Annotated in this window: 55 protein-coding genes and 2 pseudogenes (1 of these 57 cut by a window edge); 24 read left to right on the top strand and 33 right to left on the bottom strand. The window is 72.3% G+C overall.

The features are described 5' to 3' along the window. Positions 1–207: the 5' end (the start) of a glycosyltransferase gene (locus AC0666_RS24010; RefSeq protein WP_468964503.1), read on the bottom strand. The gene continues 1,014 nt to the left of window position 1, outside the view; only the first 207 of its 1,221 coding nucleotides appear in the window; its start codon is at positions 205–207; its stop codon lies beyond the left edge, outside the window. A gap of 151 nt (positions 208–358) precedes the next feature. Between AC0666_RS24010 and AC0666_RS24005 the strand changes: the two genes are divergently transcribed. After that, on the top strand, positions 359–1,174 hold the full coding sequence (locus AC0666_RS24005) for a glutamate racemase (protein WP_468964505.1): 816 nt from the start codon (positions 359–361) through the stop codon (positions 1,172–1,174). On the opposite strand, the gene AC0666_RS24000 is transcribed toward AC0666_RS24005, so the two are convergent. Together AC0666_RS24000 and AC0666_RS23995 are read right to left on the bottom strand one after the other, a co-directional pair. Continuing rightward, positions 1,150–2,082 carry an ADP-ribosylglycohydrolase family protein gene (locus AC0666_RS24000; RefSeq protein WP_468964507.1) on the bottom strand — a complete coding sequence of 311 codons (933 nt, stop codon included), beginning with the start codon at positions 2,080–2,082 and terminating at the stop codon, positions 1,150–1,152. The genes AC0666_RS24005 and AC0666_RS24000 overlap by 25 nt on opposite strands. Continuing rightward, positions 2,079–2,678, bottom strand: coding sequence for a TetR/AcrR family transcriptional regulator (locus AC0666_RS23995; protein WP_468964509.1), 600 nt, complete (start codon positions 2,676–2,678; stop codon positions 2,079–2,081). The genes AC0666_RS24000 and AC0666_RS23995 overlap by 4 nt, the downstream gene beginning before the upstream one ends. A gap of 88 nt (positions 2,679–2,766) precedes the next feature. On the opposite strand from AC0666_RS23995, the pseudogene AC0666_RS23990 reads away from it, so the two are divergent. Next, positions 2,767–2,901, top strand: a pseudogene (locus AC0666_RS23990) (FAD-dependent monooxygenase); the annotation flags it as partial. A 68-nt stretch (positions 2,902–2,969) separates the two neighbouring features. Here the strand turns inward: AC0666_RS23990 and AC0666_RS23985 are convergent. Continuing rightward, the gene (locus AC0666_RS23985; protein ID WP_468964511.1) at positions 2,970–3,443 is read right to left on the bottom strand and encodes a VOC family protein; all 474 of its coding nucleotides are present in this window, start codon (positions 3,441–3,443) and stop codon (positions 2,970–2,972) included. Positions 3,444–3,548: 105 nt separating this feature from the next. Here AC0666_RS23985 and AC0666_RS23980 point away from each other — a divergent pair, with 105 nt between their 5' ends. Genes AC0666_RS23980 through AC0666_RS23970 form a run of 3 tightly spaced genes read left to right on the top strand, consistent with a single transcriptional unit; the run spans position 3,549 to position 6,317 of the window. Beyond that, positions 3,549–4,064, top strand: coding sequence for a hypothetical protein (locus tag AC0666_RS23980; RefSeq protein WP_468579736.1), 516 nt, complete (start codon positions 3,549–3,551; stop codon positions 4,062–4,064). Positions 4,065–4,122: 58 nt separating this feature from the next. Continuing rightward, positions 4,123–5,751 (top strand): apolipoprotein N-acyltransferase, encoded by a 1,629-nt coding sequence (lnt, locus tag AC0666_RS23975; protein ID WP_468964513.1) that lies wholly within the window; start codon positions 4,123–4,125, stop codon positions 5,749–5,751. Between the two features lie 35 nt (positions 5,752–5,786). Then, positions 5,787–6,317 (top strand): NUDIX hydrolase, encoded by a 531-nt coding sequence (locus AC0666_RS23970; RefSeq protein ID WP_361713231.1) that lies wholly within the window; start codon positions 5,787–5,789, stop codon positions 6,315–6,317. A 97-nt stretch (positions 6,318–6,414) separates the two neighbouring features. Here the strand turns inward: AC0666_RS23970 and AC0666_RS23965 are convergent, their stop codons facing one another. Further along, on the bottom strand, positions 6,415–7,185 hold the full coding sequence (locus tag AC0666_RS23965) for a trypsin-like serine peptidase (RefSeq protein ID WP_468964515.1): 771 nt from the start codon (positions 7,183–7,185) through the stop codon (positions 6,415–6,417). A gap of 322 nt (positions 7,186–7,507) precedes the next feature. Between AC0666_RS23965 and AC0666_RS23960 the strand changes: the two genes are divergently transcribed. Continuing rightward, entirely contained in the window at positions 7,508–8,797 is a 1,290-nt protein-coding gene (locus AC0666_RS23960) for an ATP-binding protein (RefSeq protein WP_361713227.1), read from the top strand. A gap of 84 nt (positions 8,798–8,881) precedes the next feature. Here the strand turns inward: AC0666_RS23960 and AC0666_RS23955 are convergent, their stop codons facing one another. The 4 genes from AC0666_RS23955 to AC0666_RS23940 all read right to left on the bottom strand — a co-directional run bounded on the left by AC0666_RS23955 (position 8,882) and on the right by AC0666_RS23940 (position 12,989). Next, positions 8,882–9,463, bottom strand: coding sequence for a hypothetical protein (locus AC0666_RS23955; protein ID WP_468964518.1), 582 nt, complete (start codon positions 9,461–9,463; stop codon positions 8,882–8,884). After that, positions 9,460–11,079: a serine/threonine-protein kinase gene (locus AC0666_RS23950; RefSeq protein WP_468964520.1), complete on the bottom strand. Its 1,620-nt coding sequence runs from the start codon at positions 11,077–11,079 to the stop codon at positions 9,460–9,462. The genes AC0666_RS23955 and AC0666_RS23950 overlap by 4 nt, the downstream gene beginning before the upstream one ends. Before the next feature lie 128 nt (positions 11,080–11,207). After that, positions 11,208–12,464 (bottom strand): Tm-1-like ATP-binding domain-containing protein, encoded by a 1,257-nt coding sequence (locus AC0666_RS23945; RefSeq protein WP_468964521.1) that lies wholly within the window; start codon positions 12,462–12,464, stop codon positions 11,208–11,210. Positions 12,465–12,512: 48 nt separating this feature from the next. Beyond that, positions 12,513–12,989: an NUDIX hydrolase gene (locus AC0666_RS23940; protein ID WP_468964523.1), complete on the bottom strand. Its 477-nt coding sequence runs from the start codon at positions 12,987–12,989 to the stop codon at positions 12,513–12,515. Between the two features lie 336 nt (positions 12,990–13,325). Here AC0666_RS23940 and AC0666_RS23935 point away from each other — a divergent pair, with 336 nt between their 5' ends. Then, positions 13,326–14,699, top strand: coding sequence for an MFS transporter (locus AC0666_RS23935; protein ID WP_468965401.1), 1,374 nt, complete (start codon positions 13,326–13,328; stop codon positions 14,697–14,699). A 280-nt stretch (positions 14,700–14,979) separates the two neighbouring features. Beyond that, complete coding sequence (locus AC0666_RS23930; RefSeq protein ID WP_468964525.1) at positions 14,980–16,842, top strand: glycoside hydrolase family 15 protein; 1,863 nt, start codon at positions 14,980–14,982, stop codon at positions 16,840–16,842. Between the two features lie 160 nt (positions 16,843–17,002). Here the strand turns inward: AC0666_RS23930 and AC0666_RS23925 are convergent, their stop codons facing one another. Next, positions 17,003–17,623: an HdeD family acid-resistance protein gene (locus tag AC0666_RS23925; protein WP_468964527.1), complete on the bottom strand. Its 621-nt coding sequence runs from the start codon at positions 17,621–17,623 to the stop codon at positions 17,003–17,005. Between the two features lie 296 nt (positions 17,624–17,919). On the opposite strand from AC0666_RS23925, the gene AC0666_RS23920 reads away from it, so the two are divergent. Both AC0666_RS23920 and AC0666_RS23915 read left to right on the top strand, forming a co-directional pair. Beyond that, on the top strand, positions 17,920–18,315 hold the full coding sequence (locus AC0666_RS23920) for an ion channel (protein WP_468964529.1): 396 nt from the start codon (positions 17,920–17,922) through the stop codon (positions 18,313–18,315). 137 nt (positions 18,316–18,452) lie between these two features. Next, positions 18,453–18,881: a hypothetical protein gene (locus AC0666_RS23915; RefSeq protein WP_468964531.1), complete on the top strand. Its 429-nt coding sequence runs from the start codon at positions 18,453–18,455 to the stop codon at positions 18,879–18,881. A 72-nt stretch (positions 18,882–18,953) separates the two neighbouring features. Here the strand turns inward: AC0666_RS23915 and AC0666_RS23910 are convergent, their stop codons facing one another. Beyond that, positions 18,954–19,229: an SHOCT domain-containing protein gene (locus AC0666_RS23910; RefSeq protein ID WP_468964533.1), complete on the bottom strand. Its 276-nt coding sequence runs from the start codon at positions 19,227–19,229 to the stop codon at positions 18,954–18,956. A 235-nt stretch (positions 19,230–19,464) separates the two neighbouring features. Here AC0666_RS23910 and AC0666_RS23905 point away from each other — a divergent pair, with 235 nt between their 5' ends. Continuing rightward, positions 19,465–19,884, top strand: a complete 420-nt coding sequence (locus tag AC0666_RS23905) for a DUF7144 family membrane protein (RefSeq protein ID WP_468964535.1) — start codon at positions 19,465–19,467, stop codon at positions 19,882–19,884. A gap of 21 nt (positions 19,885–19,905) precedes the next feature. Here the strand turns inward: AC0666_RS23905 and AC0666_RS23900 are convergent, their stop codons facing one another. Continuing rightward, entirely contained in the window at positions 19,906–20,328 is a 423-nt protein-coding gene (locus AC0666_RS23900; protein ID WP_468965403.1) for a DUF6325 family protein, read from the bottom strand. 234 nt (positions 20,329–20,562) lie between these two features. On the opposite strand from AC0666_RS23900, the gene AC0666_RS23895 reads away from it, so the two are divergent. Continuing rightward, complete coding sequence (locus AC0666_RS23895; RefSeq protein WP_468964537.1) at positions 20,563–21,156, top strand: 4'-phosphopantetheinyl transferase family protein; 594 nt, start codon at positions 20,563–20,565, stop codon at positions 21,154–21,156. 3 nt (positions 21,157–21,159) lie between these two features. Here the strand turns inward: AC0666_RS23895 and AC0666_RS23890 are convergent. From AC0666_RS23890 to AC0666_RS23870, 5 genes and pseudogenes are all read right to left on the bottom strand, one after another. Next, positions 21,160–22,156, bottom strand: a pseudogene (locus AC0666_RS23890) (beta-ketoacyl-ACP synthase III). A gap of 31 nt (positions 22,157–22,187) precedes the next feature. Next, entirely contained in the window at positions 22,188–23,375 is a 1,188-nt protein-coding gene (locus tag AC0666_RS23885; RefSeq protein ID WP_478708262.1) for an aminotransferase class I/II-fold pyridoxal phosphate-dependent enzyme, read from the bottom strand. Between the two features lie 32 nt (positions 23,376–23,407). Then, positions 23,408–23,659, bottom strand: a complete 252-nt coding sequence (locus AC0666_RS23880; RefSeq protein WP_468964542.1) for an acyl carrier protein — start codon at positions 23,657–23,659, stop codon at positions 23,408–23,410. After that, a complete protein-coding gene (locus tag AC0666_RS23875) occupies positions 23,586–24,572 on the bottom strand; it encodes a DMT family transporter (protein ID WP_468964544.1) in 987 nt (328 codons plus the stop codon). Before AC0666_RS23875 ends, AC0666_RS23880 begins: the two co-directional genes overlap by 74 nt. 595 nt (positions 24,573–25,167) lie before the next feature. Then, the gene (locus tag AC0666_RS23870) at positions 25,168–26,217 is read right to left on the bottom strand and encodes a cation diffusion facilitator family transporter (protein ID WP_478708261.1); all 1,050 of its coding nucleotides are present in this window, start codon (positions 26,215–26,217) and stop codon (positions 25,168–25,170) included. A 264-nt stretch (positions 26,218–26,481) separates the two neighbouring features. Between AC0666_RS23870 and AC0666_RS23865 the strand changes: the two genes are divergently transcribed. The 4 genes from AC0666_RS23865 to AC0666_RS23850 all read left to right on the top strand — a co-directional run bounded on the left by AC0666_RS23865 (position 26,482) and on the right by AC0666_RS23850 (position 31,575). Further along, the gene (locus AC0666_RS23865; RefSeq protein ID WP_468964548.1) at positions 26,482–27,111 is read left to right on the top strand and encodes a hypothetical protein; all 630 of its coding nucleotides are present in this window, start codon (positions 26,482–26,484) and stop codon (positions 27,109–27,111) included. Further along, positions 27,111–28,109, top strand: a complete 999-nt coding sequence (locus tag AC0666_RS23860) for a serine/threonine-protein kinase (RefSeq protein WP_468964550.1) — start codon at positions 27,111–27,113, stop codon at positions 28,107–28,109. The genes AC0666_RS23865 and AC0666_RS23860 overlap by 1 nt, the downstream gene beginning before the upstream one ends. A 403-nt stretch (positions 28,110–28,512) precedes the next feature. Continuing rightward, positions 28,513–29,472 (top strand): DUF6777 domain-containing protein, encoded by a 960-nt coding sequence (locus AC0666_RS23855; protein WP_468964552.1) that lies wholly within the window; start codon positions 28,513–28,515, stop codon positions 29,470–29,472. A gap of 12 nt (positions 29,473–29,484) precedes the next feature. Next, positions 29,485–31,575 (top strand): SpoIIE family protein phosphatase, encoded by a 2,091-nt coding sequence (locus AC0666_RS23850; protein WP_468964554.1) that lies wholly within the window; start codon positions 29,485–29,487, stop codon positions 31,573–31,575. A 19-nt stretch (positions 31,576–31,594) separates the two neighbouring features. Here AC0666_RS23850 and AC0666_RS23845 read toward each other — a convergent pair whose 3' ends face one another. The 4 genes from AC0666_RS23845 to AC0666_RS23830 all read right to left on the bottom strand — a co-directional run bounded on the left by AC0666_RS23845 (position 31,595) and on the right by AC0666_RS23830 (position 35,907). After that, positions 31,595–32,395, bottom strand: coding sequence for a DUF4328 domain-containing protein (locus tag AC0666_RS23845; protein ID WP_478708260.1), 801 nt, complete (start codon positions 32,393–32,395; stop codon positions 31,595–31,597). A gap of 106 nt (positions 32,396–32,501) precedes the next feature. Next, on the bottom strand, positions 32,502–34,490 hold the full coding sequence (locus AC0666_RS23840) for an ABC transporter permease (protein ID WP_468964557.1): 1,989 nt from the start codon (positions 34,488–34,490) through the stop codon (positions 32,502–32,504). 98 nt (positions 34,491–34,588) lie between these two features. Continuing rightward, positions 34,589–35,398, bottom strand: a complete 810-nt coding sequence (modA, locus tag AC0666_RS23835) for a molybdate ABC transporter substrate-binding protein (protein WP_468964559.1) — start codon at positions 35,396–35,398, stop codon at positions 34,589–34,591. Between the two features lie 116 nt (positions 35,399–35,514). Then, positions 35,515–35,907 (bottom strand): TOBE domain-containing protein, encoded by a 393-nt coding sequence (locus AC0666_RS23830; protein WP_468964560.1) that lies wholly within the window; start codon positions 35,905–35,907, stop codon positions 35,515–35,517. 135 nt (positions 35,908–36,042) lie between these two features. Between AC0666_RS23830 and AC0666_RS23825 the strand changes: the two genes are divergently transcribed. Continuing rightward, positions 36,043–36,423: an RNA-binding S4 domain-containing protein gene (locus AC0666_RS23825; RefSeq protein ID WP_468579759.1), complete on the top strand. Its 381-nt coding sequence runs from the start codon at positions 36,043–36,045 to the stop codon at positions 36,421–36,423. Between the two features lie 35 nt (positions 36,424–36,458). Here AC0666_RS23825 and AC0666_RS23820 read toward each other — a convergent pair whose 3' ends face one another. From AC0666_RS23820 to AC0666_RS23795, 6 genes are all read right to left on the bottom strand, one after another. Next, positions 36,459–36,863 carry a PTS-dependent dihydroxyacetone kinase phosphotransferase subunit DhaM gene (locus tag AC0666_RS23820; RefSeq protein ID WP_468579761.1) on the bottom strand — a complete coding sequence of 135 codons (405 nt, stop codon included), beginning with the start codon at positions 36,861–36,863 and terminating at the stop codon, positions 36,459–36,461. Beyond that, a complete protein-coding gene (dhaL, locus tag AC0666_RS23815) occupies positions 36,860–37,456 on the bottom strand; it encodes a dihydroxyacetone kinase subunit DhaL (protein WP_468964565.1) in 597 nt (198 codons plus the stop codon). Before dhaL ends, AC0666_RS23820 begins: the two co-directional genes overlap by 4 nt. Before the next feature lie 76 nt (positions 37,457–37,532). Beyond that, positions 37,533–38,537, bottom strand: coding sequence for a dihydroxyacetone kinase subunit DhaK (gene dhaK / locus AC0666_RS23810; RefSeq protein ID WP_468579763.1), 1,005 nt, complete (start codon positions 38,535–38,537; stop codon positions 37,533–37,535). A gap of 517 nt (positions 38,538–39,054) precedes the next feature. Further along, entirely contained in the window at positions 39,055–39,372 is a 318-nt protein-coding gene (locus AC0666_RS23805) for a hypothetical protein (RefSeq protein WP_468964567.1), read from the bottom strand. Between the two features lie 280 nt (positions 39,373–39,652). Further along, complete coding sequence (locus AC0666_RS23800) at positions 39,653–39,820, bottom strand: hypothetical protein (protein ID WP_468579765.1); 168 nt, start codon at positions 39,818–39,820, stop codon at positions 39,653–39,655. Between the two features lie 26 nt (positions 39,821–39,846). Further along, entirely contained in the window at positions 39,847–40,203 is a 357-nt protein-coding gene (locus AC0666_RS23795) for a PRC-barrel domain-containing protein (RefSeq protein WP_478708259.1), read from the bottom strand. 166 nt (positions 40,204–40,369) lie between these two features. On the opposite strand from AC0666_RS23795, the gene AC0666_RS23790 reads away from it, so the two are divergent. Then, on the top strand, positions 40,370–41,005 hold the full coding sequence (locus AC0666_RS23790; protein WP_478708258.1) for an alpha-ketoglutarate-dependent dioxygenase AlkB: 636 nt from the start codon (positions 40,370–40,372) through the stop codon (positions 41,003–41,005). Positions 41,006–41,023: 18 nt separating this feature from the next. Here AC0666_RS23790 and AC0666_RS23785 read toward each other — a convergent pair whose 3' ends face one another. The 3 genes from AC0666_RS23785 to AC0666_RS23775 all read right to left on the bottom strand — a co-directional run bounded on the left by AC0666_RS23785 (position 41,024) and on the right by AC0666_RS23775 (position 42,477). Then, positions 41,024–41,491, bottom strand: a complete 468-nt coding sequence (locus tag AC0666_RS23785) for a GNAT family N-acetyltransferase (protein WP_478708257.1) — start codon at positions 41,489–41,491, stop codon at positions 41,024–41,026. 194 nt (positions 41,492–41,685) lie between these two features. Further along, positions 41,686–41,985, bottom strand: coding sequence for a YkvA family protein (locus tag AC0666_RS23780; RefSeq protein ID WP_468964574.1), 300 nt, complete (start codon positions 41,983–41,985; stop codon positions 41,686–41,688). Positions 41,986–42,012: 27 nt separating this feature from the next. After that, positions 42,013–42,477 (bottom strand): MarR family winged helix-turn-helix transcriptional regulator, encoded by a 465-nt coding sequence (locus tag AC0666_RS23775; protein ID WP_468964576.1) that lies wholly within the window; start codon positions 42,475–42,477, stop codon positions 42,013–42,015. 138 nt (positions 42,478–42,615) lie between these two features. On the opposite strand from AC0666_RS23775, the gene AC0666_RS23770 reads away from it, so the two are divergent. Both AC0666_RS23770 and AC0666_RS23765 read left to right on the top strand, forming a co-directional pair. Continuing rightward, positions 42,616–43,170: a DoxX family protein gene (locus AC0666_RS23770; RefSeq protein ID WP_468964577.1), complete on the top strand. Its 555-nt coding sequence runs from the start codon at positions 42,616–42,618 to the stop codon at positions 43,168–43,170. Positions 43,171–43,229: 59 nt separating this feature from the next. Beyond that, a complete protein-coding gene (locus AC0666_RS23765; RefSeq protein WP_478708256.1) occupies positions 43,230–45,068 on the top strand; it encodes a glycoside hydrolase family 15 protein in 1,839 nt (612 codons plus the stop codon). 66 nt (positions 45,069–45,134) lie between these two features. Here AC0666_RS23765 and AC0666_RS23760 read toward each other — a convergent pair whose 3' ends face one another. Then, complete coding sequence (locus tag AC0666_RS23760; RefSeq protein ID WP_468964580.1) at positions 45,135–46,544, bottom strand: APC family permease; 1,410 nt, start codon at positions 46,542–46,544, stop codon at positions 45,135–45,137. Between the two features lie 279 nt (positions 46,545–46,823). Further along, on the bottom strand, positions 46,824–49,163 hold the full coding sequence (locus tag AC0666_RS23755) for a SpoIIE family protein phosphatase (RefSeq protein ID WP_478708255.1): 2,340 nt from the start codon (positions 49,161–49,163) through the stop codon (positions 46,824–46,826). Between the two features lie 194 nt (positions 49,164–49,357). Here AC0666_RS23755 and AC0666_RS23750 point away from each other — a divergent pair, with 194 nt between their 5' ends. Beyond that, on the top strand, positions 49,358–50,101 hold the full coding sequence (locus AC0666_RS23750; protein WP_468964584.1) for a class I SAM-dependent methyltransferase: 744 nt from the start codon (positions 49,358–49,360) through the stop codon (positions 50,099–50,101). Between the two features lie 36 nt (positions 50,102–50,137). Here the strand turns inward: AC0666_RS23750 and AC0666_RS23745 are convergent, their stop codons facing one another. Beyond that, entirely contained in the window at positions 50,138–51,052 is a 915-nt protein-coding gene (locus AC0666_RS23745) for an alpha/beta hydrolase fold domain-containing protein (RefSeq protein ID WP_468579779.1), read from the bottom strand. 204 nt (positions 51,053–51,256) lie between these two features. On the opposite strand from AC0666_RS23745, the gene tdh reads away from it, so the two are divergent. The 3 genes from tdh to AC0666_RS23730 all read left to right on the top strand — a co-directional run bounded on the left by tdh (position 51,257) and on the right by AC0666_RS23730 (position 54,564). Then, positions 51,257–52,285 (top strand): L-threonine 3-dehydrogenase, encoded by a 1,029-nt coding sequence (gene tdh, locus AC0666_RS23740; RefSeq protein ID WP_468964587.1) that lies wholly within the window; start codon positions 51,257–51,259, stop codon positions 52,283–52,285. A gap of 143 nt (positions 52,286–52,428) precedes the next feature. Continuing rightward, on the top strand, positions 52,429–53,637 hold the full coding sequence (locus AC0666_RS23735) for a glycine C-acetyltransferase (RefSeq protein ID WP_361713162.1): 1,209 nt from the start codon (positions 52,429–52,431) through the stop codon (positions 53,635–53,637). A gap of 12 nt (positions 53,638–53,649) precedes the next feature. Then, positions 53,650–54,564, top strand: coding sequence for a LysR family transcriptional regulator (locus AC0666_RS23730; RefSeq protein ID WP_468964589.1), 915 nt, complete (start codon positions 53,650–53,652; stop codon positions 54,562–54,564). The last annotated feature ends 334 nt before the right edge of the window (positions 54,565–54,898 follow it).

Genomic DNA, 54,898 nt, shown 5'->3' with positions numbered 1-54,898 from the left:
CGGATAGTCCTGGGTCAGGAGCGAGGGCAGGCTGCACGGCAGCACCCCGGCCTCGTCCCTGGCCGGGACCACGATGGCGACGGACGGCCAGCGGGCGGGCGCGCTGCGCGGGGGCAGTCGCACATCGGTCCGCCAGAACATCCCCTGGGCGAGCGTGAGCCAGAGCCACACGGCGAGGGAGAGGCAGGCGGCGCTGAGAAGGCCCATGCGGGCAGTGTGCCGAACCCTGCGGGGCCTGTCGCGGATTTCGGCGGGGTGGCGGGGGAGTGCGCCGCCCTCCTGCGCCCGCACGCCCCCCGGGCGGCCCGCCGGGCCCGCCGGGAGCCGCCGTCCGAGGGGCGTCGACTAAAGTGGCCGGGTGAAGATCGCGCTCATGGACTCGGGAATCGGCCTCCTCGCGGCTGCCGCCGCGATGCGGCGGCTGCGGCCGGACGCGGACCTCGTCCTGTCCTCCGACCCCGACGGAATGCCCTGGGGCCCCCGGACCCCCGCCGACCTCACCGAGCGGGCCCTCGGTGTCGCGCGGGCCGCCGCAGGGCAGCGCCCGGACGCGCTGATCGTGGCCTGCAACACCGCCTCCGTGCACGCCCTGCCCACCCTCCGGGCGGCGCTGGAACCGGTGATCCCCGTCATCGGGACCGTGCCGGCGATCAAGCCCGCCGCTGCCGCCGGGGGGCGCGTGGCGATCTGGGCCACGCCCGCCACCACCGGCAGCCCCTACCAGCGCGGGCTGATCCGGGACTTCGCCGCCGGTGTCCCCGTCACCGAGGTGCCGTGCCCGGGACTCGCCGACGCCGTCGAGGCCGCCGACGAGACGGCCGTCGCCGCGGCGGTCGCGGCCGCCGCCGCGCTGACCCCCGCCGACGTCACCGACGTGGTGCTCGGCTGCACGCACTACGAGCTGGTCGAGGAGCCCATCCGGGCCGCCCTCGCCGAGCGGATCGGGGGAGGGGCGTTCACCTTCCACGGCTCCGCCGAACCCGTCGCCCTCCAGGCGCTGCGCCGCATCGGCGCCGCGCCCGAGCCGGACCTGCCCGCGACCGGCACGCTGACCGTGCTGCTCAGCGGCCGGGAAGGGGCGCTCCTGCCCGCCGCGTTCGGGTACGCCGAAGGGCGGCTGCTGGCGGGCGCGGGACTGCCCGCCGAGGACTACCTCCCGTCAGCGAGCCGCTGAGCGAGCTCCCGCAGCCCCTCCGCGTCGAGGACCCGCCCGCCGAACCCCGGCAGCGGCACGTGCAGCGGCGCCGTCCACTCCGCCGGGATCGCCGCCTGGCCGTAGCGGGCGCCGGCCAGGGTGCCGGTGACCGCCGCCACCGTGTCGGTGTCCCCGCCCAGGTCCACGGCGGCCCGTACGGCCTCGGCGAACCCGGTGGTCGTCCGCAGCGCCCAGACCGCCGAGCCCAGGCAGGGCCACACCGCCCCGTTGAACTCGGTGGCCCGGCCGGGGTCCCAGTCGGGGGCGAGGACGCGGGCGTACCGCTCGCGGTGGCCCGGATGCACCGCCCCGAGGGCCTCGGGCAGGGCGCTGAGCGGGTCGGCACCGTCCCACGCCACCCGTACGAGCTCGTGCAGGATCGCGGTTCCCTCCCAGGCGGCCGGGTCGCCGTGGGTCAGCGCCGCGATCCGCCGGGCGGCGTCCATCGTCGCCTCCCGTCCGGCCGGGGCGAAGTACACCGCCGAGGTCGAGGCCCGCATCAGGGAACCGTTGCCCGCCGCCCGCGCGTTGAGCTGGAAGTGCAGGGCCGCGGCCAGGTCCCAGGGCTGTCCGTTCGTCAGGACGTCCTCGGTCTGGAGCCCGATGTCCTTGGGTCCGGCCGCCGCCCAGCGCCGGAAGCGGTCGAAGATGTCGGGCAGGACGTCGAGGAGTTCGAGGCCGTCGTGTTCCAGCAGGGCCTCGCCGACCAGGACCGCCATCTGTGTGTCATCGGTGGCCTCGCCCGGATCCCAGCCCCCGCCCCCGAGCATTTCCCGGCCGCGCGCGCTCAACTCCCCGGCGGGGCCGAACTCGTAGGGCGCGCCGAGCGCGTCACCGGCGGCCGAGCCCAGGACGGCGCCCACGGCGCGGTCGAGTCGGGTGGTCACCGTTCCTCCTCGGGTGGTTCGGCGCATACGACGGCCAGGACCTCACGGGTGAAGGCGTCCAGGTCGTCGAGGCCGGCGGCGGCCAGGGTCTCCGGGGCGCCGGTCAGCAGGTGCGGGATGGCGCCGTGCAGCGCGAGCGTCAGGGCGCGGGCCTGCGCCGGGCCGCCGGCCTGCCCGGCGGCGCGCAACAGGCGCCCGTACGCGGCGAAGTCGGCCGCACCGATGGGGTCGAGGAGCGCCGCGAGCCAGGGCCGCCGCGCCGCCTCGGCCTGCAGTTCCAGGTAGGCGAGGACGCGCGGCCGGCCCGGCCCGGCCACCTCGCGCAGCAGCCCCGCCAGCAGGGCCGCGAGCCCGTCCCGGTCGCCGGGTCCGGGACCTGCTCCGGCCAGGGAGGCGGCCAGCGCCCGGTACTGCTCCAGACAGCGCTCGGCCACGGCCCGCAGCAGGGCGTCGCGGCTGGGGAAGTAGTTCTTGGTGGTGCCCGGCGGTACCGCGGCCGCCGCGTCGACGGCCCGGTGGGTCAGCCCCCGCCCTCCGGCCTCCGCCAGCACGGAGATCGCCGCATCGCGCAGCCGGTCCCTGCGGTCCTGATTCACCGTGACAGCTTAACCACGTGGTACCACGGACGTTGTACCACGGTTGTGGTGGTTGTCTGGGTGTGAACGGTCATGCCCTCCGCCCTCCGCCCTGCGGGCCTACGACCGGGAACGCCGCCGCAGCGCGCAGCGCGTCGCCTTCGGGTCCCGGACCCTGCACCGGTTCATGACCGTCCGACACCCGGCCCTGCGCAACGCGCTGCTCGGACTGCTGCCGGGATGAACCGGCCCCCGCTCCCGGCCCCCGCCCCCGGCCGCCTGTCCCTGCTCCCCCTGCGCCGCGCCGTACGCCTATCCGGCCGCGCTCTCCTTGAGCCGGCGCTCCAGTTCCTCCCCGGAGAAGTCCTCCAAGTGGGTCAGGAAGACCCACAGGTGCCCGAACGGGTCCCGGAGGATGGCCGTCCGGTCGCCGTGGAACTGGTCGGCCGGGGCCTGCACCACCTCCGCGCCCTCGGCCGCGGCCGTCCGGGCCAGAGCGTCCACGTCGGGCACGAACACGTGCAGGGCGGCCGAGGTCCCGCCCAGGGCCGTCGGGGCGGTGAAGGGCCCCTCGGAGACGTCGCCGAGCATCAGCACAGCCGCGCCGATCCGTATCTCGGCGTGCATCACCCCGCCCTGCGGGTGGTCGAGCCGGAACTCCTCCACGGCCCCGAAGGCCCGCCCGTAGAAGGAGAGGGCGGCGGCCGCGTCGGCCACCATGATGTGCGGCACCACCGCGGTGCGGTAGCGCTCCGGAACCGTCTTCACTGCCTCGTCGAAAGTCATGTCCGTGACCGTAGGACCTCAAGTTCGCTTGAGGTCAAGGACGGGTAGGGGCCGAGTGGACGAGAGGTGGTGGCACGCATGCGGTACGTGAGTACGCTGCTGCACATGACGGTTCACCCCCCGGGTCCGTTGTGGACGGGCAGAGCCACCAACCGCGCGCAATGGCTGCTCGCGGCGGCCGGTGCGGCCTGCCTCGCGCTCGGCATCGAGCTCGCCGTCCACGGCTCCTGGACCGCCGGTATCGCCCCGCTCCTCATGTCCGTGATCGGCTGCCTCGCCGCCGGACTGCTGATCCTCTACGGCACCCTCGCCTTCGTGCACGTCGCCGTCACCGTCGACTCCGAGACCGTGGTGGTCCGCTGCGGCCACGTGGGGCTGCCCCGGCGGACGATCCGGCTCGCGGACGTCGCCTCCGCCCGGTTCGTCCCCCGGATCACCCCCCAGCAGTGGGGCGGCTGGGGCTACCGCTGGCGGCCCGAAAAGGGCACCGCGGTCATCGTCCGGCGCGGTGAGGGGCTGGAGCTCCGGCTCGGGGACGGCAATGCGTTCACGGTCACCGTCGACGACGCCGAGAACGCCGTCCGCGTCATCCACACCCACCTGCGTGCCCTCGCCCGCTGACCCCGGCCCCGGGTCTCGCATGTGGGGGCGCCCGGAGGGGGGACGTACACTCCGCCAGATGAGCAGCAGTGTCATCCGAGAGCCCGACGCCACCGCATCGCACGCTCCGCCGGAAGCCGCCCCGCACGCCCCGCACGCCCCGGCCGACGGCGGCGGGAAGCGTCTGCGCGGGCCCGCCGCCCGGCTCGTGCGCCCCGTGCTGGCCGTCGGCTCCGGTGTGCTGCTCTACGTCGGCTTCCCGCCCCGCACTCTGTGGTGGCTGGCCCCCCTCGCCCTCGCCGTGCTCGGCGGGGTCCTCCACGGCCGCCGGGCCCGCGCCGGCTTCGGCCTCGGCCTGCTGCACGGCCTCGGCTTCCTGCTGCCGCTGCTCGTCTGGACCGGGGAGGGCGTCGGTCCCGTGCCGTGGCTGGCCCTCGCCACCGTCGAAGCCCTCCTCGTCGGGCTGACCACCCTCGGCATCGCCCTCGTCTCCCGGCTGCCCCTGTGGCCGGTGTGGGGCGCCGCCGTCTGGATCGCCGGCGAGGCGCTGCGCGCCCGCGCGCCCTTCGGCGGCTTCCCGTGGGGCAAGCTCGCCTTCGGGCAGGCCGACGGCTTCTTCCTGCCGCTGGCCGCCCTCGGCGGGACACCGCTGCTCTCCTTCGCCGTCGCCTTGTGCGGTTTCGGGCTGTACGAGGCCCTGCGCACCGCCCTGGGCCAGCCGCGCCGGGCCGCCGCGGCTCTCGCCGCCCTCACCGTCGCCGCACCGATCGGCGCGGCCCTCGCCGCCCGGCCGCTGGTCTCCGACGCCGCCGAAGACGGCACCGCGGTCGCCGCCGTGGTGCAGGGCAACGTGCCGCGGGCCGGCTTCGACTTCAACGCCCAGCGCCGCGCAGTCCTCGACAACCACGCCAACCGCACGCTCCAGCTCGCCGAGGACGTCCGGGCCGGCCGGGTGCCCAAGCCGGACTTCGTCGTCTGGCCGGAGAACTCCTCCGACATCGACCCGTACAACGAGCCCGACGCCTACGGCGTCATCGACCACGCGGTCAAGGCCGTCGGCGTCCCCGTGGCGATCGGCTCCGTGCTGGTCCCCGAGACCGGCCCGCTGCGCAACACCATGATCCTCTGGGACCCGGCCAAGGGCCCCACCACCACGTACGACAAGCGCAAGATCCAGCCCTTCGGCGAGCGCATCCCCATGCGCTCGTTCGTCCGGATCTTCAGCTCCGACGTGGACCGGGTACGCCGCGACTTCGGCCCCGGCAAGGACCCGGGCGTCTTCGACATGGCGGGCAGCGGGGTCGGCATGGTCACCTGCTTCGAGGCCGCCTTCGACGACGCCGTCCGTTCCACCGTCCAGGACGGTGCCCAGGTGATCGCCGTACCGAGCAACAACGCCACCTTCGGCCGGACCGAGATGACCTACCAGCAGCTCGCCATGGACCGGGTCCGCGCCGTCGAGCACAGCCGCACCGTCCTCGTCCCCGTCACCAGCGGGGTCAGCGCGGTCATCCGCCCCGACGGCAGGGTCGTCGCGCAGACCGAGATGTTCACCGCGGACGCGCTGGTCGCCGAGATCCCCCTGCGCTCCACGCAGACCCCTGCGACCCGTTTCGGGGCGCTGCCGGAGTACGGGCTGCTCGCGCTCGCCGCCGCCGGGCTCGGCTGGGTGCTCGTGCGCCGGATGCGCGCCCGCCGGGCCGCCTGACGAAAGGCGCACGCCACGCCTCGTAGGGTCGGAGGATGACCACGCCTGAGTTCATCCGCGCGATCCGCGCCACGGCCGGGAACCAGCTGCTCCTGCTGCCCGGCGTCACCGCCATCGTCCTCGACGACCGTGGGCGGGTACTGCTCGGCCGCCGCTCCGACACCGGGCGGTGGTCCGTGGTCGGCGGGATCGCCGAGCCGGGGGAGCAGCCCGCCGACACCGCGGTGCGCGAGGTGTACGAGGAGACGGCGGTGCGCTGTGTCCCGGAGCGGGTGGTGCTGGTGCAGATGCTCGCGCCGATCACCTACCCGAACGGGGACGTCTGCCAGTTCCAGGACATCACCTTCCGCTGCCGGGCGATCGGCGGGGAGGCCCGGGCCAACGACCACGAGTCGCTGGAGGTGGCCTGGTTCGAGGTGGACGCGCTGCCCCCGCTGGAGCCGTTCGCCCTCGACCGGGTCCATCGGGCCCTGCGGGACGAGCCGACGTGGTTCGAGGCCCCGGCTGTGATCCCGGGCGGCGACGCGGCCGAAGCGCCGTGCCCGGTCCCGGGCCAGGGCCGGTAGCAGGCCGGAGCCCGGGACCCGGGCGGCGACGCGGCCGAAGCGCCGTGCCCGGTCCCGGGCCAGGGCCGGTAGCAGGCCGGAGCCCGGGCGCGGCGGCTCAGCCGGCCTCCGCCGCCTCGCGGTAGAGCTCCACCGCCTGGTCGTCCATCACCGCGCTGTACGAGACCTCGGGGACGCTGCCGCCGTCCTCGTAACCGCCGAGCACGCCCGCCAGGGCGCCGTCCACCAGCCACGGGCTGCCGCTCGTGCCGCTGCTGAGGTCGGGGCAGTCGATCCGGCGCTGGGCGGCGGAGAACAGCGTGGTGGTGTTGGCGCAGCGCAGCGGTGCCTCCAGGCTGCTCGGGTAGCCGAGGACGGTGACCGTCGCGTCGGCCGGCTGGGCGGCCGCCACCGGGAATCCGCCGACCGCCTCCTCGACGTAGCCAGGCTGCCCGTCGCCGACCGGGGCCACCGTCGCGAAGGCGATGTCGGCGTCCGGGTCCCGGCCGTCCGTCCAGCCCGGGGCCACGTACACGCTGGTGAGCCGCCACAGGCCGTACGGGGCCCTGCCGTCGCGGTAGCCGGGGGCGAACACCGTGTTCTGCGGGTCGCCCACGCAGTGCGCGGCGGTGGCGATCACATCGCGGCCGTCGCTGCGGACCACCGCGGCCGTGCAGAAGTGGCCGCCGTCCAGGCCGCCGGTGAAGAGGGCGCCGACCCGGTTCGCCACTGCGCCGGGCTGGGCCCGCGCGGTGACGCCCAGGGGCGGTACCGCCTCGGCGGCGGGCACGTCCACGCTCACCAGCGTGGCCATGGCGGCCACCGCCAGCAGGATCCGGGACGTGCGCCGGGCGCGGATGCGGTGCGCCGGGCGGGGTCGGGGAGGCATGGGCGGGATCATGCACCGAGCCTGCCCGCCGAAACTGTGTCCGGAGCCAGAAATTCCGTGTGAATCCGCTGTGAATCGTGGACCTGCTGTGAACCCTTCGCGGGGGCGGCCCCACCCAGCCCTCCCACCGGCCCTCCCCACCCTTGGCGGCGACCCGGAAAGTGGCCGGCGGACGACGGGCGAGGGGCGGCTCGGGCGAAGGCCGCCGGTCTATGGACGACACGGTGGGTTCCCGGCCGGCTGTTGTGCACCGCGGAGCGTGATCGCCGGGCCCCGCCGCCCCTAGCCTCGCCGCAGGAGCACGAACGAGGGGCGGTACCCGGTGAACTGGCTCATCCACGACTACCGCGAGAGCGATCTCGCCGCTGTCGTCCACCTGATCGACACCACGGCCGAACTCGGCCAGGAGTCGGTCTTCTCACTCGCCGAGTGCATCAGTGCTCTCACCGACCGGCAGCCGTGCGTGGTCGCCGTCCACCAGGGCGTCCCCATCGGCGCGGCCCTCGCCTGCGTCACCGGCGAACGGGCCTGGGTGATGCGCATCGCCATCGCCGCGGGCTGGCGCGGCCGGGGACTGGCCAGCGCGCTCCTCGTCGAACTGGAGCGGCGGCTCATCGCCGCCCGCGTCGGCCGGATCGCGTACGTGCTTCCCGAGGAGGACCTGCTCGGCGAGGGCCTGCTCAACGCCGGCTACACCCGCCAGCCCGCCGTCGCCTACTTCGAGAAGACCGAACCGCTGCACGGACCGGCGGCCGGACTCCTCGACGACCTCGGCGGCCGCTTCCTGCCCAACGACCTGTGGGCCAAGGTCGCCGGCATGGAGAAGGAGAAGGACCTCATAGAGCGGCGCGTCGTGCTGCCGCTCGCCGAGCCCGAGCGGGCCGCCTCCCACGGGGTGCGGCCGCCGCGCGCCATCACCCTCTTCGGGCCGCCCGGCACCGGCAAGACCACCTTCGCCCGCGCCATCGCCTCCCGGCTCGGCTGGCCGTTCGTGGAACTGCTGCCGTCCCGCCTCGCCGACGAGGGCAACCTCGCCGCCGCGCTGCGCGACGCGTTCGCCCGGATCGCCGAACTGGAGCGGGTGCTGGTCTTCATCGACGAGGTCGAGGAGATCGCGCCGGTGCGCACCGAGCCCGCCCAGCCCGGCGGGATCCACGGCGTGACCAATGAGCTGCTCAAGCTGATCCCCGGCTTCCGGGAGGGCGACGAACGGCTGCTGGTGTGCGCCACCAACTCCATCCGCTCCCTGGACCCGGCCTTCCTGCGGCCGGGGCGCTTCGACTACCTGATCCCGATCGGCACTCCGGACGCCGGGGCGCGTGCCGCGATCTGGTCCCGCTACACGGCGGGGCGCGCGGACGTCGACGTGGCGGCCCTGGTGGCGGCGAGCGAGCTGTTCACCCCGGCCGACATCGAGCACGCGGCGCGGATCGCGGCGCAGGTGTCCTTCGAACGGGACCTGGAGGCGGTGGGCGCGCGGGGCGTCGCAGCGGCCCAGCCGGGAGCCTCCACGGAGGACTACCTGGCGGCGACCGCACAGTGCAGGCCGACGGTGACTCCTGCGATGACGGGCCAGTTCGAGGCGGACATCACCGCCCACGCCCGCTTCTGACCGACCTGCCACGGACAGGTCGCCGCGGTGGCCCGCAGCCCCTCCCCGAAGCGGCTGCGGGCCACCCACGCGGACACGCGCCCGCTAGCGGGCACAGCGGTACGTGAACTGCGTTGCCGCCGACTGCCCGCCCGGTGAGACCACCTGGAGCTTGGCCGAGGCGTCGTAGGTGCCCGTGCCGTGGAAGGTCCACAGCAGGTGCAGCCGGGCCTCCTTCCTGCCGCGCGGCACCCGCTCGGTGAGCTCCTCCGACTGCGTACCGTCGCTGCGGATCCACCGATACCTGAGCGTCCCGGGACGCCCGTTGGTCCTTACGAGGGCCACCACGTCGGCGGTCGCGTCGCAGGCGGGACCCTTCGGGTCCGCGACGGACACGGCCACGTCCCGGACGCCGAGGGACGGGCCGTAGCGCTGCCAGCCCAGGTACGCGAGGACCGCGAGCAGCACGACCACCGCCAGGCCGTACCGGCGCCAGCCGCCCGGTCCGCGGCGCTGCGCGGCCGGCGGGGCGGTCACCGGGAACGGCGCGGGCATGGCCGCCGTGACTCCCGGCCCGAACCGCAGGACCGACCCCTCGACCCGGTCCGGTACGGCGTCCTGCGGCTGCGGGGGACCGCTGAACCAGTGGCTGCCGAGGACGGTGGCGCTGTATTCGTCTTCGCTCATCGGATCATGCACTTCGTGAGCCAGACCTGATCGGTCTGGGAGCCGTTGCCGGCGGCCGGCCTGGTGGTGACGCGCACGCCCCAGTAGCAGCCCTGGCCGGAGAAGGTGTGCCGCCGGACGAGCGCCCCGCTGCCGGGCTGGTACGTGAGGGTGTCCGCGCGGCCGTCCGCCGCGCCGAGCACGCCGGACTGGTTGCTGCTGAACCACTCCACGGTGACGGTCACCGGGGCGGTTCCCTTCGCGTCGATCGAGATGCTCGCCACGCCCACCGTGAAGTCCGCCTGCCGGAGGTCCACCTTGATCGACCCGACCACGACCGAGGGCTTCGGAGACGGCGTGGTCGGCGGCGGGGTGGTCGGCGGGGTCGCCGTGGATGTCGGCGTCGGCGAAGAGCCCGGGCTCGACGAAGGCGACGGGGACGCGCTCAGGGACGCGGACGGTGAGGCCGACGGCGACGGCGACGTCGACGCCGATACGGAAGGCGACGGCGAGACCGAGGAGCTCGGCGCGGGTGCCGGGAAGCCGCCACCCGGACCCGGGCTCGTGGTGGCGAACGCACTCACCGCCGAGCCACCGCCCGCCTGTTCACCGGCCGCCTGCGAAGCGAACACCAGCATGGCCCCGAGCACCAGCGCCAGGCCGGCGGCCACCGCGCCGCGCCGGCCCGGCAGCCAGCCCGTGGGCGGCGGCTTCAGCACCGTCGTCGCCACCGCGGTCGTTCCCGCCGCCGCGCCGCCCGAGGAGGGGAACAGCAGCGGCAGCAGCGCCGCCAGCGCCGCCAGCTTGCGCTGGCCGCGCTCCTCCCAGTCCGGCCCGTACGCGCTGCTCGCGACGCCCTCCAGCTCCGCGACGAAGGCCTCGGCGTTCTCCGGCCGTTGCTCCGGGGCCTTCGCCAGACCCCGGCGGATCAGCGGACGTACCGGCTCCGGGGCCTCGGTCTCCGGAACCGGCGCCTCGATGTGCTGCACCGCGAGCTCCGCGAAGTTCTCCCCTGCGAAGGGCTTGCGGCCCGTCAGGCACTCGAAGAAGGTCGCCGTCGCCGCGTACACGTCGGCCGCGGGCGAGGCCGGCCGGCCCTGCCACTGCTCGGGGGCCATGTACGCGGGCGTGCCGGCCACCCCGGGCGTCGTACCGCGGCGTGCCGCGATACCGAAGTCCACGAGCCGGGAGGAGCCGTCCGCGGCGACCAGGACGTTCTCCGGCTTGTAGTCGCGGTGCACGACGCCCGCCCGGTGCGCCGCGGCCAGGCCCAGCAAGGACCCCTTGAGCACCACCAGCGCGGCCTCGGGACCGGTCTGCCCGGCCTGCTTGAGCAGCGCGCGCAGGGAGATGCCGTCGACCAGCTCCATCACGATGGCGGCGCCGCCGGGCCCCGCGGTGTACTCGCAGTATTCGTACAGCCGCACCACGTACGGCGAGTCGAGCCCGCCGAGCACCCGGGCCTCGGCCCGGAACTCGCCGACGAACGCGGGGTCCTCGCGCAGGCGTTCGCCGAGGTACTTGACGGCGACCGCCGTGCCCGTCGCCTCGTGCACGGCAAGGACCACGCGGCCGCTCGCGCCCGAGCCGAGTTCCCGGACCTCCGTGTAGCCGGGCACCGCCCACGCGTTCCCCATCGCCTGCCCCCGTTCGTGGCGTCGCCGTATTCCGGGCCTCGCGGCACCGGTGCCGGTCGTCCTGCACGACCGGCCAACCCCAGGGACACGGTTTCCGCCACGGCTGGTTCCCAACCCCGGCAGGCGTCTCAGGCCGCTGCCCGCACCGCGCCGATCATGGCGTGCAGCCGGTCGGCCGCCGACCGGCCGAAGACCGGGTCGTTGATGTGGGTGTCGTACTCGTGCAGTACGGCGGCGCTGCCCCGCAGCCCCTCGCGCAGCGCCGAGAACAGCGCCCGGTCTGCAACGGGGTCATGGTACGGGGCGCCCGGCGCGCCGAGTGCGGAGAGCCCCCGCAAAGGGATGCACACCGCGGTGGGGCCGGTCGCCGGGCGGAGTTTGGCGGCGACCCGGCGGCCCAGCTCGGCGCACTCGGCCTCCGTCGTACGGATCACCGTGATGGACGGGTTGTGGACGCGGACCCGGCGGTAGCGGACCCGCTCGGGCAGGGTCTCCAGCGGCCCGAACTTCACCATGTCCAGCGCACCCAGGCTCACCACCTGCGGAACTCCGGCCCGGCCCGCCGCACTCAGCCGGTCGGGGCCCGCGGTGAGGATGCCGCCGCACAGGTCGTCGGCGAGCTCGCTGAGCGTCAGGTCGAGCACGCCCGCGAAGACCCCCTGGCCGGCGAGGGTCTCCAGGGTGCGGCCGCCGGTGCCGCTGACGTGGAAGACCAGCACCTCGTAGCCCAGTTCGGTCAGCCGCTCGCGGGCGGCGTCCACCCCGGCCGTCGTCACCCCGGCCATGCTCGCCGCGATCAGCGGGCGGGAGCCCGCGCCCAGCCGGACCGGGCGGTGCAGATCCGTCGAGGACCGCTGGAAGGCCCTGGCCATCCCGGCGATCGCCTCCACCGCGTTCGCCAGGACGGGCGCGGAGATGCTGTTGATCCCCGCGATGTCCACGACGCTGTACATCATCGTGATGTCCGAGGAGCCGACGTACCCGGCCACGTCGCCGGACGCCATCGACGAGACCATCAGTTTCGGCACGCCCAGCGGCAGGGCGCGCATCGCCCGGGTGGCGATCGAGGTGCCGCCGCTGCCCCCGATCGCGAGCACCCCGTGCAGTCTGCCCTCCGCGTGCAGCCGCACGAGGACGGCCTCCGCGCCCCGGGCCATGGCGGCGACGGCCGAGCCCCGGTCGGCGGCCGCACGCAGTGCGGACAGCTCCGCTCCCGCCGCCCGGGCCACCGCTTCCCGCGGCACGTCCGCGGGCACCCGGGGTTCGCCCATGATTCCCGTGTCGACGGTGATCACTTCGACGCCGGAGTGCAGCAGACTCTCGCGCAGCCAGCCGTACTCGACACCCTTGGTGTCCAGGGTTCCCACCAGCACGACGTTCGTCATATGTGCAATGTCCATGCAGATGGGGTTTGTTGGCAAGTCAAGGTCGGGTCAACCCCCCATCAGCCCCAACAGCCTCTCCACAAAGGGAACTTGAGCCTTGATCAGCTTGGTTTCGGCCACCTGTGGGGTGAACCAGGCCACCCGGTCCAGCTCGGGGAACTCCTGCACGTTCCCCGAGTGCGGCGGCCACTCCATGGAGAAGGTGCCCGGCACCATCAGTGCCGGGTCGAGGTCCGCCTCCACCGCCCAGATCGTCACCAGCTTGCCGCTGCTCAGCACCACCTCGCCCAGCGGCAGATAGTCGCCGTCCGGCGGCGGCAGCCCGATCTCCTCGGTGAACTCCCGGCGCGCCGCGTCCCGCGGAGACTCGCCCGGACCGTACTCGCCCTTGGGGATCCCCCAACCGCCTGCGTCCCGTGCACTCCACACGGGCCCGCCCAGGTGCCCGAGCAGGACCTCGATGCCGGGGGCGGGCCCACCCGTACGGCGGAACAGGAGCAGTCCGGCGCTGCGTTTCTGCGTCATGGGTGATCCCTGCCCCGCGGGAACGACTCCTACCGGCCCTCGGACTGCCTCGCTGTCCAGGGTGCGGCGAGCCCGGCCGCGGCGCACGCTTGAGGCACGGCACCACGACGGACAGCCCGGCCGGCACCCGGACGCACGGACCGTCGTGGAGCCGGGCCACGGGGCGGGAGCGCTGCAGGTGCCGCCTCCCATCGGGCGAGGGAGCCTTCCGCGAACGCCCACCCGCCTGTCCACGGATTCCCCCGCCGGAGCCCGGTGCAGCGGTCAGACCCCGTTCGTCGGAAGGGAGCAGCACCGGTGGTTGAAGCGGAAACCTCGGGACGCACGTCCGGTGCCATGCGCGGTGTGCTGGCCCCTCTCGCCCTCGCCCAGTTCATCTGCAGCTTCGCCGGTTCGAACATGAACGTGATGATCAGCGACATCAGCGAGGACCTGGACACGACCGTGCAGGGAGTGCAGACCGCGATCACGATCTTCCTTCTGGTCATGGCTGCGCTGATGATCCCCGGCGGTAAGCTGACCGACCGCTACGGCCGGAAGCGGTGCTTCCTCGTCGGTCTCGCCGTGTACGGCGCCGGCGCCCTGCTGAGCGCCGTCGCCCCGGGCCTGGGCGTCCTCATCCTCGGCAACTCGATCCTCGAAGGAGTCGGCACGGCGCTGCTCATCCCGCCCGTCTACATCCTCACGACGCTCCTCTTCACGGAAGTGACCTCACGTGCCCGGGCGTTCGGGGCCGTGATGGCGCTGGGAGGCATCGGCGCCGCCGCGGGGCCGCTGATCGGGGGACTCATCACCTCGGCACTCAGCTGGCGCGCGGCCTTCGTGTTCCAGGCCCTGGTGATCGCCTTGATCATCGTCCTGAGCCGGCGGATCAAGGACCCCATACCACCCGATCCCACGCGCCCCTTCGACACCGGCGCGGCCTGCCTCTCGGCCCTCGGCCTCACCCTCATCGTCATGGGGATCCTGGCAGCCGACGACAACCTCTGGCTGATGGCCGGGCTGATCGTCGCCGGCGGGCTCGTGCTGCTGTGGTTCTTCCGGGCGGCCCGCGCCAAGGAACGGGCCGGCGAGGAGCCGCTCCTGTCACCGAGCCTGTTCCGCAACCGCGTCTCCGACCTCGGCCTCGTCACACAGAACATCCAGTGGCTGATGCTCATGGGGACGTCCTTCGTCGTCGCAACCTACCTCCAGGTCGTACGCGGATACGACGCCATCCAGACCGGCGTGATCTTCACAGCTGCCACCCTCGGCCTGCTCGTGTCGTCCCTGGCTGCGGAATGGCTGGCGAAGCGGTACGCACAGCGCACCCTCATCGTGACGGGCTTCGTCGTGGCGATCGCAGGAGTCGGCGTTCTGCTGGCGATGGCGAGCGGCTCTCCCAGTGCCTGGGCCTTCGCACCCGGACTGCTGCTGATCGGCCTGGGACTCGGCCTCATGCTGACCCCCTCGGTCAACGTGGTGCAGTCGAGCTTCCCCGACGAGCAACAGGGCGAGATCTCCGGGCTGTCACGCAGCGTCTCCAACCTGGGTTCCTCGCTGGGCACCGCGGTCGCCGGCACCATCCTCGTCGCCGGACTCACCACCCATGCCTACGCCGCCGCGATGATCACGCTCGCGGCCCTCGGGCTCGTCGGCCTCGCCGCCGCGCTGTTCCTTCCCCGGGGTGCGGGGTCGAGCACCGGTTCTTCGCCGTCGCACGAGCCGTGAGCCCTCGCCGCCCGGGCCGGCGGGTGCTGTCCGGAGGGGCGCCACAGTCCGTCCCCGGCTTCACGCTCGGCTCGACGGGGGCTCGTATCCCGCCCGCGTGCACTCCCCGGAGAGGGAGCCGAGAATGAGATGGCGGGGCGGCGAGAGGACACGGCGACCGAGGCCGCGGGCGCTCGAAGCCACCATGCAGCCGCAGCGAAGAGGGGCGAGCGAGCACCGGACCTGCCGGCTGCACATCCCGCTGCCCTCGCGGGCAGCCTCCACCCACAGAGGAGGGCTGATGCACCCCTACCCGCCGATCGCCGGACACGGTCTGATCGGGGACCTGCAGACCTGTGCGCTCGTCTCGTCTGAAGGTGTACTCAACTGGTTCTGCTCACCCCGCTTCGACTCGCCCAGCATCTTCGCCGGTCTGCTCGACAACAGCCGAGGCGGCTACTTCGCCGTCACCGCCGACGCGCCCCACGCCTCCGGAGGCGAACAGGCAGGCCACGTCGACGTCGTCACCAGCCAGCTCTACCTGGCCGACACCGCCGTGCTCATCACCCGTTTCTTCACTCCCGAAGGCGTCGGCGAGGTCATCGACTTCATGCCCGTCCGTACTCCGCACACCGCCACCGACCGGCACCAGGTGGTGCGGGCCTTGCGGGGTGTTCGCGGTACCGTGCGCTTCACCCTGGAGTGCCGCCCGCGCTTCGACTACGGCCGGACGCCCCACGACCTGAGGTTCGACGGTGCCACCGCTCGCTTCGACGGACCCGGCATCACCGCACACCTGCAAGCCGCGGGCCCCCTGGCCCTGGAGGCCGATGACACGGACGTGCGGGCAACCGCGACCCTGACCGAGGGGGAACGCGCGGCCGTCCTTCTGACCGTGGGCGACGCAGGCAGCGCGCCCCCTGCCCCGGTGAGCATGGGGGACATGGAAGAAGAGTTCAACGCTGTGCGCGACTTCTGGCACGGCTGGACCGGACGCTGCACCTATCGCGGCCGCTGGCAGCAGATGGTCAACCGCTCCGCCATCACCATCAAGCTGATGACGTACGCCCCCACCGGTGCGCCGATCGCCGCCGCCACCATGGGCCTGCCCGAGCAGGAGGGCGGCGAGCGCAACTGGGACTACCGCTACACCTGGGTCCGCGACGCCTCACTGTCGGTGCGCGCCATGCGCGACCTCGGCTTCACGGAGGAAGCACACGCCTTCCGCAGCTGGCTCCTCCAGCGGCTGAGGGACGGTGGAGCTCCCAACGGCGAACCCCTGCAGATCATGTACCGCGTCGACGGGGACCCGTACCTGACCGAGGAGACCCTGGACCATCTGGAAGGGTGGCGGGGCTCGGTACCGGTGCGTTCGGGCAACGGCGCCGCGGATCAGCTGCAGATGGACATCTACGGCGAGGCCGTCTACGCCCTCGCCCAGACCGGCCGGATCGGCGTCATCGGCTACGACGACTGGCAGCGCTGCGCAGCCCTGCTGGACTGGCTCTGCGAGCACTGGGACCGCCCCGACGAAGGCATCTGGGAAACCCGCGGCGGTCAGAAAGACTTCACCTACAGCCGCCTCATGTGCTGGGTCGCCCTCGACCGCGGCATCCGCCAGGCCATCGCCACCGCCCGTCCCGGCGCCCTGACCCGCTGGACCGCCGCGCGGGACGCCATACTCCACCAGATCATGACCCGCGGCTGGAGCGAAGAACGTCAGGCGTTCATCCAGGAGTACGACAACACCGACCTGGACGCGTCCCTGTTGCTCATGCCCATGGTCGACTTCATCACCCCCGAGGATCCGCGCTGGCTTTCCACCCTCGACGCCATGGACGCCGAACTCGTCTCCGACAGCCTCGTCTACCGTTACGACCCCGCTGCCTCCCCGGACGGTCTGCGGGGCTCCGAGGGCACCTTCTCCCTCTGCAGCTTCCTGTACGTCTACGCCCTCGCCCGGGCCGGCCGCGTCACTCAGGCCCGCTACGCCTTCGACAAGATGCTCACCTACGCCAACCACGTCGGGCTCTTCGCCGAGGAAGTCGGCCTCAACGGCGAACAGCTCGGCAACTTTCCGCAGGCCTTCACCCACCTCGCCCTCATCACCGCCGCACTCGCTCTCGACACCGAACTCGACCTGGAGGCAAGGGGTGCTGCTTAACGCTCGCATGCCGAGGCCGTCCCGGTCCTGCGGGAAGAGGCACGGAGGCCGGGTGCGCTGCCATGGTGCTTGACGTGTCTCTCATCGCCTGGCCGTGACGCTGTATCCGCTGCCGATCACCGCCTTTGTGCTGGGGGTCTCGGCACCCGCGGGCTGTGCGTCAGCGCTCACCCGGGACCGTGGACGTGATGCGGCGAGTGGCGGAGCGCAGGGCGAAGGCCATCACCACTTCGAATACGCCGAGCAGGACGAGCCAGAGCCCCAGGAGCCGCGTCAAGGCGACCGCGGACTCCACCGGGAAGCAGAGCACGACGATTCCGGCGACGGCGCCGAGGACGCCCCAGCCGAAGAGCAGGCCGCGGTGCAGGAGCTCGCGGTCGGCGATCGCGACGTACGCCGTGAGCACTCCGGTCAGCAGCCAGAAGACCCCGACGATCAGGGACAACGCGCCGATCGTCTGCATGGGGTGCCGCAGCACGAGGACGCCCGCCAGGAACGCCAGCATGGCGATGAGGACGCCCGCCAGTCTGCTGCCGCCACGGTCGCTGGTGTGTGCGAACGCCGTGACGAAACGAAAGCCACCCGCCACCAGGAGCTGCAGACCGATGATCACGGCCAGGATGTGCAGCGTCTCGTCGGGCCAGACAAGTACCAGAATGCCCGGGATCAGTGTCGCGAGGGCGAAGCCGAGTGCCCAGTGCCACGAGCTTCCGAGCTGCTGGAGCACGTCCTCGGGGTCGCTGTGCGTGTGGTGCGCTGCGGTGTCGGGGGATCCGGTCATCACGCCTCCTGGGCCTGCCGGACGACCCGCAGGAGCAACCCGGAGCCGCCGGATACACCTTATTGATCCTTTATGTTCATATTAGGACGCGGAGTCATGGTCTGCCCGAGGGGTTGCTCGTGAACGGACCACACGAGCCGCCGCCGTGCCGGTGACCCCGTGGTGTGCCTACTGCACGGCGCCCGGATCACCCGGGAGGCTGAGACCGAGGCGGGCGCAGGGCCAGCGGGCAGGACATCGGGTGCGATCGCGGGGTGGACGTGTGAACAGGAGGGCCGGTGCCCCTAAGGCAAGCGGTGATCGCCTATGCGCGTGCGCTGACCACAGCGGCGCTCCTTGTCGCCGGCTACTACCTGCTGCCCCTGGGTTCGGCCCTGACTGCCGGCTCCGTCCTCGCGCTCGTCGGCAGCCTCACAGGGGTGACGCTGCTTCTGGCCCGGCAGATCCGCAGGGTCGCCCTGTCCCCGTGGCCGGGGCTTCGTGCCATTGAGGCACTGGCGTTCAGTACGGTCGGCTTCGGGGACATCGCGGCGCGCAGCGAAACGGCCCGGCTGTTCACCGCCGGGCAGATGACGGTGGACCTCCTGCTGCTCGGGGTGGCGGCGCGGCTCATGTTGAACGCGGTCCAGGAAGCCAGACGAGCGAGGGGCCGGCCGCCAGGCATTGGCGAGAGCATGCCCCCCGCCCCGTGACCGGCTTTCCGGGAAACCGCGAGGGCGGCTTCACTCGCCCGGGCAGCGTACGGATGCGGGGCGTGCTCAACCGTGCGTATGTGGTGATGGGTCCGTGTGGATCCGCATCTGCACCGTCTCGCTCCTGAGGAGTCACCATGAAGCGTCTTCCCGTGATCGGCGTACTCTGCGCCACCGCCCTCTTCGGTCTCGCCGCCTGCTCCGACGACAGCGGCTCGCCCGCAGAAGAGGCCAGCAAGGCCGCGAGCGAGCTCTGCAGCGACCTGTCGGAGCTGAAGGGCGACACCGCCAAGCTGAGGGCGCTCGACAAGTCATCGGCGACCAAGGACCAGGTGAAGGACGCCCACCAGGCCGTCCAGGACGACTGGAACAGCGTCAAGGAGAACGCGGGCCAGCTCAAGGACGCCGAGCGGTCGGCCGTCCAGAGCGCTGCCGAGGGCCTGAAGAAGGCATGGGACGACCTCCCCGGCGACACGACGGGCCAGGACGCGCTGGTCAAACTGCAGCCGCAGATCCAGCAGCTGGAACAGGCCACGACCGCCGCAGCCTCCGGCCTCAAGTGCTGACGACGGGCTCCGTGAAGACGAGGGCCCATCCGTCGCCTCGGACGAATGGGCCCTGAATGCTCCGCATACAGGTCAGCCGAGAAGCCTGCGCTTCTGCTCCTCGAACTCGGCGTCGGTGAGTACTCCCTGTGCCTTGAGGTCCCCGAGTTGCTTGAGCTGGGTGAGCTTGGTGTCCATACTGTCGGCCGGAGCCGGCTGCGCCGTGGGGGCGTATTGCGGTTCCGGTTCCTGATAGCCCTGCTGGGCGGCCCAGCGCCCCTGCTGGCGGCGCGACACGCGGTTGGACACGGCAGTCGCCGTTCCGGCGACGACCGCCGTGCGGGCCACTCCCCGAAGAAGACCTGGCATCGCGGTTTCCTTTCTCACGTGAAGTCGCTGAACGACTCCTGTATTCGGCCTCGATTTCAGAAACACTGTGATGCGTATTATTTCACCGCTTCGTTTCCGGGGCATCCCGGTGAAGTGCGGCCGGAGCACCTCCACCTTCGCACTGCCTGCCGATCACAGCTGTGGCAGGCTGGAACTGCGCGTTCCGCCACTGGAGCACCTGGGCGGGACCAGGAGGAGTACAGGAGGATTGCTCATGGCCACGCAGGGCGTACGGCGAACTGCCGCCGGCGGTGAAGTCTCCGTATCAGGCTGGGTCAAATTCGCTGCCATCATGCTGATTTTCGGCGGCATCATGGCGGTTTTCCAAGGGATAGCCGCCATCGCGAAGGACGACGTGTTCTTCGCAACCAGATATTTCACGTACCAGTGGAACCTCACCGGCTGGGGCTGGCTGCACCTCATCCTCGGCATCCTGGTGATGTTGGCGGGGTTCGCCCTGTTCAAGGGGGCTACGTGGGCCCGCGTCGTCGGTATCACCGTGGCCGGGCTGTCGATGCTCGCCAACTTCGCATGGCTGCCTTGGTATCCGTTCTGGGCCTTCACGCTGATCGTCCTGGACGCCATCATCATCGCGGCCCTGTGCGGCGCCCCGGGCAGGGATGCCTCAGCCTGACCCGCCCGGGCCGCCGGCACGTCAGGACGCGGCCTCGGCGGCTTCGAGCGAGGCGAGGACGGCTTGGACGGGCAGCCGTCCGGAGGCGACCAATTGGGCTCCGCTTCGCCGCAGGGCGACAGCGAACGGCGCGGCCCACACGTTCTCGTAGACCAGCAGACCGGCGGAGTTGCCCGGCTCCACGGCGGCCGAGGCTTCCGCGAGGTCGTCCTGCCCCAGCAACCCGGAGCGAGCGCCTTCGAAGACGGCGAGGTCGAGATTGCCGTCACCGGTGAGATCGGCGATCTCCAGGGCGGTTACCGAGCCGTCCTCCTCCTTCCTGATGAACATCAGGTCGAGGATCCGGATGAGGCCACGGTCCACCAGGTCGATCAGCAGCGGGAAGGCCTCGCCTGTCATGCGGTTGCCGGGAAACTCCACCACGAAGTAGTCGATGGGTCCCATTTCGTCGAATTGCTCAGTCACGGCGTCACCTCTGGCACTCGGGAGCCCCCTGATCGCCATTTCAACACCGGACGCCGAGTGCTGCACACCGGTGGCACGCTCCTCACAGCCTCCCGGAGCGGGGCGCCTGTCGGTGACCCCAGTGGCCGGGGGCCCTTGAGGCGAACTGATCACAGGCGCATCATGGGCGAGGAATCGTTCAGGCAGGCTGCATCCGCTGAGGGAGAGCCGATCGTGAACATCTACCTGACCCGCCTCGCCACCGATCGCCCCGACCGGGCATGGCAATCGCTCGTCGGTGGGCTCCTGGTCCGCAGAGCGTTGTCGGTGGACTTCGGGTTGGACCGTGATGTCGAAATCGTCCGCGACGAACTCGGTAAACCGCAGCTCCGGGGAGTTGCCGGACTGCACTTCAACATCGCTCATTCCGGGGACCGGGTGGCACTCGTGGTGGACGACGGCCCGGTCGGGATCGATGTGCAGCGGATCGGCGGCACGAGCATCCTCGTCGGCAAGAGGAACTTCCACGCCTCCGAGTGGGACGCGCTCACCCGCAGAACGGGGAGCGAGCAGGTGGAGTACTTCCACTCGCTCTGGGCCATGAAGGAGAGCTACGTCAAACAGACCGGGCAGGGTCTGCGTACCAGATTCAGCTCGTTCTGCGTCGCACCCGACCAGGGCGGGTTCGGAATCCTTGCGGACGGCGCCGCAGAGCCGGTCCATCTTCGGCTCTATTCCCTGGAGTCGGCGTACGTGATGGCCGTCTGCGCGACTTCTCCTGTGCCACGGGGAGCTCCGCAGGAGATCCCCATCAGCAACCTGCGGTGACGGTCAGGCTTCCGCGCTCTTCAGATCCGGCCACGTGAGGGCTGCCGCCCCCCAGGTCGCGCCGGCACCGAAGGCGGGCATCACGATCTTATGGCCCACAGTGATCCGGCCCGTTCTGACCCCGTAGTCGAGAGCAAGGGGAATCGAGGCGGCAGCGGTGTTCCCCACCTCCTGGAGATGGATGATCGCCGCCTCCTCGGGGAGTCCGAGATGCCTGGCCAACGACAGCAGGATCCTCTGGTTGGCCTGATGGCCCACCAGATGGTCGACCTCGCCGACTTCCCAGCCCACTTCGTCCAGTGTCCGGAGGGTCACTTCCTCCATGTGCCTGACGGCCTGGATGAAGGTGGAGCGGCCCTGCATCCGGATGTACGCCGGATCGTGGCGCCCCTCAGCTCGCGCCCTTGCACCGCCCCCGTCCACGGCGATCAGGTCGGCGAGTGCTCCGTCGCTGTGGAGGTTGACGGCCTGCAAGGCGCCGAACTCGTCGGAACGGCCGGCGCGGAAGACGACCGCGCCGGCTCCGTCACCGAATATGGGGCGGGGTGCGGTCGTACGGGTCGAGCAGCGTACTAAAACTCTCCGCTCCGATCACCAGTACCGTGCGGGCCAGCTGTCCGCAAATCAGGGCTCGCGCCATCTGGACGCCGTAAAGGAATCCTGAACAGACCGCCGAGAGGTCGAATGCAGGAACGTGACCGAGCCCCAGTCGGGATGCCACTTCCGGTGCGGTCGCCGGACAGATCCGATCAGGAGTGGCCGTGGCCAACACCACGTAATCCACCGTCGCGATGTCCGCGCTTTCCATGGCCCGCCGCCCGGCCTCGACCGCCAGATCACTGGTGGATGTGCCGGGATCGACGACATGGCGCCGGGAAATTCCCGTGCGGGTGGTGATCCATTCGTCCGATGTGTCGAGTTGGGATGCGAGCATCGCGTTCGTCACCACATGTGAGGGAACCCAAGCCCCCAGCCCGGCCAAGACCGCAGAACACGTCATCATCTTCCCCCAGAGAAGAGTCGGGTCCTCGTCAGAAGGAGAACTTGTCCCGGGCTTCGATCAGGAGGCCGATGAGCCGCTCGCACTCGGCGGTGGTGTGGCGGCTGGTGATTCCGATCCGCAGCCGCCCGGTGCCGGACGGCACATGCGGGTACACGAATGCGGCTGTGAAGATGCCGTGCTCCATCAGCCAGTTCGCCACCTCGATGGTCTTGGTCTCGTCACGGACGAGGACGGGGACGATGTGGCTCCGCGTCTTCATCAGATCGATCCCGGCTTCCCGGAGACGGCCGATCACCAGAGCGACATTGGACTCCAGGCGTTCACGCAGTTGCGCTCCGCGGGCTTCGAGGAGCGTCAACGACGCCAGGGTGGCCCCCACCACGCCCGGGGCCGACCCCCGGGAACTGGTGTAGGACGGCGTCATGTACCGCAGTTCCCGTTCCAGTTCCGGCTTGGTCAGTACGAATCCACCGACGCTGCCGAGCGCCTTGCTCATCGTGCCGACGACGGCGTCCACGGTGTCGAGCACACCGAAGTGGTCGGCGACACCGAGCCCGTTCGGACCCACGACCCCGAAGGAATGCGCCTCGTCGACGATCACCCTGGCGTCGTGCGCGGCGGCCAGGGCGGCGATCTCGTCCAGCGGCGCGAAATCGCCGTCCGCACTGTAGAGGCCGTCCACGACGATGATCCGGCGGCGTTTGCCCCCGTACTGGCTGAGAAGGCTCTCCAGCTTTTTCATGTTGTTGTGCGGGAAGGTGCGCATTTCCGCACCTGCCAGCCGGCTTCCCATGAAGATCGAGACATGGTCGGTGCGATCGTTGATGATCACGTCTTCGCCGGAGGCCATGGCTGATATCACTGCGAGATTGGCGGCCATCCCGGAAGGAAAGAGGATCGCGGAGTGCAGCGGTGAGAGCGCACTCAGCCTGGCTTCGACCTCATGGTGGATACGTGTGTGTCCGCACAGCAGTTGAGCGCCGTAGGTGTTGGTTCCGAACTCCTGGATCGCCTTGATGGCTGCCTCTTTGAGGGAAGGATCCTGAGAGAGGCCGAGATAGTCGCACGATCCGAACATGAGCAGTTGTTCGTGCCGGTCAGTGGTGACGGAGGTGCCGTGGTTCGCTTCGATCACGGGGAAAAAGGGGGAGATCCCGTCACGTTCCCACGCGCTGTACAGCTCGTCGAGTGCGGACGTCTTGGCCTGTACCACCATCGCAGGATCCTCTCGAATCGGAGGTCGGTTTTTTACGGCAGCTTTTTCTTCATGGCTTGAAGCAGGCTGGCGACCGTCGCACCCCGGTCGAGGGTGAATGCCTCTTCCAGTCCGAACTCGACACCCAGCTCCTTTTCCACATTCATCAGGATCTCGGAGAAGGTGAGCGAGTCCATGCCCTGGAGTCGGGTCTCCAGCGTGACACCGCTGTCACCCGTCTCTTCCTCGATCGCTTCGATCAACAAGGTTTCCAGCTCCTTGTCGTCCTGCCGGTTGTCCGCCATGGTCGTCTCCTTCCTCGGGAGCTTTCTGTCCGGTGGTGCCGATCAAGCCCTGACTGAGCAGGATTCCAAGGACGACGACAAGTGCGCCCGTGGGCTGGTTCCAGGTGATGTGCTCCCCGAGCGCCAATATGCCGAGGAGCACTCCTACCAGGGGAGAGATGTAGGTCACGGTCGACGCCGGCGTCGCCCCCCAGTGTTCGACGATGAAGGTGTTCCAGATGTAAGCGATGCCACTGGCGAGAATTCCGAGAACGAGGACGCTGAGGATGATGCGCGAATTCAGCTGCGTGGGTGATCCCGCGAAGAAGGGCGAGACGACGAGCATCATGCCGGCGGCCAGAGCCACCTGAACGGCTGCGATGGTCACCGCATCGTAGGGATAACGTCCCGACACATTGCGCCGCAAATATGTGAACGCCAGTCCGTAACTCGCGGTCCCGGCAAGGCAGGCAAACTGTGCGGGCCCCGTCCCGGAGAGTTCACCCAGACCGTCGAAGAGGTCCCACGGAGCCAACACGACAGCGATTCCCAACGCACCTACCAGAATGCCGAAGGACCGCATGGCGTTCATCCTCTCCTGAGGAATCACCGCCAGTCCGATCATCATGGTCATCAGCGGGGTGGTCGCGTTGTAGATGCTCGAAAGGCCGGATGGTATCGACTGGCCCGCCCAGGCGAAAAGCAGTAGGGGAAAGACGCAGAGAAGGAAGGCGACCACCGCGAGATGCCCGATGAGCCTCGGCTCGGCGGGCCAGCGGCGTCGCGTCACGAGCAGGATCACATTCAGGGTCAGCGCGCCGAGAACGAGTCGCCCGAGGACGAGCTGCCCCGGGGACATCCCCTCCACGGAAATCTTGATGAAAAAGAAGCTCGACCCCCAGGTCAGAGACAGGGCCAAGTAGGCGACGAGCACCCGCGGACTGCTTAGCGTCAAGCCTGCGGCCCGCATCGACGACCTCATCATTCCCCCCTCGATTCCGAACAGGGTCAGCCTCCGATGCCGCCACCGCCTTGAGCAAGACTCTCTTTCGATTTAGGTATATGCCAGCCAAATCATGGGGGTATCCCGAAAGTCCGCTTTGGGGCTGATTGGAATGTTGACAGCGCAGGCCGGTGACGGTGGGTTACCGGGGGAGGGGGGCGGGTGCGCTGTTCCATTCGGTCCGAGACCGGAGGTGAACCTCCACGTGGAGGCCGATACGCCAAGATCCGAAATCCTCATAAGGCGGGCGTCGCCTGGAATTCAACATCAATTGCGACGTCGGACCGGTATGCGCAGAAACTGTCCTGTATCTGTCGGCTTCGTCGTTGCGGCGGCCCTGGTGGGCGAGCGGGCCCAGGCCAGACCTAGTGCTGTGACCGGAAAGGTCCACCGGGTCGCGCCGCCCGGCACGGCACTTCGCTGCGTTGTCGGACCGCGCAAGTACGTCCAGTACGAGCCGCGGGCCTCCGCCTTGCGATGCACCGCACCGGACAACGCGACCCGGCAAACCTTCCCGGCCACAGCACTAGTGGGCGTGCGGGCCCTGGCGGTGGACCGGGCCGTGCGCGTCCGCGCAGTGCGGGTCGTCGGCCGCCTCGTCGCCCGGGCGGCCGACGGTGAGCAGTGCCTCCTGCTCGTGGTCCACCTGGAGGGTGGTGTGCGTGATCCCGTACTCCTTGGCCAGCAGCCGCTCCAGGTCGCGGCGTACGGCGTGGCAGTCCCCGGCCGGCTCGACCAGCACGTGCGCCGACAGCGCCGCCTGCCCGGAGGTGATGGTCCAGATGTGCAGGTCGTGGACCTCGGTGACGGGTGGGTGCCCGACGAGCCGGTCGCCCACCGCGTCCGGGTCCAGGTGGGCCGGGGAGGCCTCCAGGAAGATCCGGCCGGACTCGCGGACCAGCCCGTATCCCGCCTTGACCATCAAGGCGACCACCACGAGCGTGGCGATGGCATCGGCCTGGACGAAACCGGTGGTGAGCACGATCAGGCCGGCCACGGCGGTGCCGATGAAGGCGAACAGGTCGTTGAGGATGTGCTGGTAGGCACCCTCGACGGCGAGGGAGGAGCGGTTGGCCCTGGAGATGCACCAGGCCGCGGCCACGTTGACGACGATGCCCGCGAGAGCGGTCACCAGGACCGGCCCGCCCGCCACCGGAGGCGGCTCGACCAGCCGCCGGACCGCCTCGTAGGCCAGCCAGACCGCCAGCAGGAGCAGGGTGAGCCCGTTGGCCTGCGCGGAGAGTATCTCCGCGCGCTTGAGGCCGTACGTGAAGCCGCCGCGCGCGGGCCGGGCCGCGAGCCGCATGGCGATCAGTGCCAGGACGATCGAAACGGCGTCGGTGAGCATGTGGGCGGCGTCGGAAATCAGGGCCAGGGAGTGGGCCAGGATGCCGATGGTCACCTCGACCGCCATGAAGGCGCCGATCAGGCCGAGCGCGATCGCCAGCCAGCGGCGGTCCGCGTCCGCGGCAACCCCGTGGCCGTGACCGCCGTGGCCGTGGCCGTGGTCGTGCCCGTGGCCCCGGCCGGGGCCCTGGCTGTCGTCGTGATCGTGATCGTGCTCGTACACAGCCATCGCTTCCCCCGCTTGTCCGGTTCCGACGCGTGAAGTGAAGCGCACCGCGACGCAATGGGCAAAGGCTGCAACGGGGACCGTTGTCATTCCCCATAAGACGCCTCTGACCTGCTGTTATGCCCGTCCGCTCGGATCGTGGGAAAATTTGCCCATGGTCCGGCGCCCCGGTGTGCCGACCGTGCGGCTGCTGCGCCGCCACCAGCCCGCGATCATGCAGACCCAGCGGAAACAGCGGAAACAGCGGAAACGGCGGAAGTGGACGCGATGACCAGTCCCACGGAGTCCGGCACCGACTTCCACCCCACGCACGTGGTCCCGCAGGAGGGACTGCCCGCGTGGGAGGCGCCCGACGTGTCCCGGCCCACCGCGCCCCTCGATCCCTTCCTGCCCGTCCAGCTGCTGTCCCGGCAAGGCGCGTGGGCGGAGATCCTGTGCTCCAACGGGTGGTCCGCCTGGGTGGACGGCCGCCTGCTGGTCTCCGTACCGCAGCCGCCGCCCGCCGGCGGAGGGCAGCCGACCCGCGCCGAGGACCCGCGCCCGCTGCTCGCCCGCAGCACCGACGTCCTGGCCCGCTACCGGCAGGCCGCGGAAGAGCTCGCCTCGGGACTCGTGGACCCCGGCAGGTTCCGCGACGGCACCCGTGGGCTGCGGGCCGGAGTGGTGATCGACGGGGAGTCCGTATGGCTCTACGACGAGTCCACCGGCCGGTGGATGTACGGGGACGGCGGCCACCTGGTGACCTACGCCGTGGTCACGGGACCCGGCGGCTCCGAGCAGCCCTCGGCGGCGGAACCGGAACCCCGGGCCGCCACCGGCGGGCCGGGCCGGGCCGCCCAGGCGGACGACCGTGAGCCGACCCGGGTCGTCATGCCGCCCGAAGCCAGGGAGGGCTGATGTCCTCGGAGTCCCTGGGCGGCCGTCCGACCGACCTCAGCGGGAAGCAGGTCGCCGGATACCTGATGGAGTGCGAGATCGGGCGCGGCGGAATGGCGGTCGTCTACCGCGCGCGGGACCTGCGGCTGGACCGGACCGTGGCGCTGAAGCTGCTGGCGCCGGAGCTCGCCCGCAACGACACCTTCCGGCAGCGTTTCGCCCACGAGTCGCGGGTGGCGGCGGCCATCGACCACCCGCACATCGTGCCGGTCTTCGAGGCGGGGGAGACGGAGGGGCTGCTCTACATCGCGATGCGGTACGTCGCCGGGCAGGACCTGCGGGCCCTGCTGGACCGCACCGGCCCGCTGCCGGTGGACTCGGCGGCCCGGATCGCGGGACAGGTTGCCTCGGCGCTCGACGCGGCGCACGCCCACGACCTGGTGCACCGGGACGTCAAGCCGGGCAACATTTTGGTCGCGGAGGGCACGGACATCGACCACCCCGAGCACGTGTACCTCACGGACTTCGGGCTGACGAAGAAGTCCCTGTCGCTGACGGGTTTCACGAGCGTGGGCCAGTTCGTGGGCACCCTGGACTACGTGGCTCCGGAACAGATCGCGGGGAAGCCGGTCGACGGCCGCTGCGACGTCTACAGCCTGGGCTGTGTCGTGTACGAGACCCTGGCCGGGGGCCCGCCGTTCCAGCGCGACGACGACATGGCGCTGCTGTGGGCCCACCAGTACGACCCGCCGCCCCCGCTGACCTCGCACCGGCCCGATCTGCCGGAGGCGGTGGACGCCGTACTGGCCAAGGCGCTGGCGAAGTCGCCGGAGGACCGGTGGAGCAGCTGCCTGGAGTTCACCGGCGCGCTGCGGCGGGCGGGTGCCCAGGCCGGGGCGGGCGCCGGGGCCGGGGCGAACACCGGCCGCCCGCCGAGCCGTACCTCCACGGCGGATCCGGGTCCCGCCCCGCCGCCCCCGCGCTGGGCCCAGCCGGTGTTCCGCCCCCTGGACCGGTAGCCGCGGGGCAGGCACCGCCGGACGGGCGCACACCATGGCCCGCGAGAGTGACCGGGACCGGCATTCGTCCCGGGAGAGGCCAAGACTTACTAGACATGGAGGGAACGCGGACAGCGGAAGCGGAACAGGAGCGCCGGTGACCACGCAGCCACCCGGGACACCGTCGTCGGGGCGCCCCACCGGACCGCCCGCCGGGCCGCTCTCCGGCCGCCCGTCAGGGACCCCGCCCCCGCCTCCCCAAGGGCCGCCTTCTCCAGCTCCGCCTCCGCAGGGCCCGCCACCCACGGGCCCGCCTCCCGAGGGCCCGCCTCCGCAAGGCCCCGGAGGACCCGGCAGCGGGCCGTCGATGCCCTCGGGGCCGCCCGGTCGGCCCGCCAGGAGGTGGTGGCGCTCCGTACCCCGGGTGGCCACCGCCGTGACGGCACTGGCCGCCGCCGTCGTGCTCGCCATGGTGCTCACCCGACCCTCCGGCACGACCGCGGGCGGGGAGGTGTTCCTCCAGCCGGCCGCAGCCCAGGGCCAGGACCCCTTCACCGAGTCCACCGCCAATCAGCCCCCCGGTCCGCCGCCCGCGCCCTCCAGCCTGCCGCCGGCCCCCGCGACCGGCACCATCACGACCCAGGCCGTCCCCGGTTCGTCCCCCACCCTGTACGGCGGCACCGCGGACATCGCCGGCTGCGACAGCGAGGAGCAGGCGCGGTTCCTGTCCGCCCGGCCGGACGCCAACCGGGCGTTCGCCGAGGCGCTGGGCATCCAGGCAACGGCGGTGCCGGAGTATCTGCGGTCCCTGACCTCCGTCACGCTCCGCCAGGACACCCGCGTCACCAACCACGGCTACCGGAACGGCAGCCCCACTTCGTACCAGGCCGTGCTCCAGGCGGGGACGGCCGTGATGGTGGACAACCACGGGGTCCCCCGGGTGCGCTGCGCCTGCGGCAACCCGCTGGGCGAACCGAAGGCGCTGAAGCCCGGTTACAGGCGGCGGGGCGAATCATGGGCGATGTACCGGCCGCAGAACATCGTGGTGATCCAGCCGACGGTCAAGGCCATGACCAAGATCACGATCTATGACCACACCAGCGGACGCTGGTACGCACGCGAACCCGGCCAGCAGAAGCCCGACCAGCCCATCCAGGCACCGGCCCGGCCTCCCGCGGACACGGACACGGACACGGACACGGGCTCGGAAACCGCTCCGCCGGCGGCATCCCCGCCGTCGTCCCCGCCGCCCCCACCCCCGCCCGCGCCGCCGTCCCCGTCCCCGCCGTCGTCTCCGCCCGAGTCCCCGCCCGAGTCCCCGCCGTCCTCTCCGCCGTACGCACCCCCGCCGCCTGCCACCGCCGCGCGCGGCGCCGATCGGTGAGACCCTGGCTGCATGGCCGAACGGGGAGTGAGCCCAGAGGTCCAGTGGCCCGCGCGGCCCGACACGAGCCTCGCGCTCAACCGCATGGGCACCTTCGACTGGGACCTTGAGGGCGGCCAGATGCATCTGGACCCCACCGCCCTTGAGGTCTTCGACCTGCTGCCGGAGGAGTTCAGCGGCACCCCGGAAGGGCTGCGCGACCGCGTCCCGCCTGCCGAGGAGGCCCGGCTCGACACCCGCGTCGCCCAGGCCCTCAAGGACGGCCGCAGCCACTACGGGGCGTACTTCCGGCGCCGGCGCCGGGACGGCACCCCGGCCTGGACCCACATCCAGGGCCACATCCTCCGGGATGCGGACGGGCGCCCGCACCGGATCATCGGGATCGTCCGCGACGCCGCCCACGACCCGGACGAGCCCGGGGCCGCCGGGGAGCAGAGCGAGGGCCGCCGCAGGATGACCGGCGTCGTCGAGCGGACCACCGCCATCCTCGCCCATGCCCGCACCGTCAACGACGTCACCGACGTCCTCAAGGACCCCGAGGCCCTCGGCCACCTCGGCGCGGTCAGCGTGATGCTCGGCGTCGTCGACGGCGGCCGGATCCACCTCGTCGCCGAGGGGCAGCTGGGCTCGTACGTCCCGGAGATCGAGTACACCCGCATCGACGCCCGGCTGCCGATGAGCGAGGCCGTACGCACCCTCCAGCCGGTCTTCATCGCCTCGCGCGAGGAGTTCGAGCAGGGATACCCGGAGCTGTGGCCGTACATCGAACCGCTCTCCGTGCACAGCGGGGTCTACCTTCCGCTGATCGCCCAGGGCCGGGCCATCGGCGCGCTCGGACTGCTCTACCGGCGGGACGGCGACTTCACGGCCGAGGAGCGCAACCTGCTGATGGCCCTCGGCAGCGGCATCGCCCAGAGCCTCCAGCGCGCGATCCTCTTCGAGCAGGAGCACGACCTCGCCGAGGGACTCCAGCGGGCCATGCTGCCGCGCCGGATCCCGGAGATCCCGGGCGCGCGGATCGCCGTACGCTACCGGGCCGCACGCATGGGCCGGGACATCGGAGGCGACTGGTACGACGTCGTCCCGCTCGGCGAGGGCCGGGTCGGGGTGATGATCGGTGATGTCGAGGGGCACGACACGGACGCCGCCGCCGTCATGGGCCAACTGCGGATCGTCCTGCGCGCCTACGTCACCGAAGGGCACACCCCCGGCACCGCCATGGCGCGGGCCTGCGACTTCCTGCGCGACCTGCAGACGGACCGCTTCGCCACCTGCACCTACGCGGAGCTCGACCTGAACACCGGCGCGGTCCAGATGGTCCGGGCCGGCCACCTCGACCCGGTGGTCCGCCGCGGCGACGGCAGCTGTCACCGCCTCCAGGTCGCCGGCGGGCTGCCCCTCGGGCTGCCCCAGCGCGAACACCCGGGCGCCGGCTACCCCGTCACCAGCATCGAACTGCATCCCGGCGACACCCTGCTGCTCTGCACGGACGGGCTGATCGAGCGGCCCCGGGGCGACTCCGAGACCGGCATGCGGGAGCTGATGGAAGCCGTCTGCGGCGGGCCGGTCGACGTCGAGGAACTCGCCGACGTCCTGTGCGACCTGATCGGGGACGTGGGCGGGGGCGACGACATGGCCCTGCTCCTGCTCCGCCGCCGCGGCACCCCCGCCCCGCGCGGCGGCGGCCCGCTGCGCCTGCGGCTCGCTCCTGGCGACCCGCACGGCCCCACGACGGCCCGCCACTTGATCCGGGCGGCGGTGGCCGCCTGGGGCGCGCGGGAACAGGCCGACGAGATCGAACTGGCGGCGGACGAGCTGATGACCAACGCCCTCGTGCACACCGAGGGCGGTGGCCACGTCAGCATGCGGATGACCGCGGAGGGCCGGCTCCGCATCGAGGTGGAGGATTCCAGCAGTGCCCTGCCGCACCGTCGCGAGGCGGACGACTGGTCGCTCTCGGGGCGGGGCCTGCTGCTGGTGGAGCAGCTGGCGGAGGAGTGGGGCGTGGAGCCCCGCGGCGGCGGGAAGTGCGTGTGGTGCGAGTTCGCCGTCCCCGGCCCGGCGGCCCGGGAGGCGGCCGCGCCGGCCCGGGCCGCCCGGTGAAGGGGCTCAGGGGAGGGGCTCAGGCCTGTGCGTACGGGCCCTGCACCGCCTTGGTGTGCTGCAGCGACGTCAGCTTGCGGACGAAGAGGGCGGCGAGGACGGCCGCAGCGACCGTGAGCAGGTCGCAGACGAGGCCCACGGCCCAGGCGTCGCGCAGCGATGCGGCGGTCTCGGCCCGTTTGAACATCTGGTCGAACACGCGGTCGGCGAACAGCGAGGCCACCCACGCCGTCCACCAGGCGGTGACGGGCGCGGTGGAGACGTGGCGGTAGGAGCCGTCCGGTCCGAGCTGGGTGCTGGCCGCCCAGATCTCCTTCGCGATCCGGAACGGGATGAACAGGTTGCCGACGGGGATGAACCAGCCGCCGATGGCCCAGCCCCGGGTCCTGGTGAACGCATCGGGGCGCAGGATCTCGCCGTTCACGCGCACCCGGTGGAACCAGACGAGGAAGACGACCATGGTGGCGAGCAGGCTCAGCGTCTGGAGGACGCCTGCGACGGAGGCCAGGACGTCCGAGAGGTCCAAGGTGCTGTCGGCCACGGCGGCGGGGCGCGCGGCCTTGTCCCCCATGAGGGAGACGAGATGGGCGCTGACGCCGGCGGAGAACAGGTTGACGAGCGCCGCCAGGGCGAGCAGCAGGATCAGCGCGAGGGCCAGTGCCTGCGGCGGCCGCAGCACGTCTGCGGTGGGGCGCAGTTCGTGGGACGACCAGCCGGGGTACGCCGTCTGCTGAGTCTGCGGCTGAGCCTGCCCCGGCTGCGGCTGCGGCTGCGGCTGCGGTACGGGTGCGGGCTGGTTCGGTGGTGCGGCGAAGGCCATGTGGACTACCCCCCGGGAACGGCTGACACGGATCTGCGGCCCGCTGACCTGCGGCGGGCCTGGTCGAACCATGTCAGCCCGCCGCCAAGTGGCCAAATGGGAATCGCTACAGCCGTACGAGCGTGACCTCGGTGGCCTTCACGCTGGTCCACACCTTCGCGCCGTCGGCCAGGCCCAGCTCGGCGGCGGCCTCCGGGGTGATCTCCGCGACGAGGTCGGGCGCCTGGGGAGAGCCCACCAGTACCCGCAGCCTGCTGCCGACCGCGGTTATCTCCCGTACCGCACCCGGCCAGACGTTGCGGGGACTGCCCGCCGGGCGGTCGCGGTGCAGGGACACCGCCTCGGGAGCGATGATCGCGAGCGCCTCGGTCCCTTCGGGGAGCGCCTCGGCCACCACGAGCCTCCCCCCGGAGGCCAGCACCAGCCCGCCTTCCGAAGCGGTACCGGGCCAGGCGTTGCGGCCCAGCATCCGGGCCACCCACGGGGAGCGCGGATGGCGGCTGACCTCCGCGGGCGGGGCGTCCTGCAAGGCCCGCCCGTCGGAGAGCACGAGCACCCGGTCGGCCAGGGACACGGCCTCGACCGGATCGTGCGTGACGACGAGGCAGACCCCGCCGAAGCCCGCCAGGTGGGTGCGCAGGGTGTGCCGTACGCGGGCCCGGGTGGTCTGGTCGAGGGCGGCGAGCGGCTCGTCGAGCAGCAGCAGCCGCGGCCGGGCGGCGAGCGCCCGGGCGAGCGCCACCCGCTGGGCCTGCCCGCCGGACAGCTGGGCGGGCTTGCGTGCGGCGAGGTGGCCGACCCCGAGCCGGTCCAGCCACAGCTGCGCCTCGCGGCGGGCCTCGGCGCGCGGCACCCGGCGGGCCCGCAGCCCGTACGCGGTGTTGGCCAGGGCGGTCAGGTGCGGGAACAGCGCCCCGTCCTGTGGGACCCAGGCGACGTGGCGCCGGTGCGGGGGCAGCTCGGTGACGTCGGTGTCGCCGAGGCGGAGCACGGCGTGGGCGCGGGGGGTCAGGCCGAGCAGGGCGCGCAGCAGGGTGGTCTTGCCCGCGCCGTTCTCGCCGACGACCGCGATGGTGGTGCCCGGCGCCGCGGCCAGGCTGAGCTGGTTGAAACCGGTGACCTCGGCGTTCAGGGGCCATCGGCCGCCGTCGTGCCGGGCGGGGGGCGGGCCCGCGGCGGCCACGGCCTGCGCCGCCGCGGGAAAGCGGGCGTCCGCGGGGGACTCCGGGTGTTCGGGGGACGCGGCGGGCGCCCCGCCGGGGCCGCGGCGCGTCTCGGCGGCCGTGCGGGTGGCGGGGGCGCCGGTCGCGGTCCAGCGCCCGCGCAGCGCGATGAGTACGCCCATGGCGATCGCGAGCAGCAGCAGCGACACGGAGGTGGCGGCCTCCGGTTCGTCCTGGAGCAGCAGGTACACCTGGAGCGGCAGGGTCTGGGTGGTGCCGGGCAGGTTGCCGGCGAACGTGATGGTCGCGCCGAACTCCCCGAGCGCGCGGGCCCAGGTGAGCGCGGCCCCGGCGACCAGGCCGGGCGCCACCATGGGCAGTGTCACGGTGAAGAACACCCGTACCGGTGGGGCGCCGAGGGAGGCGGCGGTCTCCTCGTAGCTCTGCCTGAGCCCGCCGAGCGCGCCCTCCAGGCTGATGACGAGGAAGGGCATGGCGACGAACGTGGCCGCGACGACGGCACCGGAGGTGTGGAAGGGCAGGGTGATGCCGAAGGAGTCCTCCAGCCAGGGCCCGAGCAGCCCGCGCCGGCCGAAACCGAGCAGGAGCGCCACGCCCCCCACGGTCGGCGGCAGCACCATCGGCAGCAGCACCAGCGAGCGGACGAACGCCTTGCCCTTGAACTCGACGCGGGCCAGCAGCCAGGCGAGCGGCACACCGAGCAGCAGCGACAGCCCGAGGGCCCAGAAGGACACCAGCAGCGACAGCCGCAGGGCCTCCACCACGCCGGGCCTGGTCAGGTGCGCGCCGAGCTCACCCCAAGTGGTGCGGGTGAGGATGCCGATCAGGGGAAGCAGCAGGAACGCGACGGCGAGCAGCGCGGGGAGCGCCAGCGCCACGGGCGTACGGGTGCGGGTACGGAGTCTGCTCATCGGGGTTCCTGGCTGAAGCGTACGAGGAGGAAGCCGACAGGGGCCGCCCGTCCCCCAGCGGACCGGGCAGCCCCTCTCGTTCCATGGACCGGCGCCGGTTACGGCTTCTGGAAGCCCGCGTCCTGGAGGATCTTCTGGGCCTCCGGGGCGCTCAGCCAGGCCACGAACGCGGCCGCGGCCTCGGCGTTCTTGGACTGCTTGAGCGTGGCCGCCGGGTAGGAGGCCACCGCGTTCTGGTCGTCCGGGATCTCCACGGTCGCGACCTTGTGCGCGGCCTTGGCGGAGTCGGTCTTGTAGACGAGGCCCGCGTCGGCCTCGCCGAGCTCGACCTTGCTCAGCACGGCGCGCACGTTCGGCTCCTGGGAGACCGGCTCCACCTCGATCTTCTGGGCGTCGAGGATCTGCTTGCCGTAGCGGCCGACGGGGACCTCCGGCGCTGCGAGGACCACCTTGAGCTTGGTGTCGGCGAGGTCCTTGAGGCCGGCGACCTTGAAGGGGTTGCCCTTGGCCGTGGCGATGACCAGGCGGTTCTTGGCGACGATGGAGGAGCCGTTGGTCTCGGCCCCGAGGCCGTCCATCGTCTTGGTGTCGGCGGTGACCAGCGCGTCGGCCGGGGCGCCCTGCTTGACCTGGGCGGCGAGCTCCTGCGAACCGGCGAAGGAGAACGTGATCTTCGTGCCGGGGTGCGCCTTCTCGTACGCGGTGCCCGCGGTCTTGAAGACGTCGGTGAGGGAGGAGGCGGCGAGGACGGTGAGGTTCGCGGCCTTGGTCCCGGCGGAGGCGGAATCCGAGGGTGCGGCGGCGTCCGCCTTCGTGTCGTCGCTGCCGCAGGCGGCCAGGGCCGGTACGAGCAGGGCGGCGGTCAGCGTGGCGGCCGCGGCACGGCGGCGGCTCTGGAGCGGGGACATGAGCGCAAGCTCCTCGGTTCGGGTCGGCGGCCGGCCTCTCGGGCCGGATCCGCGCGACGGTGACCCGCGCCGGTGACGGGCCGAGCGGGTGGGGACGCGTGGTGGGTGCGGGACGGTCAGGTGCGGTCGATGTGCACGCTGGTCGACTTCACGCGGGCGGTGGCCTGCATGCCGACTTCCAGTCCCAGTTCCTCGACGGCCTCACGGGTGAGCAGGGAGACCAGCCGGTGCGGACCCGCCTGGATCTCGACCTGGGCCGCCACGTCGCCGAGCTCGACGGCGGTGACGATGCCGGGGAAGGCGTTGCGCGCCGAGGTGTACGGCTCCTCGTCGTCGTAGGCGCCCTGGCCCACCTCCACGGAGAAGGCGGCCAGGTCCCGGCCGTCGATCAGGCGTCGCCCGGCATCGTCGCGGTGGGTCGCGACCCGCCCGGCGTCGGCCCAGCGGCGGGCGGTGTCGGGGCTGACGCCCAGCAGGCGCGCCGCCTGTCCGATGGTGTAGGACTGCATGTGCGACAAGGTAGGGGCAGGTGTCGCGCATTTGCAATTCTTTTGGGATGAGATACATGGCAGATGCCAAAGGCCTTGGCGGTTCTGCCGAAAGTCGTTCGGTCGACTGGGGACCGGATCGCTAGAGTCGGGGCCATGGCTGAGGAAGTGGAATCCGGTACGGCGCGGGTGGACGCCTGGATCTGGTCGGTCCGCCTGACGAAGACCCGGTCGGTCGCGGCGACGGCCTGCCGGGCGGGACACGTGAAGGTCAACGGGGAGCGGGCCAAACCCGCGCAGCAGGTCCGGGCGGGCGACGAGGTACGGCTGTTCCACGCGGGGCGCGAGCGCATCGTGGTGGTCCGCAAGCCCGTGACGAAGCGGGTGGGTGCTCCGGTGGCGGTGGAGTGCTACGTGGACAACAGCCCGCCGCCGCCCACTCCGGTGGAGGCCGCGGTGGTCGGCATCCGCGACCGCGGTACGGGCCGCCCGACCAAGCGCGATCGCCGCGAAATCGAATCCCTGCGAGGCCGCTGACCCTCTCCGACCGCGCGGCCACGGCGGCCGCGCGATCAGAGCTTGCGGTAGGTGTAGGCCTCCTCGGCGGCCTCGGCCACGGCCGACAGCGGGGCTCCCGTGGAGGCCGTGACCGCTGCCGCCACGGCGCCCTCCACGAACGGCGCGTCCACCAGCCGGGCCCCCGGCGGGAGTTCGTCCTCCACCAGCAGCGCCTTCACGGTCAGCACCGCGCTCCCCAGGTCCGCCAGCAGCAGCACCCCCGCCCCCTGGTCCACCGCCCGCGCGGCCTCGGTGACCCGCTCCGCGCTCGTACCCAGCCTGCCCTCCGCGGTGCCGCCCGCCGGTGCGATCAACGCGACCGGGCCGCCCGCCGACAGGCCCCGCGCCAGCTCCGCCACCGACTGCGCGACGCCCGCGCTGTGCGACACCAGCACGATCCCGACCATCGGCTCGCTCATCCCGCCACCTCCGCGAGCGCGGCCAGCAGCAGCGCGGACGACGTGGCCCCCGGGTCCTGGTGCCCGATGCTCCGCTCCCCGAGGTAGCTGGCCCGCCCCTTGCGGGCGAGCATCGGAACCGTGGCCTGCGCGCCGTTGTCCGCCGCCTCCGCGGCAGCCCGGTACGAGGTGCCCAGCGCCGCCACCCCCGGCACCAGCGCGTCCAGCATCGTCTTGTCGCCCGGCGCCGCGCCGCCCAGCTGGGCCACCGCACCCACCCCCGCGTACAGGGCCTTGCGCACGTCGTCGTCGGAGACCTCGGCGGCATCGCCGAGCTCCTTGCCTGCCCGCCGCAGCAGCGTCCCGTACAGCGGGCCCGACGCCCCGCCGACCGTCGCGATCAGCGTCCGCCCCGCCAGCTGCAGCACCGCTCCCGGGCTCGCCGGAGGCTCCGCCTCCAGTGCCGCCCGTACGGCCGTGAAGCCGCGCATCAGGTTGCTCCCGTGGTCGGCGTCCCCGATGGGGGAGTCGAGCTCGGTCAGCCGGTCCGCCTCGCGCTCCACCACGGTTGCGGCGGCCGCCATCCAGCGCCGGAAGAAGTCTGTGTCCCGCACGTCGGTCTCCTCGCCTCACCGGCCGGGCCTCGGCAGCAGCCGGCCCCTACGCCGGCCACCTTACGGTCAGCGTGCCTCAGCGGCCCCAGCGCAGCGCGGCGGTCTGCACGGGCGCGTCCCACAGCCGCAGCAGTTCCTCGTCCGCGCGGCACAGGGTCACCGAGCAGCCGGCCATGTCGAGCGAGGTGACGTAGTTCCCGACGAGCGCACGCGCCACCGGCACCCCCCGCTGTTCCAGTACCCCGGCCACCTCCGCGTGGAAGCCGTACAGCTCCAGCAGCGGGGTCGCCCCCATGCCGTTGACCAGCGCGAGGACCGGGCCGTCGGTGGGGCCCACACCCGCCATGTCGTCCAGTACGGCGCCGACCGCGAACTCCGCGATCTCCCGCGCCGTCATCATCGGCCGCCGCTCGCGGCCCGGCTCGCCGTGGATGCCGATGCCCAACTCCAGTTCCCCTTCGGGGAGGTTGAAGGTGGGGCTGCCCTTCGCGGGCGTCGTGCACGCGCTCAGCGCCACACCGAAGCTGCGCGAGGACTCGTTCACCTTCCGGGCGAGCGCCGCGACCTCCTCCAACGGCGCACCCGCCTCGGCGGCCGCCCCGGCGATCTTCTCGACGAAGAGGGTGGCACCCGTGCCGCGCCGCCCCGCCGTGTAGAGGCTGTCGGTGACGGCCACGTCGTCGTTGACCAGGACGCTCTCGATCCGTACGCCGTCCTCCTGGGCGAGCTCGGCGGCCATCTCGAAGTTCAGCACGTCGCCGGTGTAGTTCTTGACGACGAACAGCACGCCCGCGCCCCCGTCCACGGCCTTCGCGGCCCGCAGCATCTGGTCGGGCACGGGGGAGGTGAACACCTCGCCGGGGCACGCCGCCGAGAGCATCCCCGGTCCCACGAACCCGGCGTGCAGCGGCTCGTGCCCCGAGCCGCCGCCGGACACCAGCCCGACGCGTCCGCCGGCCCGCGCGTCCCTGCGTACGACGGTGCGCTGCACGACGTCGACCTCCAGCTCCGGATGCGCGGCGGCCAGCCCGCGCAGCGCGTCGGCGACGACGGTCTCGGCACTGTTGATCAGCATCCGCATCTGCATCTCCGATGGTCACAACTGGTCAGCGAACGTAACCGAGCGTACAGGAAGGTGTCCGTGTCGACCCGACACCGACGGGCCTGGCCGTCAGCGCTCCGTCAGGACTCGGTGATCGCCGTCAAGGCCGCGTCAGGGACCCACCGGGGGAGCGCGGCCCGCGCCTGGTGCTGTGGCCGGGAAGGTTTGCCGGGTCGCGTTGTCCGATGCGGTGCATCGCAAGGCGGAGGCCCGCGGCTCGTACTGGACGTACTTGCGCGGTCCGACAACGCAGCGAGGTGCCGTGCCGGGCGGCGAGACCCGGTGGACCTTTCCGGTCACAGCACTAGGAGCGGTCACCTGACGGCGACGGCCGGCCCGCACGGGCGGCAGCTGCCGCTGGTGTTCGGGCCGGCCGTTCGGCGCGGTGGTCTGCCGGTGCTTTGGGGAGCGCGGACCGTCGCGCTCGCCCGGGCGCGCCGCCACTGCTCCGTGCACTGCCGCTTGCCGGGGCCGGGCGGTACGTTGCCGCCCCGCCTCAGTGGGAGCCGTCGGTCATGATGGGGCCGGAGCCCTTGGGGATGTCGATCCGCTTGATGATCTTGAAGATGTTGCTGCTGGCGGGAGGCGTGGTGTCGCCGCCGGCGGCGGTGTTGTTCGGGTTGATCTTGCTGAGTGCCCCCGCCTTGACGAGGCCCGTAAGGATGTTGGTGGCGGGACGGGGCTTGTCCTCGGTGGTGACGCCGGTGGTGGTGGTCGGTGCGGCGTGGGCGGTGGTGGTGAGGGAGATCGCTCCTGCGGCGAGCAGGGGGGCGATCATGAGGGGGGCGAGGCGTCGGGTTCGAGTGCTGGCCATGGGGGAGAGGGTCCTAACGGGATTCGGGGGCGTGGTCCGGATCGGGCGTGCGGTTCGTCCGCGCTGCGTGCCGTTGTCCGTGACTCCATGGGGCCTCACGCGGAGGACCGCGGTCACGACCCGGAGATTCGGGACTTGACGGGCAGGGCGTCGCCGTTCAGAGGCCGCGCGCCCTGGTCGACCGACATGCCGAGGCCGTCGAGACCTCCCCCTGGGGCGTCGACGAGCGCGCACGCCAAGCCGCCGGACGGGGAAGCGCCCGGCGTGCGGTTGCCGGGAACTACCGGAGCCGGTGCCCGCGGCGACGGCGGAGCCGGTAGCCGACGATCACGAGGTCGGCGATCAAGACGACCGCGCCGATGATCAGCAGGTAGAACAGCCCCTCGGCGAGTGCCCCGATGAAACCGAGCACGACCGCCACGAGGAGCAGAAGCAGGAACAGCGCCATCTCGGCCTCCTGTGGGGTGCCGGTCCTCAGCGGCGGGCCAGGCGCCGCTCGCCGCCCGTTCCCGGCTGGTAGGGCAGTTCGTAGTGGGCGAAGAGCGCCGGCTCGTCCTCGGCCGCCAGAACATCGTCGGTGCCCATGGAGGGGGCGCCCTTGACCGCGTTCTTGGTGTAGGCCACCTTCACGTAGCCGGGCCCCACCGTTGCTCCGGCCAGGGGTACGAACGTCAGGCGCCGACGGGTCGGCAGGCCCACGGTGAGGGTGGCGAAGACCGCCTGGTCGGTGGCCGTGTCGACGTACACCGACTCCAAGGTGCCGATCTTGTGCCCGGCGGAGTCGACCACCTCGTGGCCGCGCCACTCCCGGATGTCACTCGCTTCGAACATCGTGTGCTCCGCTTCTTCCGCCCCCATCGTCCCGCCGCCTCACCGCATCGGCATCCGGCAAGGCCGTGCGGACCGGGGGGCCGTGCGAGATGAGGGGGTGGCGAGACGCGCTCATGTCTGCCAATCTAATCGATCGGATGTTCGATGCGCGCGGTACGCTGGAGTCATGCGCACGATCCCGGGCCTCCAGGGCTCCCTCTTCGACCAGGGCGACGAGACCGGGCTCGGCCCGCTCCGCGGCCTGCGGCGCGTGCAGCTCGGCGCCGGAGCGTGGGTCGACCACCTCCCGGGCTGGCTCTCCGGCTCCGACCTGCTCTTCGAGCGGCTGGCCGAGGACGTGCCGTGGCGTGCCGAGCGCCGCCAGATGTACGAGCGCGAGGTGGACGTGCCCCGGCTGCTCTGCTTCTACGCCGAGGGCGAGCCACTGCCGCATCCCGCACTCACCGAGGCGCGGGAGGTGCTGACGGCGCATTACGCCCCCGAGCTCGGGGAACCCTTCGTGACGGCCGGGCTCTGCCTCTACCGCGACGGCCGCGACAGCGTCGCCTGGCACGGCGACCGCATCGGCCGGTCCGCCACCGAGGACACCATGGTCGCGATCGTCTCGGTCGGAGACCCCCGCGACCTCGCCTTCCGGCCCCGCGACGGCGGCCCCACGCTGCTCCGGCTTCCCCTGGGGCACGGTGACCTCGTGGTGATGGGCGGCTCCTGCCAGCGGACGATGGAGCATGCGGTCCCCAAGTCCACGCGCGCCGTGGGCCCCCGCATCAGCATCCAGTTCCGCCCCCGGGGCGTCCGCTGACATCAAGGGCGGCCGGTCTCAGGGCCCGTTGCCCCCGTCGACCGCGTTGACCCCGTGGGCCGCCTCCGCGGTGTCCAGGAAGATCCAGTTGTCCTCGGGCAGCGCCGCCGACGCGGGCCCCGGGACCGGACGCTTCTCCTCGCGCCAGGCGTCGGCGCCCACCGCCTCCGTGGCGATACCGCGCCAGAAGCGGGCCGCGCCCCGGTTGGGCTCCTGGAAGGCGATGGCCCAGGGCCCCGGCCGGGAGCGCAGCAGCTCCAGCGCCGCCCACCGGCCCACGCCCCGCCGGCGCAGGGCCCGTACGACGAAGAACGCCGAGATCGAGGTCGCGCCCTCGTCCGTCGGCCGGGTCAGGACGAACCCGGCCGGAGTGTCCCCGTACCGGATGAGCAGGACCTCACGCCCCGGTTCGGAGAAGAACAGCGGCAGGAGGTCGAAGGCGAACGTGCCGTCCTCCCCGGGCAGATGGCCCAGGAACTCCGACATGTCGTGGCGGTATAGCTGCGCCAGCCGCTCCACGACCGGCCGGCTTCCGGCGGTGGCGGGGCACAGGGTGGGGGAAGGTGTTGGTTCCGCGGGGGGCGTCGCATCCATTCGGGCGATTCTCGCAGCCGCGGCCTGCGTTCGGGCCGCGTGCCCCGGGGTCGCACCCGGCGTTCGGGCCGCGTCCGCGTCGGCACTCAGGCGGTGCCGGCCTCCTTGGCCCCTCCGGGCCGAACGGCCGCCGCCGCCGCGTGCAGCGACCGCAGGGCCAGCAGCAGGACGCCGATGTCGTCCAGGTACACCGGGTCCGGGATCAGGTCCACCGGCGAGACGGTGTAGACCACGGCCACCCAGAACAGCGCCTTGTCGCGCAGCGGGATCCCCGCGTCGAGCAGCAGCCGCCGCGTCCTGACGACCCGTACGAGCAGTACGGCCGCGGCGACCGCGAGCCCGAGGGCCGCGACCACGGCGACGGCGAGCCAGACCTGTGCGTCCATGGCTCCCGTATACCCCGCCGGCCTGGGTTACGCGCCCTGCTCGCGCAGACGGCGGCTGACCTCGCCCAGCCCCTCCGCCAGTGCATCGAGCTGCCCGGGCGTGAGCACGTCGATCAGGGCCTCGCGGACGGTGGCCACATGGCCGGGCGCAGCCGCCTCCAGCCGGGCGCGGCCCGCGTCGGTGAGGACGGCGAAGACCCCGCGTACGTCCGAGGGGCAGCTGCGGCGGCGGACCAGCCCGGCCTTCTCCAGCTGGGTGACCTGGTAGGTCAGCCCGCTCTTGGAGTTGATCAGACCGTTGGCCAGTTCCGTCATCCGCAGCTCGTGGTCCGGGGCGGCCGAGAGCCGCACGAGGATCTCGTACTGCGGGTGCGAGAGCCCGGAATCGTCCTTCAGCTGCTGGTCCAGTCGCCGGTTCACCAGGGCGGAGGCCGCCAGGAAACCGCTCCAGGCGCGCATCTCGCGGTCGTCCAGCCATCTCGTCTCCGCCATGCCCCCACCCTACACAGGTTGTTCCAATTTGAATCAGTGGCTATGGTCGGAAGCCGGGAGTTCGAATTTGAACTATCCGAAGACCGGACCACCCGACGACTGTGCACCACCGGACGACCCGACCGGGAAGGATCCCCCATGACCAGCCCCTCCGTCACCACGACGAAGCCGCAGGCCGCCGCACCGGCCGTACCGCTCGCCCTCTCCACCCCCGCCCACGACGTCGGCCTCCTCCTGCTGCGTCTCGTCCTCGGCCTCACCATGGCCGCCCACGGCAGCCAGAAGCTCTTCGGCTGGTTCGGCGGCGGCGGCATCGACGGCACCGGCCAGTTCTTCACCGCCAGCGGCTACCCGGCCGGAGACGCCATGGCCGTCCTCGCCGGACTGACCGAGACCCTGGGCGGCCTCGGACTCGCCGTCGGCCTGCTCACCCCGCTCGCCGGCGCCGCCGTCGTCGGCACCATGATCAACGCGATCGCCGTCCACGGAGCCGGCTCGTTCTTCGCCCCGCAGGGCATCGAGTACGAACTCCTCCTGACCGCCGGGGCCGCGGCCCTCGCCCTCACCGGCCCCGGCCGCTACGCCGCCGACCGCCTCCTGCCCGTCCTGCGCGCCCACCGCCTGGCCCACGGCGCCCTCGCCGTCACCCTCGGCGTCGTCATCGCGGGCGCGCTGCTCCTCGTGCGCAACTAGCGGCAGCCCGGCCCGGGGCGCGCTGATTGGCCCCGGGCGTTCGGGGGAAGATCGCACAAATGACACAACCCATCGAAGACTACGCACTGATCGGCGACCTCATGACGAGCGGGCTCGTCGGCCGCGACGGGTCCATCGACTGGCTGTGCCTGCCGCGCTTCGACTCGGCGGCCTGTTTCGCCGCGCTCCTCGGCGACGAGGAGAACGGCCACTGGCGCATCGCCCCCGCCGGGGCAGCCGAGGGCGAGCGGTGCACCCGCCGGGCCTACGTCGACGACTCGTTGGTCCTGGAGTCGTACTGGGAGACCCCGGACGGCGGCGCGTTCAAGGTCACCGACTTCATGCCGCAACGCGACGCCGCCCCCGACGTGATGCGGATCGTCGAAGGAATCTCCGGCGAGGTAACCGTGCGCAGCACCCTGCGCCTGCGCTTCGACTACGGGAACGTCGTCCCCTGGGTCCGCCGCCGCGACGGCGAGCGGGTCGCGATCGCCGGACCCGACTCCGTCTGGTTCCGCAGCGAGCCGCACGTACACACCTGGGGCGAAGACAACAGCACCCGCTCCGAGTTCACCGTCACCCCCGGGCAGCGCGTCGCCTTCGTCCTCACCTGGCACCCCTCCCACGAACCGCGCCCCGAGCCCGTCGAACCGTACGAGGCCCTGGAACACTGCCTCGCCGACTGGCACGACTGGGCCGCCCAGTGCACCTACGAAGGTCCCTACCGCGAGGCCGTCACCCGCTCCCTGATCACCCTCAAGGCCCTCACCTACGCACCCACCGGCGGGATCGCCGCCGCGTCCACCACCTCCCTCCCCGAGGAGATCGGCGGCGTCCGCAACTGGGACTACCGCTACTGCTGGCTGCGCGACTCCACCCTCACCCTCGCCTCCCTCCTCGCGACCGGCTTCCTGGAGGAGGCCCGCGCCTGGCGCGAATGGCTGCTCCGTGCCATCGCCGGCGACCCCGCCGACCTGCAGATCATGTACGGCATCGCCGGCGAGCGGCGCATCCCCGAGTTCGAGGTGCCGTGGCTGCGCGGCTATGCCGGGTCCGCGCCCGTGCGCATCGGCAACGCCGCCGTCAACCAGCTCCAGCTCGACGTGTACGGGGAGGTCCTCGACGCACTGCACCTCGCCCGGTCCTCCGGGCTGCCCGCGGAAAAGCACTCCTGGCGGATCCAGCTTGCGCTCCTCGACTTCCTTGAGCGCAACTGGCAGCGGCCCGACGAGGGCCTGTGGGAAGTACGCGGTCCACGCCGCCACTTCGTCCACTCCAAGGTCATGGCCTGGGTCGCCGCCGACCGGGCCGTACGCACCCTGGAGAGGGACCCCTCGCTGGAGGGCGACGTGGAGCGGTGGCGGACCATGCGCAAGGAGGTGCACCGCGACGTCTGCGAGAACGGCTACGACCCCCGGCGCAACACCTTCACCCAGTACTACGGCTCCGAGGAGCTGGACGCGGCCACCCTGCTGATCCCCAGGGTCGGCTTCCTGCCGCCCGACGACCCCCGCGTCCTCGGCACCGTCGACGCGGTCCGCGCCGAACTGGGCAGCAGCGGCCTGGTCCGCCGCTACAGCACCGAGGGGCCGCCGGTCGACGGCCTGCCCGGCGGCGAAGGCGCCTTCCTGGCCTGCTCCTTCTGGCTCGCCGACGCCCTCGTCCTGACCGGCAGGCCCGAGGAGGCCCGGGCCCTGTTCGAGCGCCTGCTGGCCGTACGCAACGACGTGGGACTGCTCGCGGAGGAATACGACCCCGTATCGGGCCGGCAACTCGGCAACTTCCCGCAGGCGTTCAGCCACATCGGCCTGGTGAACACGGCCCTCACCCTCGGGCTGTGCGAGCGGATCCAGGCCGAGGCCGAGGCCGAGGCCGAGGCCGGGGCCCGGACGGACTGACGGCGGACACACGGGCGGGGCCGGCGCAGGTGTCACCCGCGCCGGCCCCGGTCCCGCACCCGCCCGTCAGGCAGCGGCGTGCTCGCCGTCCTCTTCCGGAATGCTCACCAGCCAGCGGCTGTCCTGCCGCGGCCGCAGGTACAGCGCCCAGTACAGCGTGGCCACGGCGGTGATCCCGCCCGTCCACAGCAGGTACTGGGTCTCCTGCTGGGTCAGGATGTACGCGAGTACGGCGATCAGCCCCACCGGCACCGCCGGCCACAGCGGCATCCGCCAGGCCGCCACCTCGCGGTGCGTCCCGCGCCGGCTGAACAGCGCGGCCACCGCCACCAGCAGGTACATGCCGGTCACCGAGACACCGGTGACCCCGTAGAGGGTGTCGAGGTTGACGAAGCACAGCGCCGCACCCGGGACGCCGACGAGCAGGGTCGCCACCCACGGGGAGCCGAAGCGGCCGAGCTTCGAGAGCGCGTTGTTGACCGGCTCGGGCCAGGCCTTGTCACGGGCGGAGGCGAACAGCACGCGGGAGTTCTGGATCACCATGACGATGCCGGCGTTGATGATCGCGAGAGCGACGCAGAGGCTGACGAAGGTGCCGACCGCCGAGTTCGACCAGGCGGTGACCATGCCGCCGAGGTCGCCGTCGGCCAGCGCCTGGAGGTCCGGGGCGCCCATGGTGATCGCGATGACCGGGATCAGGATGACGGCGGTGGAGATGGCCAGCGTGGCCAGGACCGTGCGGGCGACGTTGCGCCGCGGGTTCTCCAGCTCCTCCGACAGGTAGACGGCGGTGGAGAAGCCCTGGGTGATGAAGAGGGCGATGGCGAGCCCGGACACCACCATCATCGCGGTCACGGTGGAGGAGGTACCGCCCTCGCCGGCGACCACGCCGTGCACCAGGGCACCGGTGCCCCGCTCACCGTGGGCGAAGCCGAGCACCGCGACCAGCGCCGCGGCGACGACTTCCAGCACCAGGAAGATGCCCGTGATCCAGGCGTTCGCCCGCAGGTCCAGGAGACCGGCGAGGGTGGCCAGCAGCATCACGGCGCCGCCCGCGACCGGGGCGGGTATCTGCACGATCGGCGCGAGGTAGTCGGCCGTTCCCATGGCGATCACGGGCGGCACGATCATCACGACGAGCAGGGAGAGCACGAAGACCAGCCAGCCGGCCAGCCGGCCCGACAGGGTGGAGACCATGGCGTACTCGCCGCCGGCGCTGGGGATCAGGGTGCCCAGCTCCGAATAGCAGAACGCCACGCCGATACAGAGCAGCGAGCCGATGGCGATCGTCAGGGCGGTCCACGTGCCCAGGCTGGCGAACAGGTCGGGTACGACGACGAAGAGTGTCGAGGCGGGCGTCACGCACGAGAGGGTGAGCAGCGTGCCGCCGACGACGCCGATGGAACGCTTGAGCTTCTGGGGGACGGGCCCGGTGGCGGGCGCGAGAGCCTGGGGGGCGCTGATCGTTTCAGACATCGGTGCAGGGTTCCGATCGGCAGATGCGGTGAACTGAGGGCGGGAGCGGTATCGCCTCCGAGGCGGTGGTGTGCAAGGTGTTTCGGTAGCTCCCGGGCCGACATGGAATCCCTGCGAGATCCGCAGGTCAAGAGTTATTTACCTGCGGATTCCGTCGCTGCGGGCGCCTCCGCGTACCGGCGGTAGCGTCAAGACCGCGTAAATGCTGCACCGGGAGGTGGTGCGGGAACCGCAGCTGATCGTCGGCAAATTTTCCTCCGCTTTGCCGACATGTGCTCGTCATGACACCGGCGCGACACCTGAGCCGCCGGCCACGCGGTCCGGTGGCTCCGCGGTCCCCGCCCGCGAGGCCAGCAGCAGGGCCACGTCGTCCGGCCGGGCCGCGCCGCTGCCCGCACCGCCGATCAACCGGTCGGCGGTCTCCGCCAGCGGCGACGGCCGGGCCGCGGCGAGCGCCGCCCGCAACCGCTCCACACCGAGGTCGATGTCCGCACCCGGCGTCTCCACCAGCCCGTCCGTGTAGAGGGCGAGCACCGCCCCCGGCTCCAGGCGCAGCTCCGTCACCGGGTACACCGCGTCCGCGGCGATCCCGAGGACCACCCCGCCCGGCAGGTCCAGCACCTCCGTCCGCCCGTCGGGGTGGCGCAGCAGCGGCTGCGGATGCCCGGCCCGTACGGCCCGCGCCCGGCCCGACTCCGGGTCGAGCTCCACGTAGCAGCAACTGGCGAACTGCCCGGGATCCAGGTCGATCAGCAGCCGGTTGGTGCCGCCGACCACCTGCTCCGGCGGCTCCCCGCTGAGCGCGAAGGCCCGCACCGCACTGCGCAGCTGGCCCATCGTGGCCGCGGCCGCCACCCCGTGCCCCTGCACGTCCCCGATCACCAGCGCCAACAGGCCCGAACCCGTGTCGATGACGTCGTACCAGTCGCCGCCCACATCCATGCCCACGGCTCCGGGCAGGTACCGGCCGACCGTCGCCACGTTCTCGTACTCCGGCAGCCGGTGCGGCAGCAGCGCCGACTGCAGCCCGCGCGCCAGCGCCGCCTCGCTGTCGTAGCGCTGCGCCCGCTCCAGGGCCTGCGCGATCAGCCCGGCCAGCGCCGTCAGCACCGTCCGCTCCTCCGGACTGAAGCCGCGCGGGGTGTCGAAGCCCAGGATGCATGAGCCCACCGGCCGGCCCGAGGCGATCAGCGGAAGGAAGGCACGGGCCCCGACATGGGCGTCCAGCGGGATTCCCGGGTAGGCGGCGGCCAGATGCTGCATCGACTCGAAGAACAGGGGACGGCCCGTGGTCAGGGTCTCCACGCCGGGCAGCCGGACATCCAGCCCCACGCCGTCGAAGCGGTCCAGGAAGCCCTGCGGGAAGCCGGTCTCCCACGCCAGGTGCAGATGCCTCTCACTGAGCAGGTAGATCGCCAACTGGCGTCCGCCGAAAGCCGGCAGCAGCTCGTCGGTGACCACCGCCGACACCTGGCGGGCCGTGACCGCCTCCGTCAGGGCGATGGCCAACGCCACCGGCCGGTAGAGCGAGGAGGTCTGCTCGGCGACCGACAGGGCCGGCCCTGCGCCGAGACCTGCGCCGGGTCCGGCAGCGGTCCCTGCGCCGGGTCCGGCCTCCGGTCCCGCAGCCGGCCCCGGGTCCGAACCGGCGCCCGCTCCCGCCTCCGCCCGCGCCGCCGGTGTCGGCGCGGAGCCCGCGGAGGAGTGGTGGCCGGCCCCGCCGATCACCACCGTCACCCCGCCGCGCCCCGGATACAGCCCCACCGACAGCCACTCCCCGCCCGGCGGCGTCCCCCGCCGGGCCGCGAAGTGCACCGGCTCGCCCGCCAGCAGCACGGCCCGGAAGTGATCCTCGTACGCGGGATGTCCCAGCCACGGCAGCGCCTCCCACAGGATCCGCCCGCACAACTGCGGCCGGCCGGGCCCGAGCAGGGCCTTCGCGGCGGTGTTGGCGAAGCCGACCCGGCCCTCGCGGTCCACCGACAGCACTGCCTGCACCATCCGGTCGACGGCGGCCCCCGCGCTCCCGGCGTCGCTCGGGTCCGGGGCCCCCACCGCGGGCACGACCACCGGATCGCCCTCCCACACCACCGGCTCCCCGGCCGCAGCGAGCGCCGCCAGCCGCTCCGCCAGCCGGGCCGCGGCCCCGCGCAGCTGCTTCCGGTCGGCCGCCCCGACGGGGACCCCGGGCGTCGCCGGACGCAGCACGAACAGCACGCCGAACCGCTCCGGCCCGGCGACCACCGGCTCGTACAGGGAGGCGAAGGGGAACGGCAGCCCCGCCATCAGTTGCGGGAAGCGCCGCATGGCCGTCTCCACGTCCGGCAGCAGCACCGACTGCCCCGTGCGGTACGCCTCGCCCGCCGGGTAGGGGCGGTTCACGTGCAGCCGCCACCACGGCCGGAACAGCGGCGCGGGAAGCCCGGCCAGCACCGCGATCAGCAGCCGCCCCTCGCTGCGCGAACGCAGGTACACCCCGCCCGCGTACCCGCCGACAGCCTCCACGACCTCTGCCGTGGCACGCACGAGGATCTCGGCCGTGGCACCGGGGACAGGACCGCCGCTGTCCGGTCTCGCCGTCACACAGTCAGCATGCGCTCTCCGCGGCAGCCGCTGCATCCCGGAGCCGGACGGTCCGTCCCGCGCCCCGACGGGCAGCCCCGGCGGACCCCGTACGCCGTACGCGCTGACCCGAACGCCTCCCTCGTCCGGGGGACGCTCCGGCGCACCGCCTGCCCGCGCTCGCGCCCCGGGGCACCATACGCAGGCGTCCCCGTCCCGCAGGCGTCCCACCCCGCCCCGGAAGGCAGAGCATGCGCTTTCAGTACGACAGCATCGGCGAGCGCGTCATGGAGTCGAAGACCACCGCGGCCTTCTCGGCCGCCGACACCCACACCCTGCTCGGGGCGCTCGACGCGCTCGGCGGTGTGAAAGGACTCGACACCCTCGACCTGGGCTGCGGAGAGGGCCACCACACCCGGCTGCTGGCCCGGGGCGGAGCCCGCCGGGCCGTCGGTGTGGACAGCTCCCCGGAGATGATCCGCCTGGCCCGCGCCGAAACCCGGGCCGGGGACTGCGACACGGCCCCCATCGAGTACCTCGTCGCCGACGCCGCCGCACTTCCGCAGCTGGGCCCCTTCGACCTGGCCACCGCCGTCTACCTGTTCAACCACGCGCCCGACCGGACCGCACTGCACGCCATGTTCCGCCGCATCCGCGCCAACCTGCGCGACGGCGGCCGCCTGCTGGCCATCGTGCCCAACGCCGGAGCCTACCCGGGCGTGGACTGGTCGCCGTACGGGCTGCGCATCGTCGACCGGGTCCCGGACGGGGACGCACCGCTGCTCAAGGCACAGCTGCTGGCTGAGCCCTCCGTGGACTTCGAGTTCCGCGAATGGGCGCACGCCGACTTCGCCGAAGCCGCCGTGGAGGCCGGCTTCACCACCGTCGGCTGGCAGCCCAACCGCACCCCGCCGGCCGACGCGACGCGCGACGAGGCGTACTGGACCGCGTACCGCGCCTGGCCCGTCAGCTCCCTGATGACCTGCACCGCCTGATGACGTGCACCGCCGGACCCCTCGTGACGGCGGCCCTCACCGGTCGGCGGCGGTCCTGATCAGCTCGACGATCCGCTCCCGGGCCGCCCGCCCCTCCGGCACCGGCAGCAGCGGATACGCGTGCGGCAGCCCCGCCTCCTCGTGGAACTCCACCTCCACCCCGTCCGCGCGGGCCCGGCGCAGCAGCTCCCTGCTGTCCGTGGTCAGCACGTCCCGCGTACCGGTGAACACCGTCAGCGGCGCCAGCCCCGCGAACGAGCCGTGCAGGGGGCTGACCCGCGGATCGTCGGCGGCCAGCGTCCCCGCGTACAGCCGTCCCGCTTCCCGGAGCCCGGGCCGGGCCAGCACCGGGTCGGCCGCCTCGATGGCCGCCTGGTCCGGATGGCTCATGCTCACGTCCAGCCAAGGGGAGATCAGCACGATCCGGGACGGCTGCACCCCGCTGCGGTCGCGCAGCCGCTGCGCGGCGGCCAACGCCAGCCCGGCACCCGCGGAGTCCCCCACGAGCACCGTGCCGCCGTCCCCGTCGCGCCCGCTCTCTATCAGCCCGCTGAGCAGATCGGCCGCGACCGGGACCGTCCGGTCCGCCGTACCGCGCGGCGCCAGGACGTACGCCGGGACGACCACCCGGGCCTGCGCCTGCACGACCAGCATCCGGATCATGGACCAGTGCGGCCGGACCAGCTCGTTGATGTACCCGCCACCGTGTACGAACAGCACCTGGGCCGCCGGTTCGGCCCCGCGCGGCGAGGCGTCGTACACCGGCCAGGCCCCGACGAACGTCCGGGAGACCTCCGCCACCCGCCCCAGCGAGCGCGGCGGCAGATGGGACGCGGGCCGGCGAGCCGACGCCGCCACCCGGGAGCGCACCGCCTCCGCACTCGCGAACCGTCTTCGCCGTCCCGCCGCGATCAGCGCGACCGACAGCGCCCTGCTGCGCAGACTCGGCACGCCCCCCACCTCCCCATTTCCCGCCCCGGCTGTTGAGCCGGGGCCCTCACGAGGAGGAGCATAGGCGTGAAGCTGGGCTGTCGACCCGCTTAAGAAATCCTCGATGGACTGATCACCAAGATGCTCGGCAGATTGGTGCCTGTCGTCACGCCGCACCAGCACCCACAGTCGCGGCGCCCCCCTGCACATGCCTGGAGCCACCCCATGAAGGCACTCGTCAAGCACAAAGCCGAACCCGGGCTGTGGCTCATGGACGTCCCGGAGCCCGCGTACGGCCCCGGCGACGTGCTCATCAAGGTGCTGCGCACCGGGATCTGCGGCACCGACCTGCACATCCGCTCCTGGGACGGCTGGGCGCAGGGCGCGGTCAAGACCCCGCTCGTGCTCGGCCACGAGTTCGTCGGCGAGGTCGCCGCGCTCGGCGCCGACGTCCGCGACATCGAGATCGGCGCGCTGGTCAGCGGCGAGGGCCACCTGGTGTGCGGCAAGTGCCGCAACTGCCTGGCAGGCCGCCGCCACCTGTGCCGCAGCACGGTCGGCCTCGGGGTCGGTCGCGACGGCGCGTTCGCCGAGTACGTCGTCCTGCCCGCGCAGAACGTCTGGGTGCACCGCACCGCCGTCGACCTCGACGTGGCCGCGATCTTCGACCCCTTCGGCAACGCGGTGCACACGGCGCTGTCGTTCCCGCTGGTCGGCGAGGACGTGCTGATCACCGGTGCCGGCCCGATCGGCATCATGGCGGCGGCCGTGGCCCGGCACGCCGGCGCCCGCAACATCGTCATCACCGACGTCAGCCCCGAGCGGCTGGAGATCGCCCGCAAGGCGGGCGCCACGCTCGCGGTCAACGTCGCCGAATCCTCCATCGCCGCCGCGCAGGCGCAGCTGGGCCTGCGCGAGGGCTTCGACATCGGCCTGGAGATGTCGGGCCGCGCCGAGGCCATGCGCGACATGATCGACAACATGACGCACGGCGGCCGGATCGCCATGCTGGGCCTGCCCTCGCAGGAGTTCCCGGTGGACTGGGCCAAGGTCGTCACCTCGATGATCACGATCAAGGGCATCTACGGCCGGGAGATGTTCGAGACCTGGTACGCGATGACGGTGCTGCTGGAGGGCGGACTCGACCTCAGCCCGGTCATCACCGGCCGCTACTCGCACCGCGACTTCGAAGCCGCCTTCGACGAGGCCGCGAAGGCCCGCAGCGGCAAGATCATCCTGGACTGGACGGCGTAGCCGCCCCCTCCCACCGCAAGACCACCTCCCTCCGGCCGGGCCCCGCCCACCCTCCCCCCTCCGCGGGGCCCGGCCCCCCTCCCTCCGCCGCACCGGCCGCACGGCCGCCCCCGGCCGCACCAGGAGAAAGCGAGCACCGCACCATGTTCGAGACCGTCCGCGAGGACCTCCGCGCCACCCTCGACGAGATCCGCGCCGCGGGCCTGCACAAGCCCGAACGCGTCATCGGCACCCCGCAGAGCGCGGCCGTCGCCGTGACCGCGGGCGGCGCCCCCGGAGAGGTCCTCAACTTCTGCGCCAACAACTACCTCGGACTGGCCGACCACCCCGAGGTCGTCGCGGCCGCCAAGGACGCCCTGGACCGCTGGGGCTACGGAATGGCCTCCGTCCGCTTCATCTGCGGCACGCAGGAGGTGCACAAGGAACTGGAAGCCCGGCTGTCCTCGTTCCTCGGCCAGGAGGACACGATCCTCTACTCCTCCTGCTTCGACGCCAACGGCGGCGTCTTCGAGACCCTCCTCGGAGCCGAGGACGCCGTCATCTCCGACGCCCTCAACCACGCCTCCATCATCGACGGCATCCGCCTGTCGAAGGCCCGCCGCTACCGCTACGCCAACCGCGACATGGCCGACCTGGAGCAGCAGCTCAAGGAGGCCACCGGAGCCGGCGCCCGCCGCAAGCTCATCGTCACCGACGGCGTCTTCTCCATGGACGGCTACATCGCCCCGCTGCCCGAGATCTGCGACCTGGCCGAGCGCTACGACGCCATGGTCATGGTCGACGACTCCCACGCCGTCGGCTTCGTCGGCCCCGGCGGCCGCGGCACCCCCGAACTGCACGGGGTCATGGACCGCATCGACATCATCACCGGCACCCTCGGCAAGGCCCTCGGCGGCGCCTCCGGCGGCTACGTCGCCGCGCGCACCGAAATCGTCGAGCTGCTGCGCCAGCGCTCGCGCCCGTACCTGTTCTCCAACTCCCTCGCCCCGGTCATCGCGGCCGCCTCGCTCAAGGTCCTCGACCTGCTGGAGTCGGCCGGCGACCTGCGCGAGCAGCTCGCCGCCAACACCTCGCTCTTCCGCACCAAGATGACCGAGGCGGGCTTCGAGATCCTGCCCGGCGACCACGCGATCGCCCCGGTGATGATCGGCGACGCCGCCGAGGCCGCCAGGATGGCGGAGCTGCTGCTGGAGCGCGGCGTGTACGTGATCGGCTTCTCGTACCCGGTGGTGCCCATGGGCGCCGCGCGCATCCGCGTCCAGCTCTCCGCCGCCCACTCCACGGCGGACGTCGAGCGCGCGGTGGCGGCCTTCATCGACGCCCGCGCGGCGCTCCGCTCCACCGCGGGCTGAGACAATGGCGGGGTGATCGACCCCCGCCGGCTGCGCATCCTGCGGGCCGTGGCGGACCACCGTACGGTGACCGCCGCGGCCGCAGCCCTGTACCTGACCCCCTCCGCCGTATCCCAGCAGCTCGCGGCGCTGGAACAGGAGACCGGGCACGCCCTGCTGACCCGCAGCGGCAGGGGCGTACGGCTCACCGCGGCCGGCGAGATCCTCCTCGGCCACGCGCACGAGGTCCTGGCCCAGCTGGAGCGCGCCGAGGCGGAACTCGCGGCGTACGCGGGAGGCTCGGCGGGCGAGGTAACGGTGGCCGCCTTCGCGACCGGCATCGCGGAGGTCCTGGCTCCCGCGATCGCCCGCCTCTCCCTGGAGCACCCGGGCATCCGGCTGCGGGTGCGGGACGCGGAGGGCGACCAGAGCCTGCCGCTGCTGCTCGACGGCGAAGCCGACCTCGCGCTGGCGGTGGAGTACCGCGGCGCCCCGGGCGCGGCCGACGGCCGCCTGTCGATCCTGCCGCTGTACGCGGAGCCCTTCGACGCGGTGCTGCCCTCGGGACACCCGCTCGCAGACCTCCCCGAGGTCGCGCTGGCGGACTTCTCCGACTCGGACTGGGTGGGGCAGTACCCCGGAAACCCGTGCCATGACGTGACGATGCTGGCCTGCGAGCTGGCCGGCTTCCAGCCCCGCCTCGTGCACTCGTCCGACGACTTCCGCGCGGTCACGGCACTGGTGGGCGCGGGGGCGGGGGTGGCCCTGGTGCCCCGCTCGGCCCTGCGGGGCATGGACCTCAAGGAGGTCCAGGTCCGCCCGGTCACGGGAGCGCCGGCAACCCGCCGCGTCTTCGCCGCAACCCGCCGCGGCGCGGAATCCCACCCCCTGATCGCCCCGGTCCTGAAGGCCCTGACCCAGGAGGCAGAGCGGCTACCGCCGCATTGAGGGGGCTGGGGTGGGGGCGGGATCTCCGCACCCGGGATCGGAAGGCGGGGCGGTGGCTCCGGGGGCGGGAGCCCGCGGGCGGGATCGAAAGGTGAGGCGGAGGCTTCGGGGGGCCGGGATCCCCGCACCCGGGATCGGAAGGCGGGGCGGTGGCTCCGGGGGCGGGAGCCCGCGGGCGGGATCGAAAGGTGAGGCGGTGGCTTCGGGGGTCGGGATGCCCGCACCCGGCATCAGGGGAGGTCCGGGGGCGTCCCGTCAGTCGACTGTCCTTCCGTGTCGGTCCGGGCCGTCAAGGGCGCTCCTTCGTCGCGTCGCTTCGCGATGGCCTTCGGCC

Source organism: Streptomyces sp. NPDC043680 (genome assembly GCF_056436685.1).
Note: the sequence above shows the minus strand (reverse complement) of the source record. Positions and strands in the feature narration are given on the sequence as shown.

Coding starts and splice junctions, on each gene's coding strand:
- AC0666_RS23985 (WP_468964511.1), bottom strand. CDS start 3,443: ATGACTTTCGACGAGGCAGTGAAGACGGTTCCGGAGCGCTACCGCACC.
- AC0666_RS23980 (WP_468579736.1), top strand. CDS start 3,549: ATGACGGTTCACCCCCCGGGTCCGTTGTGGACGGGCAGAGCCACCAAC.
- lnt (WP_468964513.1), top strand. CDS start 4,123: ATGAGCAGCAGTGTCATCCGAGAGCCCGACGCCACCGCATCGCACGCT.
- AC0666_RS23970 (WP_361713231.1), top strand. CDS start 5,787: ATGACCACGCCTGAGTTCATCCGCGCGATCCGCGCCACGGCCGGGAAC.
- AC0666_RS23965 (WP_468964515.1), bottom strand. CDS start 7,185: ATGCCTCCCCGACCCCGCCCGGCGCACCGCATCCGCGCCCGGCGCACG.
- AC0666_RS23955 (WP_468964518.1), bottom strand. CDS start 9,463: ATGAGCGAAGACGAATACAGCGCCACCGTCCTCGGCAGCCACTGGTTC.
- AC0666_RS23950 (WP_468964520.1), bottom strand. CDS start 11,079: ATGGGGAACGCGTGGGCGGTGCCCGGCTACACGGAGGTCCGGGAACTC.
- AC0666_RS23945 (WP_468964521.1), bottom strand. CDS start 12,464: ATGACGAACGTCGTGCTGGTGGGAACCCTGGACACCAAGGGTGTCGAG.
- AC0666_RS23940 (WP_468964523.1), bottom strand. CDS start 12,989: ATGACGCAGAAACGCAGCGCCGGACTGCTCCTGTTCCGCCGTACGGGT.
- AC0666_RS23935 (WP_468965401.1), top strand. CDS start 13,326: ATGCGCGGTGTGCTGGCCCCTCTCGCCCTCGCCCAGTTCATCTGCAGC.
- AC0666_RS23930 (WP_468964525.1), top strand. CDS start 14,980: ATGCACCCCTACCCGCCGATCGCCGGACACGGTCTGATCGGGGACCTG.
- AC0666_RS23925 (WP_468964527.1), bottom strand. CDS start 17,623: ATGACCGGATCCCCCGACACCGCAGCGCACCACACGCACAGCGACCCC.
- AC0666_RS23915 (WP_468964531.1), top strand. CDS start 18,453: ATGAAGCGTCTTCCCGTGATCGGCGTACTCTGCGCCACCGCCCTCTTC.
- AC0666_RS23910 (WP_468964533.1), bottom strand. CDS start 19,229: ATGCCAGGTCTTCTTCGGGGAGTGGCCCGCACGGCGGTCGTCGCCGGA.
- AC0666_RS23905 (WP_468964535.1), top strand. CDS start 19,465: ATGGCCACGCAGGGCGTACGGCGAACTGCCGCCGGCGGTGAAGTCTCC.
- AC0666_RS23900 (WP_468965403.1), bottom strand. CDS start 20,328: ATGGGACCCATCGACTACTTCGTGGTGGAGTTTCCCGGCAACCGCATG.
- AC0666_RS23885 (WP_478708262.1), bottom strand. CDS start 23,375: ATGGTGGTACAGGCCAAGACGTCCGCACTCGACGAGCTGTACAGCGCG.
- AC0666_RS23880 (WP_468964542.1), bottom strand. CDS start 23,659: ATGGCGGACAACCGGCAGGACGACAAGGAGCTGGAAACCTTGTTGATC.
- AC0666_RS23870 (WP_478708261.1), bottom strand. CDS start 26,217: ATGGCTGTGTACGAGCACGATCACGATCACGACGACAGCCAGGGCCCC.
- AC0666_RS23865 (WP_468964548.1), top strand. CDS start 26,482: ATGACCAGTCCCACGGAGTCCGGCACCGACTTCCACCCCACGCACGTG.
- AC0666_RS23860 (WP_468964550.1), top strand. CDS start 27,111: ATGTCCTCGGAGTCCCTGGGCGGCCGTCCGACCGACCTCAGCGGGAAG.
- AC0666_RS23850 (WP_468964554.1), top strand. CDS start 29,485: ATGGCCGAACGGGGAGTGAGCCCAGAGGTCCAGTGGCCCGCGCGGCCC.
- AC0666_RS23845 (WP_478708260.1), bottom strand. CDS start 32,395: ATGGCCTTCGCCGCACCACCGAACCAGCCCGCACCCGTACCGCAGCCG.
- AC0666_RS23840 (WP_468964557.1), bottom strand. CDS start 34,490: ATGAGCAGACTCCGTACCCGCACCCGTACGCCCGTGGCGCTGGCGCTC.
- modA (WP_468964559.1), bottom strand. CDS start 35,398: ATGTCCCCGCTCCAGAGCCGCCGCCGTGCCGCGGCCGCCACGCTGACC.
- AC0666_RS23830 (WP_468964560.1), bottom strand. CDS start 35,907: ATGCAGTCCTACACCATCGGACAGGCGGCGCGCCTGCTGGGCGTCAGC.
- AC0666_RS23825 (WP_468579759.1), top strand. CDS start 36,043: ATGGCTGAGGAAGTGGAATCCGGTACGGCGCGGGTGGACGCCTGGATC.
- AC0666_RS23820 (WP_468579761.1), bottom strand. CDS start 36,863: ATGAGCGAGCCGATGGTCGGGATCGTGCTGGTGTCGCACAGCGCGGGC.
- dhaK (WP_468579763.1), bottom strand. CDS start 38,537: ATGCGGATGCTGATCAACAGTGCCGAGACCGTCGTCGCCGACGCGCTG.
- AC0666_RS23805 (WP_468964567.1), bottom strand. CDS start 39,372: ATGGCCAGCACTCGAACCCGACGCCTCGCCCCCCTCATGATCGCCCCC.
- AC0666_RS23800 (WP_468579765.1), bottom strand. CDS start 39,820: ATGGCGCTGTTCCTGCTTCTGCTCCTCGTGGCGGTCGTGCTCGGTTTC.
- AC0666_RS23795 (WP_478708259.1), bottom strand. CDS start 40,203: ATGTTCGAAGCGAGTGACATCCGGGAGTGGCGCGGCCACGAGGTGGTC.
- AC0666_RS23790 (WP_478708258.1), top strand. CDS start 40,370: ATGCGCACGATCCCGGGCCTCCAGGGCTCCCTCTTCGACCAGGGCGAC.
- AC0666_RS23785 (WP_478708257.1), bottom strand. CDS start 41,491: ATGTCGGAGTTCCTGGGCCATCTGCCCGGGGAGGACGGCACGTTCGCC.
- AC0666_RS23780 (WP_468964574.1), bottom strand. CDS start 41,985: ATGGACGCACAGGTCTGGCTCGCCGTCGCCGTGGTCGCGGCCCTCGGG.
- AC0666_RS23775 (WP_468964576.1), bottom strand. CDS start 42,477: ATGGCGGAGACGAGATGGCTGGACGACCGCGAGATGCGCGCCTGGAGC.
- AC0666_RS23770 (WP_468964577.1), top strand. CDS start 42,616: ATGACCAGCCCCTCCGTCACCACGACGAAGCCGCAGGCCGCCGCACCG.
- AC0666_RS23765 (WP_478708256.1), top strand. CDS start 43,230: ATGACACAACCCATCGAAGACTACGCACTGATCGGCGACCTCATGACG.
- AC0666_RS23760 (WP_468964580.1), bottom strand. CDS start 46,544: ATGTCTGAAACGATCAGCGCCCCCCAGGCTCTCGCGCCCGCCACCGGG.
- AC0666_RS23755 (WP_478708255.1), bottom strand. CDS start 49,163: ATGCAGCGGCTGCCGCGGAGAGCGCATGCTGACTGTGTGACGGCGAGA.
- AC0666_RS23750 (WP_468964584.1), top strand. CDS start 49,358: ATGCGCTTTCAGTACGACAGCATCGGCGAGCGCGTCATGGAGTCGAAG.
- tdh (WP_468964587.1), top strand. CDS start 51,257: ATGAAGGCACTCGTCAAGCACAAAGCCGAACCCGGGCTGTGGCTCATG.
- AC0666_RS23735 (WP_361713162.1), top strand. CDS start 52,429: ATGTTCGAGACCGTCCGCGAGGACCTCCGCGCCACCCTCGACGAGATC.